Source organism: Candidatus Omnitrophota bacterium, from assembly GCA_030650275.1.
GTDB lineage: Bacteria > Omnitrophota > Gorgyraeia > Zapsychrales > Fredricksoniimonadaceae > JACPXN01.
The window spans coordinates 1-53959 of record JAUSEK010000004.1 but is presented as its reverse complement, the minus strand read 5'-3'; the positions used below and the strand labels follow the sequence as shown (position 1 = coordinate 53959).

The window sequence follows — 53959 nt, the reverse complement described above, 5'->3', positions numbered from 1 at the left end:
GGCCAAGGCAGGCTTAGACAGCCGCGTTGCCACCACCGCTTTGAAGCAATACGTCGGCGAAGTCGTTGTCCCGACCGAGCAGGTTTCCGAGGTGCGCGGCGGAAAGAAGCGGATCACCACCCGCAAGTTTTTTCCCGGCTACCTTTTGATCAAGATGGAAATGAACAAGGAAAGCTGGTACCTGGTGAAAACGACGCCGGGGATCACCGGCTTTATCGGCCCGGGACGCCAGCCCCAGCCCCTGACGGACACCGAGGTGGACAACATCCTCAAGCGGACACAGGAAACCGAGACCAAACCCAGTCCGAAGATCATTTTTGAGGTGGGGGAGGCGATCCGCATCGCGCAGGGGCCGTTCGCGAATTTCAACGGTTCGGTCATGGAAGTCTATCCGGACCGCGGCAAGTTGAAGGTCAGCGTGTCCATTTTCGGCCGCTCGACGCTGGTTGAATTGGAATACTGGCAGGTTGAAAAAATCTAAGGAAAGTTATCATGGCTAAAGAAGCCGTCGCACAAATTAAGTTGTATGTTCCTGCGGGCCAGGCCAACCCGGCCCCTCCGGTCGGTCCTGCCTTGGGCCAGCACGGGGTCAACATCATGATGTTCTGCAAGTCGTTCAACGACAAGACCAAGGGCAAAGAAGCCCTGCCTTTGCCGGTCGTCATCACGGTGTATAAGGACAAATCATTTGATTTCATCATCAAGACGCCGCCGAGCTCGGCCCTCATCAAGAAGGCCGCCAAGCTCGCCAAGGCCTCGGGTACCGCCGGCAAGGAAGTCATCGGCACCTTGACCGCCCAACAGGTGGAAGAGATCGCGAAGTTGAAAATGGACGATTTGAACACCGTCGATCTCAAGCAGGCCATGATCACCATCGCCGGTACCGCCCGTTCCATGGGGATTGAAGTGAAGTAGGGGCGATGCTTGTCATCGCCCGAAGGGCGAACACAAGGTTCGCCCGTACATTAAGGATTGGTTATGGCACATTTGAGCAAAAGAATGAAAGAAGTCCGCAAAGCGATCGAAGGCATCAAGGCCCCGGTCCCGTTGTCCGACGCCATCGCCCATTTGGCCAAGGCCCCCAAGGTCAAATTCGACGAGACCGTTGAATTGCACCTGAATTTGAACCTGGACCTTAAGGCCTCTGACCAGGGCGTGCGCGGCACCGTGGCTTTGCCTCACGGCACCGGCAGGAGCGTGCGTGTGGCCGTATTCTGCAAAGGCGACGCGGTGGCCAAGGCGCAGGCCGCGGGCGCCGAACATGTCGGCGGCAATGAATTGATCGAAAAGGTGGCCGGCGGGTTCATGGACTTTGACGTCGTGGTCGCCACTCCCGATATGATGCGCGACTTGAGCAAACTCGGCAAACTGCTCGGCCCCCGCGGGCTGATGCCGACCCCTAAGGCCGGCACGGTCACCGCTGACGTCGAGCGCGCCGTCAGGGAAGTCAAGGCGGGCCGCGTGGAATTCAAGTCCGACAAGCAGGGCGGCATCCATTTGGGGATCGGCAAGCGTTCCTTCGCCGAGAACAAATTAGTGGAGAATGTCCAGCACGTCCTGGAAGCCATCAACCACGCCAAGCCGGCGTCGGTCAAAGGCAATCTGATCAAAAGTCTGTCCGTGGCCACGAGCATGGGGCCCGGGATCAAGGTGGCCCTATGAGAGTCGGAGAATTATACCGTCAAAAGATCGCCGTTTCCGTCAAGGACGGCGTTGCCAAAAACAGCAGCACGTTCGTGGTGAGCTTCCACGGCATCTCTTGCGCGAAGATGGACTCCTTGCGCAAGGACCTCAAGCGCAAGAAGGCCGATGTCCTGGTCGCCAAAACATCGGTGGCGGACATCGCCTTTAAAGAAGCCAGGTATCAGCCGTTGGCCGACTGCCTGCAAGGCCAGATGGCCCTTGTCTTAAGCAACTCCGACGCCTCTGAAATTTCCAAGATTCTCGTCAAGTTCGCCAAGGATTGCGAAGGGTTCGTCCTCAAAGGGATGCTTCTCGACGGCAAGATGCTTGATCCGGACACGATCAAGACCTTGTCCGCTTTGCCCCCCAGAAATGTTCTTTTAGCACAGGTGTTGGGGACCATGCAGGCGCCGTTGACCCGTTTCATGGGCGCTTTGAACGCCAAGACACGCGACCTTTGTTTCCTATTAAAACAGTTAAGCGAAAAAAAGGGAGGTAGTTAAAATGTCTGAAACCGCCGTTAAGGAGATCTCTCCTAAATTAGACGGGGTCCTCAAAACGATTGAAGGCCTCACCGTCCTGGAATTGGCCGATCTGGTCAAGGCCATGGAAGACAAATTCGGTATCCAGGCCGCCGCGCCCATGATGGCGCCCGCCGCCGCGCCCGTGGGCGGAGCCGCTCCTGCCGAGGAAAAGACCTCGTTCGACGTCGTCCTCAAGGATGCCGGTGCCAACAAGATCAACGTCATCAAGGAAGTCCGTTCGATGACGAACCTGGGGCTCAAGGAAGCCAAGGACCTTGTCGAAGCCGCTCCGAAGACCGTTAAGGAAGCTGTTCCCAAAGCCGAAGCTGAAGAACTCAAGAAGAAACTTGAAGCTGCCGGCGCCAAAGTGGAATTGAAGTAATTCTCTCTGTATTGTTATTTTTAGGGGACAGCGCCCTACTCGTGATCAATAGGGCGCTGTCCCCATTAAAAAAAGGGAACTATGGGAAAACTCAAGATCAGGAATTTCAGCAAGTTCCAGGATAATTTCGAATTACCCAAGCTCTTAGACATACAGACCCTTTCTTACGAAGAATTTCTGCAAAGGGGCATTGCGACGGACAAACGCAAAGACCAGGGATTGGAGGAAGTTTTCCGTGAAGTCTTCCCCCTGGAAAGTTACGACGCCCAGATCCGCCTTGAATATATCGGATACGTCATCGGCAAGGAAAAATATTCCCGCCACGAGTGCCAGCGCCGCGGGATGACCTATGCCGCCCCCCTGAAGGTCAAGCTTCGTCTTATCACCCCCGTGGACATCAAAGAGCAGGAAGTGTATTTCGGCGATTTCCCGCTCATGACCGATACCGGGACCTTCATCATCAATGGCGACGAACGCGTCGTCGTTTCCCAGATCCAGCGTCCGCCGGGCGTTTCTTTTGAAGAAGAAACGCATCCGACGGGTAAAAGCATTTATTACGGCCGCGTCATCCCTTCGCGCGGGGCATGGTTCGAGATCAAATATGACCTCAATGATGTCCTCATCGCCTACGTGGACCGCCGCCGCAATTTTCCGGCGTCCCAGATCCTGCGCATCATGGGCCTCTCCAACCTCGAAGACATGAAAAAAATGTTCGGGGCGCATCTCGACAAGCTCAAGAACACCCTTGAGAAAGACCACACGAATACCAAGGAAGAAGCGCTGCTGGATTTTTACCGCAAAATGCGCCCGACAGAGCCCGCCACCGTGGAAGTGGCCGAGACGCTGTTCTTCCGTTTATTTTTTGACCCCAAGCGTTATGACTTGAGCAAGGTCGGCCGCCACATCATCAACCGCAAACTCGGCACCAGTGTCGCGATGGACAACCGCGTGCTGGACATTGAGACCGTGGTCGCGGCGATCAAGTATCTGATCGGCCTGCGCGAAGGGACCGGCGAGACCGACGACATCGACCATTTGGGCAACCGCCGCATCAAGTCCGTCGGTGAACTCATCCAGAATCAGGTGCGCATCGGTTTGGCGCGCCTGGAGCGTTCCATCAAGGAACGCCTGGTCGTCATGAGCTCTTTTGAGAACCTGACCGTGCATCATTTGATCAATTCGCGCCTCTTCTCCAACCAGATCCAGGATTTCTTTGCCCGCAGCCAGTTGTCGCAGTTCATGGACCAGGTCAACCCGCTTTCTGAAATGACCCACAAGCGCCGGATGTCCGCGCTTGGTCCCGGCGGTCTTTCGCGCGAACGCGCCGGTTTTGAAGTGCGCGACGTGCATCCGACCCATTACGGCCGCGTGTGCCCCATTGAGACGCCCGAAGGTCCGAACATCGGTTTGATCGCGTCTTTGACCACCTGTGCCCGCGTCAATGAACTGGGTTTCATCGAGACCCCGTACCGCAAGGTCGCGGACGGCAAGGTCGGCCGGAAGATCGAGTATCTGACCGCCGACGTGGACCAGAACAAATACATCGCCCAGGCCAATAGCGCCATTGACAAGGACGGGCGTTTCACGGAGCATCTGGTGTCCTGCCGTTACAAAGGAGATTTTCCGCATGTGAAACCGGATAAAGTCGAATACATGGACGTTTCTCCGAAACAGCTGGTTTCCGTGGCCGCGGCGCTGATCCCGTTTTTGGAACACGACGACGCCAACCGCGCGCTCATGGGCTCCAACATGCAGCGCCAGAGCGTGCCTTTGATGATCCCGGAAGTACCTTTCGTCGGTACCGGTATGGAAGAGAAAGTGGCCCGCGACTCCGGGGTCCTTGTGATCGCCCAGGAGGCCGGCACCGTCACCAAGGTGGACGGCCGCGAGATCGTCGTCGGCAAGACCGTTTATCCTTTGAAGAATTTTCAGCGTTCCAACGCCAATACCTGCGTGCACCAGCGTCCGCTGGTCAAACCCGGCGAAAAAGTCGAAGCCGGGCAGACCATCGCCGACGGCATCGGTACCCAGAACGGCCGTCTGGCCCTGGGCCGCAACGTGCTGGTCGCGTTCATGCCCTGGCGCGGATACAATTTTGAGGACGCCATTCTGATCAATGAACGCATTGTGCGCGAGGATGTGTTCACGTCCATTCACGTCGAGCGTTTTGAGTGCGAATGCCGCGAGACCCGTTTGGGCAATGAAGAGATCACCCGCGATATCCCCAACGTCGGCGACGAGGCCCTCAAGGACCTGACCGAGGACGGCATCATACGCGTCGGGGCGGAGGTCAAGGCCGGTGATATTCTCGTCGGCAAGGTGACCCCCAAAAGCGAGAAGGAGCTGTCTCCCGAGGAACGGCTGCTGCGCGCCATTTTCGGGGAAAAGGCGGCGGACGTGCGCGACACCTCTTTGACCCTCTCGCCCGGGATCGAAGGGGTCATTGTCAACGTTGAGTCCTTCCAGCGCAACGAGCGCGGCCGCAAATCCAAGCAGGACAAGGCCAAGGAAGCCGAGGCGGTCAATAAGATCAAGGAGTATTACAGGCAGGAGATCGATTTTATCCAGCAGGAAAAGGACGCGAAATTGAGCAAGATGCTGGGCATTGACAAAAGGCGCGTGGCGAAACTCACCATCGACGATATTGATGAGGACTCCGAAGCCCGCGAGGTCATGGGTTTTTACATGGACAAGATCGCGGAACTGATGGAAGAAGAGGAACGCGAACTGGACCGCATCCGCCGGGGCGATGAACTGCCCGCGGGCGTCCTCAAGCGTGTCGTCGTCTATGTGGCCACCAAGCGCAAATTGTCCGTCGGCGACAAGATGGCCGGCCGTCACGGGAACAAGGGGATCGTGTCGCGCATCCTGCCGGAAGAGGACATGCCTTTCATGGCCGACGGCCGTTCGGTGGACGTGGTTTTAAACCCGCTGGGCGTGCCTTCGCGTATGAACGTGGGACAATTGCTGGAAACGCATTTGGGATGGGCCGTGCAGGCGCTGGGTTTCCACGCCGAGACACCCGTCTTTAACGGCGCCACCGAACAGGAGATCCGTTCGCTTTTGAAACAGGCCGGTTTGCCCGAGGACGGCAAATCCGTCGTCTGTGACGGGCATACAGGCGTGCCGTTCAGTCAAAAGGTGACTGTTGGTTACATTTACATCCTCAAGCTCAATCATCTGGTGGACGAGAAGATCCACGCCCGTTCCATCGGGCCGTATTCCCTCGTCACCCAGCAGCCGTTGGGCGGCAAGGCGCATTTCGGCGGCCAGCGTTTCGGGGAAATGGAAGTTTGGGCCCTGGAGGCCTATGGGGCCGCGTACACCCTGCAGGAAATGCTCACTGTCAAATCCGACGACGTTGTCGGCCGCAGCCGGATCTACGAGGCCATCGTCAAGGGGGAACAGGCCCTGCCTCCGGGCACGCCGGAATCGTTCAACGTTCTGGTCAAAGAGCTGCAGGGACTTTGTCTGGACATCCGCATGGAAAAAGCCGAATCCAAAGATGAACCAAAAGCTGAATCCAAAGATCAATCAAAGGAAGAAGCCACGATATGAGAGACAAGATCGATATCACCAAACAGGACCGGATCACCATCAGGATCGCTTCGCCGGACATCATCATGTCCTGGTCCAAAGGCGCGGTGAAAAAAGCCGAGACCCTCAATTACCGCACCCTGAAACCGGAGAAGGACGGGCTCTTCTGCGAGAAGATCTTCGGCCCCATCCGCGACTGGGAATGCAACTGCGGAAAATACAAGGGCATCAAGTTCAAGAACATCACCTGCGACCGCTGCGGGGTCCTGGTCACGCGTTCGTCGGTGCGCCGCGAGCGCATGGGCCACATTGAACTGGCCTGTCCGGTGACGCATATCTGGTTTTATAAAGCGGTCCCGTCCCGTCTGGCAGCGCTCCTGCAGGTGGGTCTGCGCGACCTGGAAAAATTGATCTATTACGAAGAATATGTGGTCATTGACCCGGGCACGACCCCTTTGAAGAAAAAGCAGTTTTTGTCCGAGGACGAATACCAGGACGCCCTGGTCAAACACGGCGGCGCTTTCAAAGCCAGGATCGGCGCGGATGCCATCCGTGAGCTTCTCAGGGAATTGGACCTCGCCGTCCTGTGCAAGAAATTGCGCAAGGATCTGGCCGACGCCAACCCCAACGGCACCAATTTCAAGAAGATCGCCAAGACCTTAAAGATCGTCGAAGATTTCAGGGCCTCGGGCAACAGCGCCGAATGGATGGTCCTGCACGTCCTGCCGGTCATTCCGCCGGACCTGCGTCCGCTGGTCCCCCTGGAAGGCGGCCGTTTCGCCACCTCCGATCTCAACGATCTTTACCGCCGGGTCATCAACCGTAACAACCGCTTGAAGAAACTGATCGACCTGAACGCTCCCGAGATCATCGTGCGCAATGAAAAGCGCATGCTGCAGGAAGCGGTGGACGCCCTTTTGGACAATGGCCGTCATGGCCGTCCGGTGCTGGGCTCCGGCAACCGCCCCTTGAAGTCCCTGTCCGACATGCTCAAAGGCAAGCAGGGGCGTTTCCGCATGAACCTTTTGGGCAAGCGCGTGGATTATTCCGGACGTTCGGTCATCGTCGTCGGTCCGGACCTGAAATTGCACCAGTGCGGTCTGCCCAAAAAAATGGCGCTGGAACTTTTTGAACCGTTCATCATCCGTAAATTGCGTGAGAAGGGCTTTGTCCACACCATCAAGGGCGCCAAGCGCATGGTCGAGCGCGCCAAGATCGAGGTCTGGGACATTCTCGACGAGGTCATCCAGGACCATCCGGTCATGCTCAACCGCGCGCCCACGCTGCACCGTTTGTCCATCCAGGCGTTCCAGCCGATCCTCATCGAAGGCAAGGCCATCAAACTGCATCCGCTGGTCTGCACGGCGTTCAACGCGGACTTTGACGGTGACCAGATGGCCGTGCACGTGCCCCTGTCGCTCGAAGCGCAGATCGAATGCCGCGTGCAATTATTGTCCGTCAACAATCTCTTTTCACCGGCGGACGGGCGCCCGGTCGTTTCTCCGACACAGGACATCGTCCTGGGACTGTATTACCTGACCAAGGAACGTCCTTCGGCCCGCGGCGAAGGCCATCTGTTCGGCACCTGCGAGGAGGTCACGGTCGCTTATTTCGACGGGTATGTGGACTTGCATGCCCGCATCAAACTGCGTTTGGGCACTTCGGTCTGGGGTCAGGGAAAACCGTCCATGGTCATCCATCCTGAAATGAAGGACAAGAAGAAAAAAGAGCAGGAGACCGCTCCTTCGGCCACAAAGATCATCGAAACCACCGTCGGTCGCGTATTTTTCAACGAGACCCTGCCCGCGGATTACGGGTTCGTCAACGAACTCCTGGATAAAAAACGCATCGGCGCGGTCATCGCCGATTGCTACAAACGTTTCGGCCAGCACCGCACGGTCCAGCTTCTGGACGACGTCAAGCAGTTGGGATTCATCCGGGCCACCGAAGCCGGCATTTCCATTGCCATGTCCGACCTGACCATCCCGGAAGACAAGCCTAAGGTCATCGCCGCGGCCAAGCAGGAAGTGGCCAAGGTGGACGACCAGTACCGCAAAGGCATTATCACGGACCGTGAACGCTACAACAAGGTCATCGACGTGTGGACCCACACGACCGAAACCATTTCCGACCTGGTCTTCAAGAAAATGGATCAGTTCAATCCCGTTTACATCATGGCCGATTCCGGGGCGCGCGGTTCCAAATTGCAGATCCGCCAACTTTCCGGCATGCGCGGCCTGATGGCCAAACCGTCGGGCGAGATCATTGAGAACCCGATCACGGCCAGTTTCCGCGAAGGCCTGACCGTTCTGGAGTATTTCATTTCCACGCACGGCGCCCGTAAAGGTCTGGCGGATACCGCCCTGAAGACCGCCGACGCCGGTTATCTGACCCGCCGTCTGGTGGACGTGGCCCAGGAAATGGTCATCAACGAGCCCGATTGCGGCACGGTCAACGGCATCACGGTCGCGGCCATCACCGAGGGCGACGAATTGGTCGTTTCGCTCAAAGAACGCATTGTGGGCCGTGTTGCCCTTGACAATATCGTCGATATCGTCACCGACCAGCAGGTCGTGGGCTCCGGCGAGATCATCACGGAAGAGAAGGCCGATTTCATCGAGCAGTTGGGCATTGAGAAAGTGCGCATCCGTTCGGTCCTGACCTGCGAAACCGAGCAGGGTGTCTGCATCAAATGCTACGGCCGCAACCTCGCCACGCATCGTGTCGTGGAGATCGGGGAAGCGGTGGGGACCATCGCCGCCCAGAGCATCGGCGAGCCGGGCACCCAGCTGACCATGCGGACCTTCCACATCGGCGGCACGGCCTCCAGGACCATCGAGCAGTCCTTCATCAAGGTCAAACAGGACGGTACCGTCAAATACCACCAATTGCGCGCCGTCCAGCGCGGCAAGGAATTTATCGTCCTCAACCGCAACGGGGCCGTGAGCATCAACAACGAATACGGCCGCGAATACGAGCGCCACATCCTTCCGCAGGGCACGGCTTTGAGTTTTGCCGACGGAAAATCCATCAGCAAAGGCGCCATCGTGGCGAGCTGGGACCCGTACACCATCCCGATCATCACGGAGGCCAAAGGCAGCGTCTCCTTTGAGGACCTGACCGAGAACGTCACGTTCCGCCGCGAGGAGAACCCCGTGACGGGCATCGTCGAACGCGTGGTTGTGGAACACAAACAGGAATTTCATCCGCAGATCATCATCACCGACGACAAGAAAGAGATCGTCGGGATCTATTCCATCCCCGTGGGGGCGCACATCCTCGTCAGCGACAAGAACGTGGTCGGCGCCGGCGAATTGATCGCCAAGATCCCGCGCGGGGCCAGCAAGACCCGTGACATCACCGGCGGTTTGCCGCGCGTCGCGGAACTTTTTGAGGCCCGCCGTCCGAAAGACCCGGCGGTCATTTCCGAGATCGACGGGACCGTCGAGTTCGGCGCGGACAAGAAGGGCCTGCGGATGATCGTCGTGCGTTCCTCGACCGGCATGGTCAAGGAATACACCATCCCGCACGGCAAACATCCCAACGTGTACAAGGGCGACACCGTGTACGCCGGCCAGCAGTTGACCGACGGGCCGGTCGTCCCGCAGGACATTTTGCGCGTTTGCGGGGACAAGGCCTTGCAGGAATATCTCCTCAACGAGGTTCAGGAGGTCTATCGGCTGCAGGGTGTTCGCATCAACGACAAGCACATCGAGATCATCATCTCGATGATGCTCAAGAAAGTGCGCATCGACGATTCAGGGTCCAACGACTTTTTGGTCGGCGACCAGGTGGACCGCGTGGTCTTCAAGAAAGCCAATGAGGCCGTGCTCAAGAAAAAGGGCAAACCGGCCCAGGCGACCCCGCTGCTGCTGGGGATCACCAAGGTCTCTTTGACGACGGAAAGTTTTATTTCCGCGGCGAGCTTCCAGGAAACGACAAGGGTCTTGACAGAGGCAGCCGCTTCTGGTAAAGTTGACCTTTTACTTGGACTTAAAGAAAACGTTATAGTGGGTCACCTTATCCCCGCAGGGACGGGGATGAAGGAGTATCAAAAGGTGGAAATGGTAAAATATGCCGACAATATCACAGCTGATCAGACATCGCCGGAAACACAAAGCCAGACGCAGTAAGTCGCCGGCTTTGACCAGTTGCCCCCAGCGGCGCGGCGTTTGCCTGCAGGTCAAGACCATGACGCCCAAAAAGCCGAACTCGGCGCTGCGTAAAATTTCGCGCGTGCGGCTTTCCAATAAGATCGAGGTCACCTCGTACATCCCGGGGGAAGGGCATAATTTGCAGGAACACTCGATCGTGCTGGTCAGGGGCGGGCGCGTCAAGGACCTTCCCGGCGTGCGTTATCACATCATCCGCGGCACGCTGGACACCTCGGGCGTGGCCAACCGCAAGAAATCACGTTCCAAATACGGTGCCAAGAGGGGAAAATGAGAAGACGCCGCGTAGAAAAAAGAAAAATATCACCGGATCCCAAGTTCAACAGCGAACTGGTCAGCCGTTTTGTGGCCATGATCATGGTCGAGGGCAAGAAGACCATTGCCGAACGCATTGTGTATGAAGCGCTGGACATTCTCCAGCAAAAGACCGGCGACGAGAGCCAGGCCAAGGCCCTGACCAAGGCGATCGACAATGTCCGTCCGCGCCTGGAGGTCAAGTCCCGCCGGGTGGGCGGCGCCACGTATCAGGTCCCGACCGACGTCGTTCCCGCGCGCGGCACATCGTTGGCCATGCGCTGGATCCGTGATTACGCCCGCAACAAGAAGGGCAAGCCGATGCAGGTGAAGCTGGCCGATGAATTGGTGGCCGCTTACAAAGGCGAAGGGTCCGCGATCAAGAAACGTGATGAAACGCATAAGATGGCTGAGGCCAACAGGGCATTTAGTCATTTAAGATGGTAGGAATTATAGGGACACAATACTTAATTCTTAGTGTACTTTAGTTTCGAATTAAGTTTTGTGTCCCCATAATTCAGGATAAAAATATGGCAGCCAATACAACACCTTTAGATAAGTTCCGTAATATCGGGATCATCGCCCACATCGACGCGGGGAAGACCACGACGACCGAGCGCATCCTGTATTACACGGGGACCATCCACCGGATGGGCAATATCGACGATGGCAATACCACGATGGACTGGATGCCCCAGGAGCAGGAGCGCGGCATCACCATCACGTCCGCGGCGACCACCTGTTTCTGGAAGGACCACCGCATCAACATCATCGACACCCCGGGCCACGTGGATTTCACCATCGAGGTCGAGCGGTCCTTAAAAGTTTTGGACGGCGCGGTCATTGTCCTGTGCGCCTGTTCGGGCGTGCAGCCGCAAACCGAGACCGTTTATCGCCAGGCGGACAAGTATCACGTCCCCCGGATCGCCTTCATCAACAAGATCGACCGCATGGGCGCGGATTTCGACCGTGTGGTCGGCGAAATGCGCGAGCGTTTCGGTTCCAATGCCTCAGCCATTGTCTATAACGACGGGGCAGAGGATGCCTTCAAAGGCCTGATCGATGTCGTTAACGCCCAGTATATCCAATACAAAGATAAAGACGGCATGGAATTTGACCGCCTGCCTTTGCCCGAAGAGTTCAAAGAAAAGACGGCTAAATACCGCCATGAACTGGTCGAATGCCTGGCGGAAGTGGACGATGAGATGGCGGACCTGTACCTGCATGGCAAAGACATCAGCAAAGAACAGCTCATGAGCGCCATTCGCCGCGCCGTCATTGCCAGCAAGTTCATTCCGGTATTGACCGGTACGGCCCTTCGCAACAGAGGCGTACAATTGTTGTTGGATGCCGTCATTGATTTCCTTCCCTCTCCTTTAGATATTCCCCCCATGAAAGCACATAACCCCGATGACGCCCAAGAGATCATTCAGCGTAAAGCTGATGAAAATGAATCTCCGTTGGCCCTGGTTTTTAAGATCGCGTCCGATCCGTATGTGGGTAAGATCTTTTTCACCCGCATTTATGCCGGAAAATTCCTTCCCGGTCAATTGTATTTGAACTCTTCCAACGGCAAAAGAGAAAAAATTTCCAAGATCGTTGTCATGCATTCCAACAAGCAGGAGATCGTTTCTTCCGCCTGTGCCGGGGAGATCGTGGCTTTTGTGGGCTTAAAAGAAAGCAAGTCCGGCGATACGCTTTGCGCCGAGGACAAACCGGCCGTCCTGGAAGGCCTGAAGCCCCCGGAAGCCGTGGTGTCCCTGGCCATTGAGCCCAAGACCAAGGCGGACCAGGACAAGATGGGCATGGTCCTGCGCAAGTTCCTGGATGAAGACCCGTCGCTGCGCGTCAAATTTGACCATGAAACGTCCCAGACCATCATTTCCGGCATGGGGGAACTGCATCTGGAGATCATTGTGGACCGCATGAAGCGCGAAAATAACCTGGAGGCCAACGTCGGGCGTCCGGAAGTTGCTTATAAAGAAGCCATCACCAAGAAGGTCACCGGAGTCGCCGGCCAATACATTTCGCAAACGGGCGGCCGCGGTAAATACGGCTATGTCGTGATCGACGTTGAGCCCTCCGAAGGAGAGAACATCGGCAAAGGCGTTGTGTTCATCGATAAGATCAAGGGTGGGGCCATCCCGCGCGAATTCATCAAACCCGCGAAGGAAGGCATTGAGATGGGCGCGCAGAACGGCGTCCTGGCCGGTTATCCGGTCACGGACATCACGGTCACCCTGGTGGACGGTAAATATCACGATGTGGATTCTGATGAAATGTCGTTCCAGATCGCGGGCAAGCAGGCCATCAAAGAGGCCTTGCGCAGGGCCGGTTCCGTGTTCCAGGAACCGATCATGGCCCTTGAGATCGTGGTCCCCGAAGAGCATATAGGTAAAATTACAGGCGATCTGAACACGCGCCGGGCCAAGATCACCGAGCAGGGCAACCGCGGCAAATTGAAGACCGCGCGCGCCGACGTTCCTCTGGCGGAAATGTTCGGTTATGCCAATGACATGCGTTCTTTGACGCAGGGCCGGGCGTCGTTCTCGATGGAGCCGTCCTATTACGCGCAGGTGCCCAGATCGATCTCCGAGAAGATCATCGGCGCGCGCCAGGAATTTGTCGCAAAGGTATCGTAAAAAAATAAACGGAGGATCCGACAATGGCAAAAGAAAAATTTAACCGTAATAAACCGCACTTGAACATCGGGACGATCGGCCACGTCGACCATGGCAAGACGACGCTGTCCGCGGCCATCACCACTGTTTTAAGCAATAAAGGTCTGGCCCAGGCGCGCGCGTATGACACCATCGACAACGCTCCGGAAGAAAAAGAGCGCGGTGTCACCATCAATATCTCGCATCTTGAGTATGAGACCGAGATCCGCCATTATGCCCACATCGACTGCCCGGGACACGCCGACTACATCAAGAACATGATCACCGGCGCCGCGCAGATGGACGGGGCCATTCTGGTCGTTTCCGCCACGGACGGCCCGATGCCGCAGACCCGCGAGCACATCCTTTTGGCCCGCCAGGTCAACGTTCCGCGCATCGTCGTGTTCATGAACAAATGCGATCAGGTCGCCGACAAGGAATTATTGGACCTCGTTGAACTTGAAGTCCGCGATCTTTTGACCAAATACAAATTCGACGGGGACAAGACCCCGATCATCCGCGGTTCCGCTTTGGATGCCCTGAATAATCCGAAGGATTTCGAAGGCAAAGCCAAGCCGATCCTCGATCTGATGAAAGCCGTCGACGAATACATCCAGGCCCCTGTGCGTGAATTGGACAAACCGTTCATCATGGCGGTCGAGGACGTGTTCTCGATCTCCGGCCGCGGCACCGTGGCCACCGGCCGTATCGAGCGCGGACGCGTCAAGGTCAACGACGAAGTCCAGCTGATCGGTTTGCGCCCCGCCATCACGAGCGTCGTCGTGACCGGTGTGGAGATGTTCCGCAAGGAATTGGAAGACGGCCAGGCCGGCGACAATGTCGGTCTGCTGCTGCGCGGTGTTAACAAGGAAGACATTGAACGCGGCATGGTTTTGGCGGCCAAGGGCTCCATCACCCCGCACACCAAGTTCAAGGCCTCGGTGTATATCCTGACCAAGGAAGAAGGCGGCCGTCATACGCCGTTCTTCAAGGGGTATCGTCCGCAGTTCTATTTCCGGACCACGGACGTGACCGGTACGGCGGAATTGCCCGCGGGCGTTGAGATGTGCATGCCCGGCGATAACGTCCAGTTGATCGTTGAATTGATCACACCGGTGGCCATGGAGAAGGAATTGCGCTTCGCCATCCGTGAAGGCGGCCACACCGTCGGTGCAGGTGTTATTTCAGAAGTGATCAAATAAGGAATTCATGCAGAAGATCCGTATCAAATTAAAAGCGTTCGACCATCGGCTGATCGACCAGTCCACGCAGGAAATTGTGGACACGGCCATCCGCACCGGTGCCCAGGTTTTGGGGCCCGTGCCTTTGCCGACGAAGAAGGAGCTGTATACCGTGCTGCGTTCACCGGTCATCGACAAGAAAAGCCGTGAACAGTTCCAACTGGCGACGCATAAAAGATTGATCGACCTTGTGGACCCGACATCCAAGACCGTCGAGGCCCTGCGCAAGTTGAATTTGCCGGCCGGTGTCGACGTGGAGATCAAGCAATGATCCGCGGTTTAATGGGCAAAAAAGTGGGCATGACCCAGATCTTCGACAATGAGGGCAACATTGTTCCCGTCACCGTGGTCGAAGCCGGTCCCTGCACCATTTTGGGGTTGAGGGAAAAGCCCGTGTCCGCCAAAGGCGGATCCGCCTCCGGCGGAAAAGTGATTTTGGGCTATGCTCCTGTCAAAGAGACCCGTTTGAAAAAACCCGAAAGCGGTTTTTTTAAGAAGATCGGCGTCGCGCCTTTGAAGCATATCAATGAATTTTTTTCCTCCGACAACAAAGATTACAAAGTCGGCCAGGAATTGAAGGCCGACCTTTTCAAGGCCGGGGATTTCGTGGACGTCACCGGCACGTCCATCGGCAAAGGTTTCCAGGGCGGCATGGTGCGCTGGAACTGGAGTGGCGGTCCGGCCGCGCACGGCTCCATGCATCACCGCCGTGTTGGTTCCATCGGTGCGAGTTCCGACCCCTCGCGCGTCTATAAAGGCACGCATATGCCCGGCCACATGGGCGCGGACACCGTGACCGTGCAGAGCTTGCGCGTCATGAAGGTGGATGCCGGTAATAATTTGATCCTGGTCAAGGGCGCTGTCCCGGGCCACACCAACGCCATTATTTTGATCAATAGGTCCAAGAAGAAGGTTTTTCGCTCGCTTGAAGAGAAACAGGAGACCGTTGCCGTCAAGCGTAACCCGATGAAGCAGAGCAAGGCCTCTGTCGCCAAAACCACGAAGAAGTAAGGATGATATGCCGGAATTAGCCGTTGTTAACAGCGAAGGGAAAAAAAGCGCCAGCGTCAAATTGCCCGAAGAGCAGTTCGGCGTCCATGTCCATGACGCCGTCATTCACCAGGCCGTGGTCATGTACCGCGCCAATCAGCGCCAGGGCAATGTTTCCACCAAGGACCGGGGTGAAGTTTCCGGCGGCGGCAAAAAACCCTGGGCCCAGAAAGGCACAGGCCGCGCGCGCGCGGGTTCCAGCCGTTCGCCGTTGTGGAAAAAGGGTGGTATTGCGTTTGGGCCGAAACCACGCGATTTTTCTTTTGATGTTCCCCGCAAAGTGCGGATCGCGGCTTTGCGTGAATCCTTGAATGCCAAATTTTTAAGCAATGATCTGGTTTGCGTGGATGAGGTGTCCGTTCCTTCAGGAAAGACCAGGGATTTTTCCAAGATCCTCGCGGACGTCAAGGCCCAGGGCCGCGTTCTGGTCGTCATGGACGGGGTCGATGCCAAGACATTGTTGGCCGGCCGTAACCTCGCCCGCGTGACCTTGTCGCGCGCCAGCGATGTCAATGCGCTGGACATCATGAATAATAAAATGCTGCTGGTCACCAAAACGGCGATGCAAACGCTGCTCAAGAGGATCCAATGATCACCGCTTACGATATTTTAAAAGCGCTCGTGCGCACGGAAAAAGGAACGTCCCTGGAAAGCCAGGGCAAGTATTGTTTCCGCGTGACTCCCGAGGCGACCAAGATCGACGTCAAACGCGCGGTTGAGGAAATTTATAAGGTCAAGGTCGGATCCGTCAATACCGCCCGCGTGTCCGGCAAACTCAAGCGCGTGCGTTCCAGGAGCGGTTATACCACGGGTTGGAAAAAAGCGGTTGTGTCCCTGAAAGAGGGACAGAAGATCGAGGCTGTGTAAATGGGACTCAAGAGATTTAAACCGACAACGAACGGCGTGCGCCACGCGCTCATCAACGATTTTGCCGAGATCACTAGGGCCAAGCCGGAAAAGTCCCTGTTGCTGCCTTTGAAGAAAACCGGCGGCCGCAACTCCTATGGCCGTATCACCTCGCGCCATCGCGGGGCCGGCCACAAGCGCATGTACCGCATCATTGATTTCAAGCGCGATCGCATTGACGACCCGGCTGAGGTCTTGGCCATTGAATACGACCCTAACCGCACCGTGCGCATCGCCCTGATCCAGTACAAGAGCGACAAGGTCAAGGCCTATATTTTAGCTCCGCTCGATCTGAAAGCGGGAGAGACGGTTGTCAGCACCAACGATGCCGACGTGGAAATGAAGGCCGGCAATTGCATGCCGTTAAGGAAGGTCCCCCTGGGAACAGGCGTGCACAATATCGAAATAAAGCCGGGCAAGGGCGGCCAAATGGTCCGTTCCGCCGGCGCCTGCGCCCAATTGATCGCGCGCGAAGGGGCCATGGCCCATGTGCGTTTGCCGTCCAGCGAAGTGCGCAAGGTGTCCGTGGACTGCCGTGCCACCATCGGACAGTTGAGCAACGTGGAAAACGGGTCGATCTCCATCGGCAAGGCCGGCCGCAGCCGCTGGCTGGGCCGCCGTCCGCAGTCGCGCGGCGTTGTCATGAACCCTGTGGACCACCCGCACGGCGGCGGTGAAGGCAAGGCGCCGCAAGGTAACCCGCATCCGGTCACCCCGTGGGGCAAACCGACCAAGGGCTTCAGGACGCGCAAGCGTCGTAAATATTCCGACCCGTTCATCGTCAGGAGAAGGGCAAAAGGGGTAAGATAAATGTCACGTTCCATTAAAAAAGGCGCGTATGTCGAAGCATCTTTGATGCGCCGTTTTGACAAAGTCATCCAGAGCGGCCAGCGCCAGCCGATCAAGACCTGGTCGCGCCGTTCCACCATCATCCCGAATTTCGTCGGGTACACGTTCGCGGTGCACGACGGCCGCAAGCATGTGCCGGTGTTCATCACCGAGAACATGGTGGGTTTGAAACTCGGCGAGTTCGTGCCGACCCGCACGTTCAGGGCCCATGGCGGGGTCAAGGCCAAGAAGGCGATGCAGAAGAAGTAGGGACAAAATGATAGCCACAGCGCATGCAAAATTTTTGAGAATTTCGTCCATGAAGGTCCGTCAGGTCATTGATGCCATCCGCGGCAAAGATATTCCAACGAGCCTTGCCCTTTTGGCCCAGATCAACAAGGGCGGCACTTCTTTCGTGAAAAAGGTGTTGGATTCCGCGGTGAGCAATGCCAAACAAAAAGGTTTGGCTGAGGAACAGCTGTATGTTTCGAGGATCACGGCCAATCACGGCGGCGCCTGGAAGCGTTTCCGTGCCGCGTCTTTCGGCCGCGCCGCCCCGATCCTGCGCCGCACCACGCATTTGACGATCGAGCTGGACCTTAAAACAAAATAGGCATTTTTTAGGAGAGATCACCGTGGGACAAAAAGTTCATCCATTAGCATTGAGGCTCGGGTTCACCAAGAACTGGCGCAGCCTGTGGTTCGCTGAACGCAGGGATTTCTCCAAGAATATCCGGGAAGATTTCAAGATCCGCGAGTATATCAATGAAAAATTCAAGCAGGCCGCGGTATCCATGGTCGTGATCGAGCGTTTGGCCGAACAGGTCAAGGTCCGTATCCATTCCGCCCGTCCGGGTGTCATCATCGGCCGGAGGGGCGCTGACATCGACCGTCTGCGCGCTGATCTGGGCAAGATCACCAGCCGCGAGATCGCGATCGATATTCAGGAGATCAAAAACCCGTCCGTGGACGCCCAGTTGGTGGCCCAGAGCGTGGCCTTCCAGCTGGAGAAACGCGTGGCGTTCCGCCGTGCCATGAAGCGCGCCATTGAACAGGCCCGCGCGGCCGGTGCCAAAGGCATCAAGATCCGCTGCGCCGGACGTTTGGGCGGCGCGGAACTGGCCCGCACCGAAAAATATCATGAAGGCAAGGTCCCTTTACAGACCCTGCGCGCGGACATTGATTACGGTTTTGCGGAAGCGTTGACGACCTACGGTTTGCTGGGCGTGAAGGTCTGGATCTATAAGGGTGACGTGATCAAAGACCATCAGGAGATCGAGGAGCAGGCCCAGGCGGCTCTGGTCCCGGTCCAGCCCGCAGCGCCGGTTGTTGTTCCTATTGTGCCGGTTGTGCCTGAAGCGCCGGCCGCCGTTTAACGTAGGGGCGATGCTTGTCATCGCCCGGACAAGGAATTTTTTATGTTGTTAATGCCCAAAAGAGTCAAGTACCGCAAGAGCCAAAAGGGAAAATCCCGCGGCATCGCCGTGACCGGAAGCCAGATGCATTTCGGTGAATATGGCCTCAAGGCCCTGGAGAATGGGTTTCTCCCGGCGCGCCAGTTGGAGGCATCCCGCGTTGTCGTGGCCCGTAAACTGCACGGCACCGGAAAATTGTGGATCAGCGCGTTCCCGCACAAGTCCATCACCAAGAAACCCGCGGAAACCCGCATGGGCAAAGGCAAAGGGGACCTGGATCATTGGGTCGCGGTGGTCAGGCGGGGCAAGATCATTTTTGAACTCGGCGGCGTTCCCGCGGATTTCGCCAAACAGGTCCTGCGCCTGGTCGCTTTTAAATTGTCGCTGAGAACGAAATTTGTGACGCGTGAGGGGCACTAGAATGAAGATCAAAGAGTTGAAAGACCTGTCGCTTGAAGATCTGGCGGCCAAGGAAAAACAGATCAAGAAGGAACTGTTCGGCCTCAACAATCAGCGTCAGCTGGGCCGTGTCGAGAAACCGGCGTTGTTCAAGAAAGCCAAGAAAGACATTGCCCGTATCCTGACGGTCTTAAACGAAAGAAAGTCTAATGGAAAGAAATAACCATCGTCGCCTGTTAACGGCCGTTGTTGTCAGCGACAAGATGAACAAGACCCGTGTTGTGCGGGTGTCGCGGGTCAGCAAGCATGCCAAGTACGAAAAGTCGGTGCGCAGTTTTGCGAAGTATAAGGCGCATGACGAAGCCAACGCGACCAAGGTGGGGGATGTGGTGCGCATCATGGAAACCCGGCCGTTGTCCAAGGACAAGCGCTGGATCATCCAGGAAGTCATCGGCCCTTCGACGCAGATCAGGGCCGATGATGCTGAGCGTAGCGAAGCATCTCAGCACAGCGAAGCATCTGAGCAAAAGGCGTAAGCCATGATCCAACTCAAGACCATTTTAGATGTTGCCGACAATACCGGGGCCCGCAAGGCCTCTGTGATCGGCGTTCTTAAAGCCAAGGGGAAAATGTGGGCCAAGGTCGGCGATATCGTCAGGGTCAATATCAAGGAAAGCGCTCCGGATGCCGCGGTCAAGAAAGGCACCATGGCCAAGGGCATCGTCGTGCGCACCAAAAAGATGATCCACAGGCCCGACGGCACCCATGTCCGTTTTGATACCAACGCGGTGGTCATCATTGACGACGCCGGCAACCCCAAAGGGACCCGCGTCTTCGGGCCCGTGGCGCGTGAACTGCGCAATATGGAATACATGAAGATCATTTCTTTAGCACCAGAGGTGGTTTGATGTTACGTATCAAAAAAGACGATCAGGTGATGGTCATGGTGGGCAAGGACAAAGGCAAGACCGGCAAGGTCGTGTCTGTCCTGCCGAAAGAACGCAAGGCCGTCATTGAGAATATCAACGTGGTCAAAAAATCGGTGCGCAAAAGCGACACCTATCCCCAGGGCGGTTACATCGAACTGGAAAAGCCCGTATCCATGGCGAATTTGATGCTGGTGGACAAAAAGACCAATAAGCCCGTGCGTTTTTCCGCCAAGGTCCTGAATGACGGCGGCAAGATCCGCGTGGTCAGAAAAACCGGTGAAATGATATGATCCCGCGTTTGCAGGACAAATACCGTAAAGAAGTCATCCCCGTGATGCAAAAGAAGTTCGGGATCAAGAATCCCATGGCCGTTCCCCATATTGAAAAGATCGTGGTGAACATGGGTGTCGGGGAGGCCATTGCCGACGTGAAGATATTGGACCGCGCCGCTGTTGATCTGGCGACGATCACCGGCCAGAAACCGACGGTCCGCCGTTCCAAGAAAGCCATTTCCAACTTCAAATTGCGCGAGGACCTGCCTGTCGGCTGTAAGGTGACGCTGCGCCGTGGGCGCATGTATGAATTTATGGACCGTCTGGTCAATGTGTCCCTGCCCCGTATCCGTGACTTTAACGGTTTTTCCCGCAAGGCCTTTGACCGCGGCGGCAATTACACGCTGGGGATCACCGACCAGTCGATCTTTCCGGAGATCGATGCCGGCGCGCGTGACCATCGCGTTCAGGGAATGGACATCACCTTTGTCATTAAAGGCGGGGACCAGGAAAGAAATTTGGAATTGTTACAGTTGTTGGGCATGCCGTTCACAAAACAGGGATCATAAGGGAATTTATGGCAAAAAAAGGATTGATCAACAAATCATTAATGAAACCGAAATTTCCCGTCCGCCAGCATAACCGCTGCGGATTGTGCGGCCGTTCGCGCGGGTTTCTGCGCCGTTTCGGCACTTGCCGTATTTGCTTTCGGGAATTGGCCTGGAAAGGCGAGATCCCGGGCGTTAAGAAAGCGAGCTGGTAATGTCTGTTTCCGATCCGATCGCCGATACATTAACGATCATCCGCAATGCCCTTGGGGCGCGCAAGCAAACCGTGGAGTTTCGCGCTTCAAAACTGCTGGAGCGGGTGATGGGCATTTTCAAGAACGACGGTTATATCGAGGATTACCGCCTTTTGAAGGACAACAAGCAGGGGGTCCTGAAAGTATATTTGAAATACGCGGACAATAAGCCCGGCATCATAGGATTAAAACGCGTTTCCCGTCCAGGGCTTCGCGTGTACGCGGACAATGGCCGCATCCCGCGCGTCATCAGCGGCCTGGGTACGGCGGTGTTGTCCACGTCCAAAGGGATCATCACCGACCGCGAAGCCAGGAAGCTGAAGATCGGCGGCGAAGTGGTTTGTTATATTTGGTAGAGACGCAGCATTGCTGCGTCTGTACAGATAAAGGAATCCGTTATGTCACGCATCGCCAAAACACCCGTTGTCCTGCCCAAGAACGTCAAGGTTGATTTCGACGCGGCCAAGGTCAATATTGAGGGGCCCAGGGGAAAATTGTCCATGAACATCCCTTCCGGCGTCGTGTTGGAACATAAGGAAGACAAACTGTTCGTCAATCGCCTCAATGATACCGAACAGAGCAGGTCCAATCACGGGACGACCAAGCGCATCATCGCCAACATGTGCGAGGGGGTCACCAACGGCCACCGCAAGCAGTTGGAGATCCAGGGCGTCGGTTTTCGCGCCGCGGTGCAGGGCAATAAACTGGTCATGAGTTTAGGGTTCAGCCATCCGATCGAATATGAATTTCCCAAAGAGGTGAAGGTCACCTCTGCCAAACCGACGGAGATCGCCATTGAAGGCGTGGACAAGGCGCTCGTGGGCCTGGTCGCGGCCAAGATCCGCGAATTCAAGCCGCCGGAGCCGTATAAGGGCAAAGGCATCCGTTATGTCGGTGAATTTGTCAGGCGCAAACAGGGTAAGCAAGTGACGAAGTAGAGACGCAGCAATGCTGCGTCTGTACTTAAGCAAGGTTAAATATGTTATCCGTCAAAGAACATAAAAGATCAGCCCGCCACCAGCGCATCCGTAAGGGGCTAGCCGGAACACCCCAGCGGCCGCGTTTGTGCGTTCACCGCAGTTTGAACAATTTGCAGGCCCAGATCATCGACGATAGCGCGGGCAGGATCATTTTGGGCAAAAGCACGCTGGCCAAGGACGTGCGCGCCAAGATCAAGACAGGCGGTAACATCAATGCCGCCGCTGTTTTGGGCCAGACCCTGGCGGCCGAGGCTGTTAAGAAAGGGATCACTCAAGTGTGTTTTGACCGCGGAGGTTATTTATATCACGGGCGGATCAAAGCGTTCGCCGAAGCCGCGCGTAAAGCCGGACTGGAGTTTTAATGACCATGGAAGATCCGAACAAAGACGAAGAGGCCGCTGCCGAAGCCGTGGAACAGCCGGTGGTTTTACCCGAAGCAGCCGTCCAAACGCCGGCCGTTGTTCCAGCTGCCCCGGGGCAGCAGGGAGGCGGCGGCAGAAATCGCCGCGGTGGACGGGGAGAACAGCGCAGACCACCCAAAAAACAAGGATCTTTGTCCGACAGCGGGCTTATTGAAAAAGTGGTGTCCATTAACCGTGTGACCAAAACCAATAAAGGCGGGAAGCGTCTCTCGTTCTCCGCGCTGGTTGTTGTCGGCGACGGTAAAGGCAAGGTCGGTTACGGTTTAGGCAAGGCCGGTGAAGTGGCCGCTGCCATCAAGAAGGGCTTCAACACCGCTAAAAAAGAAATGATCGTCATCGCGCGGCGCGGCACGACGATCACCCATGAGATCCTGGGCTCCTGCGGTTCTGCCAAGGTCCTTTTGAAGCCAGCGTCCGAAGGGACCGGGGTCATCGCTTCCGGCGCGGTGCGCGCGGTTTGCGACGGCGCGGGTATTTCCAATATTTTGACCAAATGCCATCGTTCCAACAATCCCATCAACGTCGTGAAAGCGACGTTCGACGGGTTGTCGCGGTTGAAGGCCCAGAGAACATCAGTAGGGGCGATCATTGATCGCCCGTAAGGATATCCATATATGCAATCGCATCAGCTGAGGTCTCCATCAGGTTCCCGCAAGCGCAAGAAGATCGTCGGCCGCGGCCGCGGGACCGGGCACGGCAAACGTTCCGGACGCGGACAGACAGGTCAGAATTCCCGCTCCGGCCGCGGGGTCCTGCTCGGGTATGAAGGCGGACAGATGAGCCTTTTGCGCCGTTTGCCCAAGGTCGGGTTTAACAGCAAATGGCCGGCGGAATACCAGATCGTTGATGTCGAGGCCCTGAACCGTTTTGATGACGGCGCCGTGGTCGGTCCTGATTCGCTCAAAGACGCCCGTTTGATCAAGACCTTGCGCAGGCCCGTGAAGATCTTAAGCGATGGTGTGATCACTAAAAAATTGACCGTGCAGGCGCATCGTTTTTCCAAGACCGCCCAGGACAAGATCACCAAGGCCGGCGGGAAAGCGGAAGTTTTGACCCGGCAGGCCGTGAAATAACTTATCGATGATAGCCCAATTCCTCCAGGGGTTGACGAATTGTTTTAAGATCGAGGAATTGCGCAACAAGATCCTTTTTACCCTGGGGATCCTGGCGGTCTATCGCCTGGGTTGTTATATCCCGACCCCCGGCATCAACGGGGTGGCGCTCAATGAGTTCTTTGCGCGCATGGACAGCACCACCGGCGGCGGCAACGTGTTCTCCATCATGAACATGTTCTCCGGCGGGGCGTTGGGAAAATTGACGATCTTTTCTCTGGGGGTCATGCCGTATATCTCCAGCTCGATCATCATGCAGCTGTTGACGGCCGTGATCCCGTCCCTGGAGAAATTATCCAAGGAAGGCCAGGCGGGTTACCGGAAGATCAACCAGTTCACCCGTTACGGCACCGTGCTATTGTCCCTGGTGCAGTCATTTTTTATCGCTCTTTGGCTTGAAAGTCCTTCGACATTCGGCGGTTTGCAGATCGTCAACGATCCCGGCTGGGGTTTCAGGTTCACGAGCGTCATCACCCTGACCGCGGGCAGTGTATTTTTGATGTGGCTGGGCGAGCGCATCCAGGAACGGGGGGTCGGCAACGGCGTGTCCCTGATCATCACCGCGGGCATCATCTCCTCGGCGCCGACGGCGCTTCATTACCTGAATTTGTTATTGTCCTCTAAAAGCGGGGCCAGTCAATTGCAGCCGATCGCGCTGGTGCTGATGGTCTTTTTCCTCATTGCGGTCATCATTTCAACGACCATGGTGTCCCAGGGCCAGCGGCGCATCCCGGTCCAGTACGCGCGGCGCATGACGGGGACGCAGGCGACCGGAGGGTCCTCGACGTTCATCCCTTTGAAGGTGGACACCGCGGGCATCATCGCCATCATTTTCGCGCAATCCGTCATTCTTTTTCCGGCGACGATCGCGAGTTTCTGGCCCCAGGGCCCCTTGCAGCACGCGATGACATGGATCTCGCGCGGGAATTTCAGCTATTACGCCCTCTACGCGTTTTTGATCATTTTCTTTTGTTATTTTTACACGGCCATTGTTTTTAACCCCGTGGATGTTTCGGAAAATTTGAAGAAACATGGGGGGTTTGTCCCCGGCATACGTCCGGGCAAGGAAACCGCGGATCATCTGGATTATGTCCTGACGCGCGTCACCCTGGTCGGTGCTCTTTTTATTTGCTGCATCGCCGTCATGCCAGATGCCATCATGGCCTCGTTCAAAGTGCCGTATCTGGTGGCGTCCTTCTTCGGGGGCACGGGCGTTCTCATCACCGTCGGGGTCATGCTCGATACCATGAAGCAGGTCGAGTCGCATCTGCAGATGCACCATTACGAGGGCTTCATGAAAACGGGGCAGCTCCGGGGACGGCGATGAGGATCGTGCTTTTGGGTCCTCCGGGCGCGGGCAAAGGTTCTTTGGCAGGGTTCATCAAGGGCATGACGGGCATCGCGCACATTTCCACCGGCGATATGCTCCGTGAGGAGATGTCCGCCAAAGGCGGATCCGCCTCCGGCGGAAAAATTTCCGTCTTGGGCCAAGAAATCAAAGGTTTCGTTGAAAGGGGAGAATTGGTCCCCGATGACGTGGTCACGCGGCTGGTCCAGGAAAAAGTGAGCCATGACCCGGACCTGGCCCAAGGGTATATGCTCGACGGGTTTCCCCGCACGGTCAAGCAGGCCCAGGACCTGGACGCGATGCTGGCCAAGGCCAAAAAACCTTTGGATTTTGCTCTTTACATGCGGGCTGACCTGGACATCATCCTGATGCGCCTCACGGGCCGGCGGGTGTGCAAGACATGCGGCGCTCTTTACCATTTAACGAATAAACCGCCCAAGACGCAGGGCGTGTGCGACCTTTGCGGCGGACCAGTGTATCAGCGTTCCGACGATAATGAGGACACCATCCGCAAGCGCATGGATGTCTACGCCACCAGCACAAAACCTATTATCGATTATTATGCCAGGCAGAAAAAATTAAAAGAGGTCGACGGCAACGCCCAAACAACGGATGTGCGCGACCATTTGATCAGCATCCTCAATGACAACAAGCCAGATCAAGATCAAAAGCCCCGGCGAGATTGACATTTTACGCAAAGCTGGTAAAATTTTGTCTTCCATTATTGAGGAATTGAAGGGCTCTTTAACAGTTGGAATGACGACCAAGGGCATTGACGCCAGGGCCGAAGCGCTGGTCAAGCGGCACAACGTGCTCCCCGCGTTCAAGGGCTATCACGGGTTCCCCGCGTCGGCCTGCATTTCGGTCAATGAGGGGGTGGTGCACGGCATTCCCGGCGGGTATGTCCTCAAAGAGGGCGATATTGTCAGCCTTGATGTGGGCATTATCCACGACGATTATTATTCCGATACCGCCGTGACGGTCCCGATCGGCCGTGTGGCCCCCGAGACCCAACGCCTGCTGCAGGTGGCCCAAGCGTCCTTGTATAAGGGCATTGAACAGGCGCGCGCGGACAACCGGCTCTCTGATATTTCTTTTGCCGTGCAAAGTTATGTGGAATTGCACGGATTTTCGGTGGTGCGGGATTTTGTCGGACACGGCATCGGCAGGCAATTGCACGAAGACCCGGAGATCCCTAATTACGGCCCGCCCCATCAGGGGCCTGTTTTGAAACCGGGGATGGTGCTGGCCATAGAGCCCATGGTCAACATGGGAACGCACCGGACGAAGATATTGAAAGACGGCTGGACCGTGGTGACCGCGGACGGTCAACCGTCCGCTCATTTTGAGCATACGGTTGTCGTCACAGCCCAGGGGCCGGAAATACTGACACAATAGCTTATGGCCAAAGAAGACCTGATCGAAGTCGAAGGAGTCGTGGGAGAGGCGCTTCCCAATGCCATGTTCCGCGTTGTTCTGGACAACGGCCATAAGGTCCTGGCGCATGTTTCGGGGAAGATCCGCATGAATTTCATCCGGATATTGCCCGGCGATAAAGTGAAAGTGGAACTTTCCCCGTACGACTTGAGCCGGGGGCGGATCACATTCAGATTGAAATGAGGAATAAAAAATGAAGGTCAAATCATCCGTTAAAAGGATTTGCGGCAATTGCAAGATCGTCCGTCGCAAGAGGGTCGTGCGGGTCATCTGCATCAACCCCAAACATAAGCAAAGACAAGGATAACAACGTATGCCGAGAATTTTAGGGATAGATCTTCCCAAAGAAAAGCGCATCGAGGCCGCCCTTCCTTATATATACGGGATCGGGCCGACCCGTTCTAAAAATATTTTGACGCAAGCGCAGGTCAGCGTGGACAAGCGCGCCAAGGACCTCACCGAAGAGGAGATCACGCGGATCACCACCATCATCCAGAAGGGCTTTGTCGTTGAAGGCGATCTGCGCCGTGAGAACAACGAGAACATACGCCGGCACATGGAAATGGGGTCTTACCGCGGCCTGCGTCATCGCAAGGGTTTGCCTGTGCGCGGTCAGCGCACCAAGACCAATGCCCGTACCCGCAAGGGCAAAAAAGCGGTCACGGGACATATCATCCAGAAGGCGGAGGCCCCGGCCGCCAAAAAGCCGAATAAGGAATAAAAATTTATGGCCACAAAACCTGAACAACCCGAACAACAAAAACAACAGCAACAGCAGCCCCTCGTCAAGAAAGCTGCCAAGGCCCGCAAAAAATCCCTCAAAGGGATCACCAGCGGCATTGTCACCATTCAGGCGACGTTCAACAATACCATCATCACCATCAGTGACAAGCAGGGCAATACCATCGTTTGGGCGACGCCGGGCCTGGTCGGTTTCCACGGTTCCAAGAAAAGCACGCCGTTCGCGGCGCAGATCGCGGCCACCGATGCCGCCCGCAGGGCCAAGGAATTGGGTTTGATGAGCGTGGATGTTTTTGTCAGAGGACCCGGTTCAGGCCGCGAGTCCGCGATCCGCGCGCTGGCAGGGGCAGGCTTGATGGTGACGTCTATCAAGGACGTGACGCCCATCCCGCATAACGGATGCCGTCAGCGCAAAAAGCGCAGGGTATAAAATAGGATGTCATTCCCGAATGCTTCTGTCGGGAATCCAGACACTAGCCAACTCTGGACCCCCGATAAAAACATTCGGGGGTGACAAAATGAATCGAGAGGAAATACAAGAATATGGGACGTGATTTAGGACCAGATTGCCGTTTGTGCCGCCGGGAAGGCGAGAAACTTTTCTTGAAAGGCGCGCGTTGCTATACGCATAAATGCGCCATATCCCGCCGGGAATATCCCCCAGGCCAGCATGGGTTAAGGAGGACGACCAAACTGTCGAATTTCGGCGTCCAACTGCGCGAAAAACAGAAGGTCAAGCGCATTTACGGCGTGCTTGAAAAGCAGTTCAGGAATTATTTCATCAAGGCGGTGAGCACCAAGGGTGTCGCCGGCACCGTGCTTTTACAATTTTTGGAACGCCGTTTGGACAGTGTTGTGTTCAATCTGGGTTTCGCGAAGTCCCGCACGGATGCCCGCCAGATCGTCAGCCATAATCACGTGGCCGTCAACGGACGGCGCGTGAACATCGCTTCTTTCTTGGTCAAACCCAATGACATTGTGGAGATCAAGACCGACGCCAAGACGACCGGCACCATCAAGGTCAACGTTGAGGTGACCAAGGAGCGCAAGGTCCCCGCCTGGCTTGAGGCGGACGCGGCAAATTTGAAGGGCAAAGTCGTGCGCGTCCCGATGCGTGAGGACATTGGTTTTCCCATCAACGAGCAATTGATCGTCGAGCTTTATTCAAGGTAAATCACGGAGGATAAGACAATGGGTGTTAAATGGCGTGATTTTCAGATGCCGAAACGTTTGGACTGCGAAGAGTCCGGCTATACCAATATTTATGGAAAATTCATTGCTGAACCCTTTGAGCGCGGTTATGGCGTGACCCTGGGCAATTCCCTGCGCCGTATTTTATTGTCCTCCATTGAAGGCAGCGCGGTCACGTCCATCCGCATTGAGGGCGTGTCGCACGAATTTTCCACCATGCCCGGCGTCCTGGAGTCCGTGACCGAGATCGTCCTGAACATCAAAGGGCTCATCGTGCGTTCGCATTCCAAGGCCCCCAAGACGGTTTATGTCAAGGCCAATAAAAAAGGCGAGATCAGGGCCAAGGACATCATCTTTGACGAGGTCATCGAGCTTTTGAATCCCGAACACCACGTCGCCACGTTGACGCAGGACATTCCTTTTAACATGGAACTGGAGATCGCCCGCGGCCGCGGTTATGTTCCGGCGGACCAGAACAAAAAAGAAGGCGCGCCTTTGGGCACCATCGCGGTGGATTCCATTTTCACCCCCATCGTGAAGGTGAATTTTACCGTTGAGAATACCCGCGTGGGACAGCGCACCGATTATGACCGCCTGCTGTTGGAAATTTTCACCAATGGGGCCATTAACCCCAAAGAAGCGCTTTTGTACGGGGCCAACATCCTCCAGCGCCATTTGGACGTGTTTGTCGCCTATGGTCAGTTGCCCGAAGAGGAAGTGGAGGAGGAGGAGGTCTCCGCCGAGGAAGAGGCCTTGTATACCAAACTGCGCCTTCCCATCTCCGAACTGGAGCTCTCCGTGCGTTCGTCCAACTGCCTGAAGGACGCCAATATCAAGACCATCGGGGACCTGGTCAAACGCCAGGAAGCCGAACTTCTGGAATTCCGTAATTTCGGAAAGAAATCGCTGACCGAGATCGCCGAATTGCTCAAAGGCATGGGCCTTGCTTTGGGGATGAAGGTTGATTCGAAGAAATTGAAAGCAAAGAGCGGATCATGAGACATAGGAAAGCAGGGAACCGTCTAAGCCGTAATCAAAGTTTGCGCAAGGCCACCTTGCGCGACATGGCCAAGGCGACGCTGATCCAGGAGCGCATCTGCACCACGCGCGCCAAGGCCAAAGAGGCCAGAAAACTCATTGACCGGCTCATCACGCTGGGTAAGAGGGACACGCTGGCCGCCCGCCGTCGGGCGTTCGCCATCCTGTGCGACCATGTCCTGGTGTCCCGGCTTTTTAAAGAGACGTCCCCGCGTTTCAAAGAGCGTCCGGGTGGATACACCCGCATCATTCCTTTTAATCAACGTGCCGGTGATAATGCCCAGCTGGTGTTCCTGGAATTGACGGAAAAAAGCCGGACCATCATCAGCGGCCAGAAAAGATCCAAGGCCAAGGAAGAAATAGCGCCTGCTGCCAAAGAACCGGCCAAAATTCCGGCAGCGGAAGGCCATTCCAAGGCGGAGATCAAGGGCGCGGCCCCGCACGTTTCTAAACCCACCGGGATCAGGAAATTTTTCCAGCGCAAAACCGGCGCGGAATAAAAGATGCTCCAAGTCAATCGCCGCATCAAAGACATCGTCGGTTCCACGACGCTGGCCATCACGGCCCGCGCCAAGGAACTGCAGGCGGCGGACCACGACGTGGTCAATTTTGCCGCCGGCGAGCCCGATTTTGACACCCCGGATCTCATCAAACAGGCCGGCATCAAGGCCATCCAGTCCGGCCAGACCAAATACACCCCTTCCATCGGCACGCAGGAATTGCGCGAAGCCATTGCCGCCAAATTCTTCAAAGACAACCAACTTGTCCTTAAGCCCGAACAGATCGTCGTGTCCTGCGGGGCCAAACATTCCATATTTAATCTTATCCAGGTGCTGGTGGACGACGGCGACGAGGTATTGTTTCAGGCACCGTATTGGGTGAGTTACCCTGAGATGGTCAAGGCCGCGGGGGGCAGGTCGGTCATCATCCCGACGGACGCGTCCAGCGCCTTTAAGATCACGCAAGCACTTCTTAACAAATATTTAAGCCCCAAGACCAAGGTTTTGATCTTGAATTCCCCGTCCAACCCGACGGGGGTCATGTATGACAGATCTGAACTGGAAGCCATCGCCGCCATCTGTGTGGCGCACAAAATTTACGTGATTAGTGATGAAATCTACGAGAAACTGGTTTATGATAGCAATGAATTTGTTTCCATCGCTTCTTTGAACAAAGAGATCTTTGAGCGCACGATCACCGTCAATGGCGTTTCCAAGGCCTATGCCATGACCGGGTGGCGCATCGGTTACGCGGCCGGACCCATGGAAGTCATGGAATACGTCAAGAAATTCCAGGACCATTCCACGTCCAACCCGGCGTCCATGAGCCAGGCGGCCGCGGTCGCGGCCCTGAAGGCCTCGGATGAAAGCATCGAGGCCATGCGCAAGGTTTTTGAGACCCGTCGTGATCTGATGCTCAAATGCCTGGACGGGATCCCGGAGATCAGTTATATCCGTCCCCAAGGCACCTTCTATGTTTTTTGTGATTGTTCCAAGATCGGCGGCGCGGCCATCGCGTCCAAAATGCTCGACGATGTTAAAGTGGCCGTCATCCCGGGGGACAGTTTCGGCGCCCCGGAGCATATCCGTTTGAGTTTTTCCACGTCCGAATCCAGGATCAAAGAAGGGGTTGACCGCATGGCCCGTTGGATCAAAGCCAGCGGCGAGTCCCGATATGGAAAAAAACACCACACTGCGTGACCTTCTGCTGTTAGCCATCCAGGAAAATGCTTCTGATCTGCATTTGACCGATGGGACCCCGCCGGTCTTAAGGATCGACGGTGAATTGGTCATGCTCAAGCGCTCCCCGCTGGCCCGCCAGGACATGCAGGAGATGATCTTCAGCGTCCTTTCGCAGGGCCAAAAAGAACAATTCGAACAAAACAAGGAACTTGATTTTTCTCTGGCCATGACCGGACTGGACCGTTTTCGCGTCAACGTGCACATCCAGCGCGGGGCCGTGGAAGCGGCATTCCGGCGCGTGTCATTGTTCATCCCCACTATTGAGGAATTGCATCTGCCGTCCATCGTGGCGGACCTGGCGCGCGGACACAGCGGCCTGGTCCTCATCACCGGCCCCACCGGCACGGGCAAGACCACGACGCTGGCGGCCATGGTGAATTTGATCAATACCGAACGTTCCTGTGTGATCATCAGCATTGAAGACCCTATCGAATACATCCACGTCAATAAGAGATCCATCGTCAAGCAAAGGGAAGTGTACCGCGACACCAACTCTTTCGCCGAGGCCCTGCGCCGCTGCCTGCGCCAGGACCCGGACGTCATCGTCGTTGGGGAAATGCGCGACCTGGAAACGATCTCCACGGCCCTGACCGCGGCGGAAACAGGCCATCTTGTTTTGGGGACCATCCACACGCCTGACGCGCCCCAGACCATTGAGCGCATCATTGACGTGTTCCCGCCGTATCAGCAGCAGCAGGTGCGCCTGCAATTGGCCTCGGCTTTGCAGGGGGTCATTTCCCAGCAATTGGTGCCGCACGCCTCCGGCCGTGGCCGCGTCATGGCCCCGGAGATCATGATCGCCACCCCCGGCATCCGCAATATGATCCGTGAGGGGGCGGTCGAGCAGATCCGCACCGCCATACAGACAGGCGCCCAGTACGGCATGAAGACGATGGACAAATCCCTTAAGGAACTCTGTGACAAAGGGACGATCACCTACGAGACCGCTGTCGCGCACGCCTATAATCTCGACGAGTTAAAAAGTTTATTGAAGAAGTAGAGACGCAGCAATGCTGCGTCTGTACGATATAATGAAGGAATCATGGGACATAAAGTCACCATTTTACCCGGCGACGGGATAGGGCCGGAAGTGACCCGGGCGATGCAGGCCTGTGTTGAGGCCGCCGGCGTCAAAATTGACTGGGAAGTCCAGCAGGTGGGGGAATTTTCCATCCGCAAAAGCGGCAAGCCGCTGACCGACGAGGTCATTGAGTCCATCCGCCGCAACAAAACCGCCATCAAAGGGCCCATTTCAACGCCCATCGGCAAGGGTTTCCGCTCGGTCAACGTGCAGTTGCGCCAGGCCCTGGACCTCTATGCCTGCGTGCGCCCCTGTGTTTATTATGAAGGGACCAAGACGCCGGTCAAGAACGTGGACCTGGTGATCTTTCGCGAAAACACCGAAGACCTTTACGCGGGCATTGAATTTGAACAAGGAACGCCGGAATGCGATCAGTTGCGCGAAAAGATCAACAGCATGTCGGCCAAAAAGATCCGCGAGGACTCCGCCATTTCCATCAAGCCCATCTCCGCGACGGCCTCCAGGCGCATCGTGCGCGCCGCCTTCGCGTACGCCCTCAAGAACGGCCGCAAGAAGATCACCGCCGTGCACAAGGCCAATATCATGAAATTCACCGACGGGATCTTTTTGAAGTGCGCCCAGGAAGTGGCGCAGGAATATAAGGGCCGCGTCGAGTTCAATGACTGCATCGTGGACAATATGTGCATGCAATTGGTGCAGCACCCGCATTTGTACGACATGCTCGTTTTGCCGAATTTGTACGGGGACATCGTTTCGGACCTGTGCGCGGGCCTGACCGGCGGTTTGGGCATTGCCCCGGGCGCCAATTACGGGGACAATATCGCCCTGTTTGAGCCGGTGCACGGATCAGCCCCCAAGTACGCGGGCCAGAACAAGGTCAATCCCACGGCCTGTATCCTTTCAAGCGTCCTGATGCTCAAACATCTGGGGGAGGCGGATGCCGCCATTCGTTTGGAGAACGCGGTCCGCAAGGTCCTTAAAGAGGGCAAGAGCGTCACCTATGATCTTAAAGATGACCGCAATGACCCCACCGCTGTCGGCACACAGCAAATGGCCGAGGCGATCTGTAAAGCATTGTAATTTTAGCAGGATATGGTAAAAGAAAAGGGGACACAATACCTGCCTGCCGGCAGGCAGGAAGTGTCCCCTTTTAATTTTTGTTTATGAATAACTTTATCATTGAAGATTGGGGCCTCATCGATCACGCGGCTGCGGTCAAACGCCAGCGCGCGGTGGTGCAGGAGGTCATTGCCGGCGGCCCCCAGCGTCTTGTTTTCTGCGAACATCCGCTGGTGCTGACCTTGGGCCGCATGTTCAAGCCGGACAGTCTTCTTTACACCCGCGAGGATATTTTAAGCCGGGGGGTCAGCATTGTGCCCGTGGACCGCGGGGGAGACGTAACGCTCCACGCGCCGGGACAATTGATCGTGTACGTCATGGCGGATTTGAACCGTTATGGGCGTGACCTTAAGGTCTATCTTGAGCATATCGAACAAGTTGCGGTTGATTTATTGAAGGATTTTGATATATTGGCAATGAGCATGCCCGGCCAGCGGGGTGTTTTCATTAACAGGAATAAGATCATTTCCATCGGCGTCGGGGTGCGCAGATGGGTGACGTATCACGGTTTGGGAATCAACGTCAACACCGACCTGTCTTTGTTTGACCTCATCAAGCCATGCGGGCTTGACGTGCGCATGACTTCCATCGCCCAATTGAAAGGCGGCCCGGTGGCCATGGGTGACGTTAAGGAAAAATTCACGCGGCATTTTTGCCGTCAATTCGGGGGACACAATACTTAATTCAACCAATAATAAGAATCAGGAATTAAGTATTGTGTCCCCATAATTAATATGGTTGAAATCATTTTACCAGAATTGGGCGAAGGCGTCACCAAGGCCACGGTGGCCTGCTGGCACGTGAAGCCGGGCCAGAGCGTCGAGGCGGGCCAGGACGTGGTGGAGGTGGTGACGGACAAGGCCTCGTTCAACGTCCAAGCCCCGGTCAAAGGCCGGTTAAAGGCCGTTTTTGTGCCCGAAGGCAAGGACGGCAGCGTCGGGGCCGCTCTGGGGGCCATCGAGTGATGGAACGCAAACCCAAACGGGTTTTGTTGATGTACATTTCCCAGGTCTCGGGGCATCGCCAGAGCGCCGCGGCCATCCAGAGGTCCCTCAAAGCCCTTGACCCCGATTGTGAAGTGATGAACATCAACGGGTTCGGTTATATTTACCCGATCATGGAAAAGATCATCAACACCGCCTACATGGGGGTGATCAAGCGGGTCCCGCAAATTTGGGAATACCTCTACGACAATCCCAAGGTCATCAAGGCCTCTGAAAATTGGAAACAGAAAATACACAAGTCCTCCCATAAGAAGCTCAAGCCCCTCATTGACGAATTCAAGCCCGATGTGGTCATCTGCACGCAGGCCTTCCCCTGCGGCATGGTGGCGGATTACAAAGTGACCCATGACCTTGCTTTCAAGGTCATTGGCGTTCTGACGGATTTTGCCCCGCATTTGTATTGGCTTCATGAAGGGGTCGATTCCTACATCGTTCCTTCCGAGGAGGCGAAAGAGCGTTACGTGAAGGAAGGCATACCGCCTAAGAAAATAAAAGTGTTCGGCATTCCCATCCGCATGAAATTCGCCGAAAAACTGGACAAAGCGGCCCTCGGCCGCCGGCTGGGCCTTGATGCCCGTGTCCCGACGGTGCTGGTCATGGGCGGGGGGCAGGGTCTGGGCCCCATGAAAGACGCGGTCAAATCCATGCTTTTTTTAGAGCGGCCTTTGCAGATCATTGTGATCGCGGGGACCAACGTCAAACTCACCCGCTGGCTCAAGAAGATCCAGCGCAAGACATCCAAGACGGTCATTTTTTACGATTATGCCGATAATGTCGACGAGTTAATGGAGGTTTCCACCCTGATCATCAGCAAGCCCGGCGGCATGACCACCAGCGAATGCCTGGCCAAGGGACTGCCCATGGTCATCGTGGACCCCATCCCGGGGCAGGAAGAACGCAACTCCCGGTTCCTGGTGTCCAACGGCATCGCGGTGCGCGTCGACGACAAAAACAGGATCGGCCCGGCCATTGACGCGCTTTTGAACGACCCCGCGAAGATCAAGGCCATGCGCGAGGCCGCGCTGGCCAAGGGCAGGCCGATGGCGGCCGAACACATCGCCCGTTTTGTTCTGGATATATAAAATGGGAAATTATTATATTTATCGTTTGGGGCAATGGCTGGTGAGCATCCTGCCGGTGAGGGTCGCCTACGCCTTTGCCGTTCTCATTTCTGATATTCATTTTTTATTTTCCAAAACGGACCGCGAAGCGGTGCGGGCGAACCTCAAGGTCGTTCTGGGCAAGGACGTTTCGTCTAAAATGGTGCGGGAAGTGTTCCGCAATTTTGGGCGGTATTTGGCGGATTTTTTTACCATGACCAAAAAAGTCAGCCCCCGGTATGTGCAAGAGCATGTGGAATGCGTCAACATTGAACACATTGACCATGCCCTTAAAAAAGGAAAAGGGGTCATCCTCGTCAGCGCCCACGTGGGCAATTGGGAAATGGCGAGCGCTGTCGTGGCCAGTTTGGGATATCCGCTGGCCGTCATAGCCCTGATCCATAAAGACCACAGGGTCAACGCGTTCTTTGACCGCCAGCGGGAATTTTTCGGCACGACCGTCATCCCGGCGACAACCGCGGTGCGCCGCTGTCTGGAACATTTGAAGGCCAACCGGGTGCTGGCCATTTTGGGGGAACGTGATTTCGGCGCCAAAGGCATGGTCATGGATTTTTTGGGGCGCAAGGCCATGGTCCCCAAAGGCACGGCGCTTTTTTCGCTGAAGACCGGTGCCTCCATCATCCCGACGATGTTCGTCCGCAAGGACAATGGGGATTTCCGTTTCATTTTTCACGAACCCATTGAGCCGCCGGCTATGCCGCCCGGGGACATCACCGATGATCTGGTGGCCCAAACGATCAGCCGCTATCTGAGCGTCCTGGAGTGGGAGATCCGCGAACATCCGCTCCAGTGGCTCATGTTCAGGGAGTTCTGGTATTTATGAATATCGCCGTGATCATCCCCGCGCACAATGAGGCCAGGGTCATCGGGCCCCTGGTATCGTCTGTCCGGGGCCTTGGGTATGATGTGATCGTCGTGGATGATGGTTCTTCAGACGCCACCGGCGTTCTGGCCGGGTCTGCCGGGGCTGTTGTGTTAAGGACAGGCCAAAAAAGCGGCAAAGGCAATGCCCTGCGCCTTGGCTTTGACCATGCCCTTAAAAAAGGTTACGCGGCCGTGGTCGCCATGGATGGGGACGGCCAGCATGCGCCGTCGGACATTCATTTGTTCGTTGCCTGTTTCCAACAGACCGGCGCGCCTGTTGTCAACGGCAACCGCATGCGCGATCCCGGAGGCATGCCGTTCGTGCGCCGGGCGACCAACGCGTTGATGTCATGGGTCATTTCCTTGATCTGCCGTCAGCAGATCAAGGACACCCAGTGCGGGTTTCGTTTGGTTTCCGCCGAAGTCCTCAAAAGCGTCACGCTGGAATGTTCGGATTTTGAGATCGAGACGGAGCTGCTGGTCAAGGCGGCCCGCCAGGGGTTTAAGGTCACTTCCATTGATATCCAAAGCATTTACCGTGACGAGAAGAGCAAGATAAGGCCTTTGCGCGACACCCTGCGGTTCATCCGGTATATCATCGGGGTCGCGTGTGGCAAATAAACGCTGTCACCCCCGAATGTTTTTATCGGGGGTCCAGCCATACATGTCTGGATTCCCGACAGAAGCATTCGGGAATGACAAATTTATATGATCGAGAATTTTCTGCCCAGGGCGTTTTTTATTTCACTGACCGCGCATACACTGCTGGTTTGCGGAGGATATTTTTTGAAACACCCTGACCCTCATAAAGACGGGGTCAGGCCCAAAGGGGTTGAGATCGTTTACCGGCCCGCGCCGCGTCCCTTAGTCCCGGACCTTAAGCAAAGGCCCATCAAGCCCTCCCAAGTCATTCCCGTCCAGGGCACGGTCCCGGTGAAGCTCGCCAAACCGGACCAGGGTCTGCCGAAGAATTTTACGGTGGATGAGCGCAGGCCCCGGATCATCCGGTCCATGCAGGCCTCGTATCACGTGTCCATGACGCACATAAAGTCGGAAAAGATCAACAACCCCGCGTACGCGTCGTATAATGAACTAGTTCGCAGACGCATCGAGGAAAAAGTGTACGCGAATTTCAGCAAGATGGAGAGCGGGACGGTGTACCTGACCTTTGTACTTGCTTCGGACGGCACTCTGAAGGCCGCGCAGATCATTGAAGCCAAAAGCCGCGCCACCGGGAATTTGCAGGACATTTCCATGAAAAGCTTGAAGCAGGCGCAATTCCCGCAGTTCCTCAAAGGGATGACCCTGCCCGAATACACGTTCAATATCGAGATCCAGTATCAGCTTAATGATGATGAGTAGTAGGGGCGGGCCCCCGTGCCCGCCCGAAAGGAGAAGAAGTTATGCGTTTATGGATAGCAGGGGTCCTGTTAGCGGCCGGTATTGTCGGTGGCTGGGCTTTAGCAGATGATCCGGTTGTGGCTCCCGGGAAAAAAGTCACCCTTGATTACGCGCTTTCAGTTGACAACAAGGAGATCGAGACCTCCAAAGGCAAGGAGCCCCTTGTTTTTGTCTACGGGGTAGATACCATCGTTCCCGGTTTGGAGGCGGCCCTCAACGGCATGCATGTCGGGGAACAGAAGGTGGTTGATGTTCAGCCCAAGGACGGTTACGGCGAAATAGATCCGAAGGCGTTCAAAGAATTTCCCAAGACCACTCTGCCCAAGAACATAGAGCCCAAGGTCGGCATGGTCCTTCAGGCCCAGGCGCCCGACGGTGAAAATTTTCCAGCGGTCATCCGCGAGGTCAAGGCGGATAGCGTGGTGTTGGATTTCAATAATCTACTGGCCGGCAAACTTTTAAAATTTCAGATCAAGGTCCTGAAGATCGAGGACGTTCCAGCCGAGGCGCCTGCCAAGAAGTAGTTATGGGGTAGGGATCAGGTTGATGAGATTGGTCAACAGCAGCATGGTGCACAGCCCCGTCATCACGCCCCAGGAGGTCAAGACCTTCCCACCTTCCTCAAAGGCCTCCGGTAGCATTTCCGCGACAACCAGATAGATCATGGCCCCGCCGGCAAAACCCAGCCCTATCGGCAAGAGCGGTTCGAACAGCCATGCCAGGAGCGCCGATGGCGCGGCCAACAGCGGTTGCGGCACGCTGGTCAAAATGGATGCCCAGGCGCAGCGTAGCGTTGATGTCCCGTCTTTTTTGAGCGGCAAAGAGATCGCGATGCCTTCGGGGATATTGTGCACGCCGATGGCAATGGCCATGATGAGGCCGAAATGGAAATTGCCCGTGGCAAACCCCACGCCGATGGCAATGCCTTCCGGGATCGAATGGACGAACAGGGCGATAAAAAGCAGGATGCCTTTTTTGGAAAAGCCCCTGGCCAGGTTGTGCTGTTCCAGGTGCAGGCGCTCAACGAGTTTTTCCGTTTGCCAGAAAAAAAGCGCCCCCAGCATCAGGCCCAGGATGACCCCATAGGGGGCGGAAGGAAATTTTATTTTAAGAGCAATGCCTTCCTGCGCCAGCGAGAACACGGAGGCGGAGATCATCATTCCGGCGGCGAACGCGGAGGAGAACGCGCGCATGACGTTGGAATGCCTCTTGACGAAATGCACCGGGATGGCGCCCAGGCCCGTGGCCAGACAGCTGATGGTGCCGGTCAATGTTGACCAGTAGATCAAACTCATTTCCGCGGACATGTTCCTAATTTACCACATTGAACGCCTTAATCAATACTTTATCCCGTCTTAATCATTCCTTTATATTGCCCGTTTATACTTGTTTCAAACATCAACAAAAACATGAGAGGGAGCCATGAAGATCAAAATAATTTTTTTGTTGGCGGTCACCTTGGGGACGGGGCCATTGGTGTGGGCTCAATCGACTGATCCGGTTCTGTCAAATGAAGAACTTTCCCAACAAGTCCGTGAGCTTCAAAAACAGTTGCGGGATATGCAGCAGGTGGTCCAGAAACAAAATGAGATCATTGAAAAATTGAGCAGCAAGCCGGCGGAGGCGCCGCCTTCAATACAGCAGTTCACCGAGGTCAAAGAACAACCATCCTTTCTACGTGTTGGTAAAGGAAATGTTGACTTAAGTTTGGTTGTTCAGGAATGGTATGTGATCGACGATCATGCCCATGATAATTTCCGTCATCGCCGCATGGAGTTGGGCTTTGGAGGGAATCTGGCCGATCACCTGAAATGGAAACTTGTGACAGACCCCAGTCTTGTTCAAGAAGATAACACGACCCGCAGTATTTTAAAGGATGCTTATGTCGGTTACGATGGAATTCCCCATCACACCATTCAGCTTGGCCAATATAAAATACCCGTGACTGAAGAAGGTTTTCGGCCATCACCCAAGATCGATACCGCGGAACGTTCTTTTATTGGACGGACTTACGGAGACAAACGTGATATCGGCGCCATGGCCCTGGGGACCTGGAAATATGCCGATTACCAACTTGGGGTTTTTAACGGGGAAGGCCCGAACAAAAGCGATACCAATGACCACAAAGACATTGCCGGACGGTTTGTTTTAAAACCGTTTGCCGACCATTCTTTTTGGAAAGGCCTGCAGGTGGGGTCTTCATTTTATCAACGGCCTTCCCACGTTACCTCTCCTGTTAAAAAGCGTATCGGGGCAGAGGCGAGATTTGAATATGACAAATTCTCGCTCAAAAGTGAATTGATGAGAGCGCAAGATGGCGCAGTGCCATCCAATGGCTGGTATACCCAGTTAGGATATTTCATCACTCCTCAATGGCAATGGGTGACCAGATATGAGGGGTTTAATGCGAACGAAAGGGCCTCGGGGAACCAGGAATTTGATACCACGGTTGGTTTGAATTATTTTTTGATCAAACCAACAACGAAATTGCAATTGAATTATGTGCATAAAACGGTCCATGGCGGTGCTGATGACAATCAGATCATTACGGCCGCGCAATATGCGTTTTAACCGGAACAGTGTTATTAACAATTCACGGGAGATGACATGCGGAAATTTCAATGGTTCATTGTTGTGATCTTGAGCGTTTTAGGCGCTTCATCAGGCCTGGCCACGGGGAATTCCATACAGATCAAGGGTTCGGACACCATGGTCAATCTCGGCCAGGCGTGGGCCGAGGCGTACATGGGCAAACATCCTGACGCGTTCGTGGCGGTGACCGGCGGCGGGTCAGGCACGGGGATCGCGGCGCTTTTGAGCGGCACCTGCGATATCGCGGAGTCCTCACGCTCCATTAAGAAAGAAGAGATCAACCAGGCCAAGGCCAAAGGCATCACGCCCACCGAGTTTATCGTCGGGCTGGACGGTTTGGCCGTGGTTGTCAACCCCGCCAATCCGGTCAGCCAATTGACCATTGACCAGCTGGCGGATATTTTTGCCGGCAAGATCAAGAATTGGAAAGAGGTCGGCGGCCGTGACCTGTCCATTGTCCTGTTATCGCGTGAGGTCAATTCCGGGACGCATGTTTATTTCAAAGAACATGTCCTGCGCAAAGGAGATGCCAAAAGCACGGTTGAATTCGCCCCTGAAGCGCTGTTGATGTCTTCGTCCCAGGCCATTGCCGACGAGATCTCACAAAATACCGGCGCCATCGGTTATTACGGGATGGGGTATGTCAATCAGACCCAGAAGGCCGTTGCGGTGGCCAAAGACAATGCCGGTCCTTATTACACGCCGACGCTGGACAATGTTGTTTCCGGTCAATATTATATTTCACGGCCGCTCATCTTTTATACCAATGGTCAGCCGCAAGGGGCCCTCAAAGACATCATTGATTTTGTTTTCAGTCCCGAGGGTCAGCAGATCGTCAAGGACACCGATTTCGTGCCGGTCAAATAAATATGCTCAAACGCCGCTGGAGCGCCAAACGCCTGAAAGAAGCCGCTATTGAGAAATGCATTTACTTAAGCGGCATCACCTCCATTGTCCTGGTGGCCCTCATTTTTATTTTCCTGGCGAAAGAGGGTTTTGCGATCTTCAGGACCATCGGTTTTGGGGATTTTCTTTTAGGGTCCAGCTGGTATCCCATCTCAACGCCCGCCAAATTCGGCATTTTGCCGCTGATGGCGGGTTCTTTGCTGGTGACCCTGGGCGCCACGCTGATCGCTGTTCCCATCGGGATCGCCAGCGCGGTGTATATCTCCGAGGTCGCTTCCGGCAAGATCAAGGAGATCTTAAAATCAGGCATTGAACTTCTGGCCGCCATTCCAAGTGTTGTGCTGGGGTTCATCGGCATGATGACCCTGGTGCCATGGGTCAAAAGCACGTTCCATATACCGACGGGACTCACGGCCTTTTCCGGGGCCGTCATGCTGGCCTTCATGGCGACACCGACCATTGTCAGCATCGCCGAGGATGCGCTCAACGCGGTGCCGCGGCGGTATAAAGAGGCGGCCCTGGCCCTGGGCTCCACCCGCTGGCAGGCCATATGGCGGGTGGTTTTGCCCGCGGCCTCGTCCGGCATTGTGGCGGCGGTGATGCTGGGCATCGGGCGCGTCATCGGCGAGACCATGGCGGTCATGATGATCACCGGTAATGCCGCGCGCATCCCGGATTCGATCTTTCAACCGGTCAGGACCCTGACGGCCACCATTGCCGCGGAAATGGGCGAGACCGTGCGCGGCAGTGACCACTATTTCGCGCTTTTTGCCATCGGCATCGTGCTTTTTATCATCACATTTTTTATCAATCTGATCGCGGACCTCGCGGTGCACCATAAAGCCAAATGATCAGGAACCCTTATATCAAAGAGAAGATCGCCTTTGCCGTCCTGTTCGCGGCGACCGTCATCGTCGTTTTGCCGGTCATTCTTATTTTATTTTTTATCATTCAGCACGGCTGGAACGCCATTTCGTGGGAGTTCTTGACCCAGATGCCGCGAAAAGGCATGCGCGAAGGCGGCATTTTTCCGGCGATCGTCGGGACCCTGTATCTGGTTTTGGGAACACTGCTGTTCGCCTTGCCGCTGGGGGTGATGTCAGCCATTTACCTGACCGAATACGCCAAGGACAATTGGCTGACCCGCTTAGTCAAGCTGGCCATCATCAACCTGGCCGGAGTTCCGTCGGTGGTGTACGGCCTTTTCGGGCTGGGGATCTTTGTCATGTTCCTCAAATTCGGCGCTTCCATTTTAGCCGGCTCCCTGACCCTGGCCATCATGGTGGTGCCGATCATCATCACGACCACCCGCGAAGCGCTGGACAGCGTGCCGCAATCGTTCCGTCAGGTGAGCTTGTCGCTGGGCGCCTCCAAATGGGACACCATACGCCACGCGGTCCTGCCGCACGCGATGCCGGGCATTTTGACCGGGATGATCCTGGCGGTTTCCCGCGCCGCGGGCGAAACAGCACCCATCCTTTTTACCGTCGCCGCTTTTTACCTGCCCAAACTGCCTCATTCGGTCTTCGACCAGGTCATGGCTTTGCCGTATCATTTGTACGTCATTTCAACGCAGGTGCCCAATATCAAATTGGAGGTCCGTTACGGCACGGCGCTGGTGCTTTTAATGATCGTCCTGACGATGAATGGGGTCGCGATCGTTTTGCGCGCGCATTTTAGAAAGAAGAAAAAATGGTGAACCCTTTGAAAATACAGGTGGACGATCTGAACGTATTCTTCGGTGCTGTCCAGGCATTGAAGAACATTACCCTCGGCGTTCAGGCCAACGAGATCTTAAGTATCATTGGTCCATCCAACAGCGGCAAAAGCACCTTTTTGCGCTGCCTGAACCGTTCCAACGACGGTACGCATCCGCGTTTTTCGCGCCGGGGACTGGTGACCATCAACGGCGTTGATATTGACGGGCCCATTGATGTTGAGATGCTGCGCAAGAAAGTGGGCATGGTGTTCGCCCTGCCGACGGTCCTGCCCATCACCATTTTTGAGAATGTGGCCTATGGCCTGCGCCGCCACGGCATCAAGGACAAAAAGTCCATCAGCCGGACCATTGAGAACAGCTTGAAGGCCGCGTATTTGTGGGACGAGGTCAAGGACCGTTTGGACGCGCAGGCCATGAACCTTTCCGGAGGCCAGCAGCAGCGCCTGTGCCTGGCCCGCACCCTGGCTGTTGAGCCGGACATTATCCTGTATGATGAGCCGTGTTCGGGGCTGGACCCTATTTCCACGGCCAAGATCGAGGAAGCCATGGTCCATTTTAAGGACAAATACACCCAGATCCTGGTGACCAATAACACCAAACAGGCCGCGCGCGTGGGCGATCGCACGGCATTCTTCCTGATGGGGGAATTGGTTGAGCTGGACCAGACCAAGAAGATATTCACTTCTCCGGCGGACAAGCGGACGGAGGGTTATATTTCCGGGAGATTCGGTTGATGCCTGCGATCATTGAAACCCACAAATTGAATCTTTTTTACGGCGCGTTCCAGGGACTGATCGATATCAGCATGACGGTGGACGAGCGCCGGATCACTTCGCTCATCGGGCCCTCCGGATGCGGCAAGTCAACGCTGCTGCGCGCGCTTAACCGGATGAACGACCTCATTGAAGGCGTGCGGGTGACGGGCAGGGTCCTCATCGGCGGCACGGACATTTATGATCCGCAGACGGACCTGGTCTATCTGCGTAAAAAAGTCGGCATGGTGTTTCAGCGCCCCAACCCGTTCGCGCTGTCAGTGGCTGAAAATATTTTATTCAGCGTCAAGATCCACAAGACCGCGCCCGCGTCCGAATATGGATCAATTCTGGAAGCATCGCTGCGGGCCGTGGATCTCTGGGAGGTGCTCAAAGACCGGCTCAATGCCTCGGCATTGAGTTTGTCCCTGGAACAGCAGCAGCGTCTGTGCATCGCGCGGCTCCTGCCGGTCAAGCCCGATATTTTGCTGATGGATGAGCCGTGCTCGGCGCTGGACCCCATGTCCACCGCGCACATTGAGGACCTGATGCGGACACTGAAAAACGATTATACGATCTTAATTGTCACGCACAACATGCAGCAGGCCGCGCGCGTGTCGGATTTTACCGGATATATGCTGCTGGGAGAATTGGTTGAAATGGGGCCGACGGGTCAGGTCTTTACCAACCCTAAAGATCCGCGCACCGAGGCGTATATTACTGGGCGTTTTGGTTAATCAGTTGTATAATAAAAAGCGAGGACATTTATGGAACGTCATTTTGACGAAGAATTGCGGAATTTAAAAGAAAACCTCCTGCACATGAGCAGTTTGGTGGAAGAGGCCATCAGCGGCGCGGTCAAAGCGCTGGTCAGCCGCGATGAAGTGCTGGCGAAAAAAGTCGTCTCCTGCGACCATGCCATTGACATGTTGGAAGTCAAGATCGACGATTTGTGCCTGCGCCTGTTGGCCCTGCACCAGCCGCAGGCAGGGGACCTGCGTTTCATCGCCTATAGCATGAAGATCAACAATGACCTTGAACGCATGGGGGACCTGTCGGTCAATATCGCGCAGGAAGCCCTGAACCTGTTGAATATCCCGTCGGGAAAGACCCTCACGGATGTCCCGCACATGGCCGCGCTGGCCCAGCAGATGCTCAAGGACAGCATCAACGCGTTCGTGACCAATGATGTGCCGCTGGCTAAAAATGTGTGCCTGCGCGACGACGAAGTGGACGCGCTCAATCATCAGATCTTCCAGGACATGCTCGCGCATATAACGCAGGACCCCAAGAAGGTCACCCGCGCGGTGGACATGATCCTGGTGACCCGTAACCTTGAACGCATTGCCGATCATGCCACCAATATCGCCGAAGACGTCATCTATATCGTTGAGGGAAAGGTGATCAAGCATCATTTGACCGATGACCCGACGCCCGGGCCTGCCTAATTTTATATGATGCATCCCTTAGAATGCCGCCGGATCCTTCCGCAAGACCTGAAAGCCCTCAATTCTCTTAGTGATTATATCGCTCAAGGCGGAGGCAAGGCCTATGCGCGCGCCCTTTCCATGTCGCCCCTTGACGTCATCGGGGAGATCAAGAAGGCAAATCTGCGCGGCCGCGGCGGCGCCGGGTTTCCCACCGCCATCAAATGGGCCGGGGTGCGCAACGAGCCGTGTCCCACAAAATATGTCGTCTGCAACTTCTCCGAAGGCGAGCCCGGCACCTACAAAGACCGTTATTTAATCCTCAAAAACCCCTATCATCTCTTTGAAGGGATCGCCATTGCCATTTACGCCATCGGCGCCAAAGAAGCCTATATCGGCATCAAGAAAAAGTATAAGCCCCAGGTCCACCGGCTTTTTGCCGCGCGTTTGGAGATGGAAGAGGCAGGGATGCTCCCCAAGGGCCTGATCAAGATCCATCTGGGCCCGGATGAATACCTTTTTGGCGAGGAAAAAGGACTGCTGGAGTCCATTGACGGCCGCTACCCCATGCCGCGCAATATCCCGCCCTACATTCAGGGGATCAATTTCCAGCCTGATTCCCTCAATCCGACCTGTGTCAATAATGTGGAGAGTTTCTGCCAGGCAGTATATATATTTAAGAAAGGGGCGGACGACTTTAAATCAGTCGGGTCCCAGGATACCCCCGGAACAGTCATATGTACGGTTTGCGGAGATATCAAGCGTCCGGGCATTTATGAGGTCCCGGCCGGAACAGTGACCCTCAAACAGCTTCTATATGATATCGCAGGCGGCCCAAGCGGGCGATTTTCCCTAAAAGCCGCGTTTTCCGGTGTGGCGAGCGGAGTGGTGACCCCTGAAAGGTTCGGGACACCCCTGGATTTCGGGTCTTTGAAGAAGGCAGGGGGCGGTTTGGGCTCGGCCGGATTCATTGTCTATGACCAAAGCGCATGTATGGTGCAGGCAGCGCTTAAATTTTCCAATTTCCTGGCCAAAAGCTCCTGCGGCCAATGCGTGCCCTGCAACCAGGGCACGGCCCAGATCACCGAATACCTAAAAAAGGTTGAATTCGGGCACGGCTCCAAGGACGATCTTGAGGCCATCTTTGAGATCAGCGGCCGCTGTACCAATCAGAATCGCTGTTTTCTACCCACACAGGAATCCCTGCTTATCCCCAGCATTATCAACGCTTTTCCTTCCGAGTTCAAAGCGCATATTGAGGGGAACAGGGACCCCCACGAGCGCGATCTCATCCTTCCCAAGCTCCACGAATACGACGAGGACACCCGCGCCTTCACCTATGATGATCCTGTCAAGTTTCCTCTATAAAAAGCCCGGGAAAGCGCTTTATTATCAGCCGGAGGCTGATCCGCCTTTGGCGGAAAATTTTATTAAATTTTCTTGACATCGTCATACGCGTATGACAGAATTTAGTCACTTTCCACCCTGGTGATTTCAATGATGCCCACGAAAGGAGGGATTAATAGCAAGGGCAGGAATCTCCGTTAGGGGTCTATGTTGTTATTTTCCTAGGCCTATAGATCCTAGAATATATATACGAAATGTCATTCCCGCGAAAGCGGGAATCCAGAAATGGATCCCCGATTAAAGCATTCGGGGATGACTCGTGCAACTTCTTGGGAGGAACAAATGAGACATAAAGTTCTATTAGCGGTTGCCTTAGCGGCTCTTATGGCCACTCCGGCGTTCGCCGCTGTTCAAAACGTGAAAGTCAGTGGTGCCATTGACTCCACGTATATCAGTCGTCAGCACTTTAACCTTGGTTCAAAGGTTCTAACTCAGGGTGGCGGTGAAAATGGTTTGAGAAACCAGAACGCTTTCATCACCCAAACCACAGTGCGCATTGATGCTGATTTGAGCGACAATGTCAGCACCACCGTTGGTTTGATCAATGAACGCGGTTGGGGTGCAGAGCACAGCACCATTACTTCTACTTCTACTGGTGGTATAACTACTACTACTACCAATAACAATGCCAATGACACCAACGTCCAGCTGTATTTGGCCTATGCCACGATGCGCGAGTTTTTGTATTCTCCGCTCACCGTGAGCGTTGGTCGTCAGTACTTCGGTTACGGGAATAACCTTATCATCGGCACGGATGGCGTTAACAATGTCGCCACTGGCAACTTGGCTGCTATCGCCAATGATATGACCCTTAGAAGCACCTATGATGGTGTTAAGGCGATCTTGGATTATAAGCCCTTGACCATCGACTTGTTGTACTTCAAGAACAATACCGGTACTGATGCTGGTTTGACCGGTGCTAATAATGCCAACAAAAGGCAGTCCGATGTTTATGGGTTAAACGCCAATTATCAGTTGGGCGATGCCATGAACAGCGTGGTGGAAGGTTACTTCTTCGCCAGAGTCGGCGGGCATTACAATACCACCGTGGTCACGGACAAGGGTGATACCTTGTATGTGCCTGGTTTGCGTGTCAGCACCAACCCCATCAAAGGGTTGAATACTCAAGCAGAAATTGCCTGGCAAAGAGGCACGAAATCGCTGGCCCCTGGTTCTGCTACAGTCGGCGGCGATAATCTCCCCCGTGAAGCCATGGCCGCGCAATTAACGGCCAGCTACACCTTACCGGTGTTGGAGCAATACAAACCCGTGGTCAATGCTTCTTATACCTTTGTTTCCGGGGATAAGAACGGCGATGACCAGCGTCAGACCCCTGCCAGTAGCAATACTGGTTCTAGGAGCGTCTATACTGCTTGGGATCCGTTCAACGAAGCCCAGGGCAGCGGGACTATCTACAACACGCTGTTTAACCTGACCAACCTCAACATCTTTGCTCTGGGCGTTCAAGCTACTCCCATACAGGATGTGACCGCGACTGCCACATGGAGCGGTTTGTGGTTGAATAAAAAAGTCGGTACTGGTAACCTCATTGGCAACAGCATGCCGACCCTTCAAGCGGATGGCACGGCCACGCCGACCTTTGCCACCACCGGTAAAAAAGACCTCGGTAATGAATACGATGTCAACGTCAACTATGCTTATACCGAAGATGTTACGTTCGGGTTAAGCTTGGGCTGGTTCGTTCCTGGCAAAACGTTCAATAGTGCTAATGACAGTGTTGCCAGTCAGGCATTGGCTCATGTGAACGTGAACTTTTAATGAGCACGTGACTTATGGAACGAGAGTGACATAAGTCACTGTGCGAATTAATCCCGAGCCAACGAGCGAGGGATCAGTTCATGGCATTACAAACCCCCGTCGGGGATTCCCCGACGGGGGTTTTCTTTTGAGGGAAGAGAAAGGTAGCACCTGCCTTCTCAAAAGAAGGCAGGTGCTACCTTCTTGACGCCACCTTCTTTTTGTGGTAGTTTAATTTATCCCCGAATGTAGTTCTTGTTTTTCAATTCCCCTAAATAATTAACAGGAGTTTTCCATGCCAAGTCCTAACCGTTTTTGGAAGCCCGGTTATGTCTACCATCTTGTTACCAGGGGAAATAATAAACAGATCATTTTTCGTGAACCAAAGGATTTTCAGCAATATTTGTATTTGTTGGAAGAGGCGCGAAAGACATTTTCTGTTCTGGTCTATAATTATGTGCTTATGAATAATCATGTTCATTTGCTCGTTGGTGTAGAAGAGAATGGGGATGTTTCCAAAGCAATGGAGCATATCGGTAAGGGCTATGCCAAATATTTTAATTATAAATACAACTATGTCGGGCATGTTTTTCAAGGCAGGTTCAAGAGTTTTATGATCCTGGATGAATGGTATTTTTTTGCGTGCACCAGGTATATTGATTTAAATCCTGTAAAGGCAGGGCTGGTGAATGACCCCAAGGATTATGTCTGGGCAGGATATTCGACGTTAGGTTGCGGTCGACGGGGGATCGTGCGATTGGATGCGCACGATTTGTATTGTAGATTGGACTCCGATCCGGTTATGCGGCAATCAGTTTATCGTTCCCTGGTTTTTGGTGACCATTATAAGGATTTGGATTTGCTCAATCGCCGTGCCGGTTCATTAAGAAGGTAGGTGCTGCCTTTTTCCAAGAAGGCAGGTGCTACCTTAAAATATTTTACTTTTCATTTGTCCCCCCGTTTTTCTTTGTTAATATAATCAATTGTAGAGACGCAACATGTTGCGTCTCTACGTAACACATTATTTAATAGATATTTAGAAATGACAGGGTGTAGCAGAACATGACCCGTGATGAAATATATGAGCATTTAGCCAAGGTCTACCTTGGCAAACGCGAGAACGCCTCCACCGCCCGAAAGAAGAGACCGGTCAATCAGCCGGGGCTCGTCATCAACATCGCCATTACGGCGGTGCTTGTGATCTCAACGGTGTACGGGTTCACCGCGTTTTTGACGGACAAGGCGGGAGAGAAGCACCAGGTCTTTTACGCGCTCAATAACGACCCCGTGCGCATCGTGTATGATCTCAACGACCCGTTCCCGGCGGCCAAGACGTTCGCGATCGATGTCCCGGTCAATGCTTCAAAATACGCGTTCTTGAATTTTTCCATCCGGGGGATGCACAATGCGTATCCGGGGGTGGTGAAACTGGCGGTGGTCAACCGCAGGAATGAAAGGGCCACCTATTTTGTGCACAATGTCAACGCCGACTGGCAGAAGGTCCATGTTCCGCTCAAAGGCCTGAACCTCACCGACTGGACCACGGTCAGGGAGGTGTCCTTTATCCTGGAGGCATGGAACACGGAGTTCCGCAAAGGCACGGTCTTGATCGACGATATAGGCTTCTCAAACTAACGCAGGGGTCAAACAGTTTATGAAGATCATTTCAATAGCCAATCAAAAAGGCGGGTGCGGCAAGACAACGACGGCCATCAATCTGGCCTCGACGCTGGCTTTCAACGGCCAAAAGACGCTTTTGATCGACCTTGACCCCCAGGCCCACGCCACGCTGGGACTCAACATCGACGACGCAAATTCTTTGTACAATGTCATTTCCAAGCTCACCCCCAAGAAATTGAAGATCAAGGACATCATCAAACACGTGGACAAAAATTTTGATATCGCGCCTTCCAATGTTCTGGTGGGAACGCTGGAACAGGAATTGGCGGACGAGATCGGCCGGGAATTGAAGCTCGTTGAAGTCCTCGCCGAGGTCAAAGACAAGTACGACTGCATTTTGATCGATTGTCCGCCGAGTTTAGGGTTCCTGACGGTCAACGCCATCCGTGCTAGCGATGAGATCATCATCCCGGTTGAGACCAGCCGTTTTTCCATGCAGGGGGTGGACCATTTGATGGACATCGTCAACCTGATCCGTGACCGGCTCAACCATGCGGTGACGACACGGGTCCTCATCACCATGTTCGATTCCCGTTTGCGTCATTCTTTTTCCATGTTCGCCAAGATGAAAGAGAAGTTCGGCAAAGAGCTTTACGACACCATCGTCCATGTCAACGTCAAGTTAAAAGAGGCCGCCGTGATGGGCCAGGCCGTTATTAAATACGACAAATACTGCCGTGGGGCCAAAGATTATTTGAGTTTGGCGCGTGAGATCCTGACCATTGAACGCCAGGCCGCAGGTCCCGCCTATGAACCTTCCGGGCGCATGCGTGAGCTGGTGGAAAAAAAGTCCGCCGAATTCCTGAATGCCGCCCATTTTTCCCTGAAAGCGCCCGGCGCGCGTTCCGTCTATGTGACGGGCAGTTTCAATGACTGGTCCCTGGACGAGTCCTGCTGTATGAACAAGAAGAACGACACCTGGGCCCTGACCCTGCCGCTTTCGCCCGGGGTCTACAGATACCAGTTCATCGTGGACGGGAAATGGCACCGCGACCCGCAGAATACCCAAACCGAGCGCAATTCTTTCGGTGATATCAATTCCGTCATTGAGGTCAAGGGCTGATGACAGGACAACCGACCCGCGAGGACATTCTGGAAGGCAAGATGTACGCGCTGTTGGCCTATCTGTCCATCCTGTGCATCATACCGCTCATCTTCAGGAAAAATAATCCGTTCGTCCTCGCTCACGGCAAGCAGGGGCTGGTCCTGTTCGTGGCCGAGGTCGGCGTCTTTGTCTTGAGCATCATGTTCCCCTGGGCCTATCCGCCGCTGATCTTCCTTTTGATGGCCTTTTCATTCTGGGGCATCATTGCTGTTTTGCGCGGACAAACCGTCCGTCTTCCCGTGGCGGCGTCCATCGCCGACAAAATCGTTTTGTGATGAACAAATTCATAGACCTGATGAAGGAGGTTTTTTGGCTCAAAAAGTCCACAGCCAAAAAACAACTTCGTCGGGCGCCTGCCAAGACCAGAAAACCAACCCCCAAGCCGGCCAAGGTTAAACCTAAAAAGCCGGCTAAGCCCACGAAAATTTCCAAGATAAAAGCCCCTGTTGTGGACCCGAATTTGGTCCAGGCAGGGAAGATCACGCATTATTTTGACCGCATCAAGGTCTGTGTGGTCAAGATCACGCAGGGGTCTATTCTCGTCGGAGACCGTTTGACCATCAAAGGTCCCAAGACGTCCTTTGTCCAGAAGGTCTGGTCCATGCAGATCGAGAACAAGGATGTGAAGGTGGCCCGCAAGGGGCAGTTGATCGGCCTGAAGGTGGAGAGGCCCGTGGCCGTCGGGGATATTGTGTACAAATGAAATCTATGGTATATTTACACCATGAACAACCGCGGACAGAACGTCGTCGAATATATCCTTGTGGTCACGGCCGTGGTGCTTGTTTTTGTCGTTGTGTTCGCCCCCAACGGTCGCTTTCACCGGGCGGTCAAACAGAACCTTGATTCCGTTGTCCCCGCCATTGACCAGGGCAAGGATTCCATCAAATTCTCCGGACCCCCTTAGTATTAGTTGCGCGTACCGTCGGCGATCTTCTGTTTTAGGTCGTCCATGGCTTGGCGCTGCTTGCGCCGGGTTTCCTGGATGGCTTCTTCCCGTTGGGACCTTAACTGCGCGGCATTTGAGATTTTTGGCGGGGCCTTGAATGTTTTGCCGACCCCGGAAATGAAGCCGAAAAAAAGCCATGCCGCCGCAAAAATGCCCAGACCGATCAGGATCAAATTTGTGATGTACATAACCTAAGTATAAAACCCCTTTTATGCGTTGTCTTGTTGTATTTTTATTTTTCTATTTAAGCGCTCCGGGCCTTCTTTGGGCGGACAAACCCATTGAGATCTATGCCGATGGGGCGCGGTATGGGTCCATCGAGGCCTATAAGGCCCGCGTCATTGTGTCCTTGCGTGAAACCCCGCCGTTGGCGGGGCTGACCCCCCAAACACGTCGCGCGCTGGACGATATTTCCTTGGAGTATGCCATCGGCCGGGTGATGGCGGATTTTGACCAGAATTGGGAAAACCCTGTTCCCAAATTCACCATCAGCACCGCCCAACTGGAAGAGCGCCTGCGGGCCCTGGTGGCGGACCGTCCCCAGCCGGTTTTGTTGATCGCCGGGCCCCAAAAACTAAGGGTCGCGGCGTATACGGGCTCTACCCAAGGGGAGACCCAAGAGAGCCCTTGACTATACCCCGTCTTGATTGTATAATTCCCCATTCTAAAAAAAGTTAAAAGGAGGAAGGTTCAGTTGGCTATTGTTAAAGAAAAAAAGACCGAAGTCATCAACCGGTTCAAGACCCACGCGAAAGATACGGGCTCGGCCCCGGTGCAGGTCGCTGTCATGACCGAACAGATCAACCTGCTCAATGAGCATTTTAAGACCCACAAAAAGGATTTCCATTCCCGCCGCGGGCTTTTGATGCTGATCGGAAAGCGCCGCCGTCTTTTGGAATATCTCCAGAAGACAGATCCCAAAAAATACGAAGAAACCATTAATAAGCTGGATCTACGCAAGTAGCCGGCCCTATAACGCAAAGGATTGTTATGTCTACGGCGAAAGTTCAGGTCGCCTTTGGCGGCCAAACATTAATTATTGAATCAGGTAAACTGGCCAAACAAGCCAATGGTGCTGTCACTGTCACCGTCGGCGGAACAATTGTTTTGGTCACGGCCTGTATGGCCAAGAAACCCAGGGAGGGTTTTGATTTTTTCCCCCTGACGGTGGAGTATCAGGAAAAAACCTATTCCGCGGGGAGAATTCCCGGCGGTTTTTTTAAACGCGAAGGCCGTCCCACGGAAAAAGAGGTCCTGACTTCCCGTGTTATCGACCGGCCCATCCGGCCCCTGTTCCCGGAGGGCTGCCGCAACGAGGTGCAGGTGGTGGCCACGGTGTTGAGCCATGACGGGGAAAATGACGCGGATGTTCTGGCCATGATCGGCGCTTCCGCCGCTTTGACCATTTCCGACATTCCCTTTGACGGTCCCATCGGCGCGGCGCGCGTCGGCCTCATCGACGGTCAACTGGTCGCCAATCCAACCTATGAGCAGCGTCAGTCCGGCTCCATGGACTTAGTCGTTGCCGGCTGGGGTGACGGCATCGTGATGATCGAAGGCGAAGCAGACCAGGTGCCCGAAGCCAAGGTCCTGGAAGGCCTCAAATTCGCCTTGGCCGCCTTAAAGTCCACCAAGGATATTCAGCTGGAATTGCAAAAGAAGGTCGGTAAACCCAAGGTCGAAGTAAAATTAAAAACACCCGGCGCTTCCTTTGTTGCCAAGGTCCGTTCTCTGGCCATGGGGCGTCTGGAAGAAATTTATAAGGGCACGGCCGATAAGGATGAACGTGAAGACGCTGTTGGCGCGCTGGCCGAGCAATTGGCCGCTGATCTGACGGTCTATGCCGATTGCGCCCAGGAAGGCCGGGAGATCGGCGCTTCTGATGTGGCCGGGGTGTTCGAACAATTGCAGTATGAAGTGATCCGCGGCAATGTCTATAACAAGAATTTGCGCGCCGACGGCAGTGGACCCAAGGACATCCGCGACATTTCCTGCGAAGCCGGCGTT

Annotated in this window: 71 protein-coding genes (1 of these 71 cut by a window edge); 69 read left to right on the top strand and 2 right to left on the bottom strand. The window is 55.0% G+C overall.

Going from position 1 to position 53959, the window contains the following annotated elements:
• The 51 genes from nusG to Q7K71_00705 form a co-directional block, all read left to right on the top strand.
• Positions 1 to 481 carry the 3' portion of a transcription termination/antitermination protein NusG gene (gene nusG, locus Q7K71_00955; protein MDO8674673.1) on the top strand. The gene continues 44 nt to the left of window position 1, outside the view, so only the last 481 of its 525 coding nucleotides appear in the window; its start codon lies beyond the left edge, outside the window; it ends in the stop codon at positions 479 to 481.
• An 11-nt stretch (positions 482 to 492) separates the two neighbouring features.
• Entirely contained in the window at positions 493 to 915 is a 423-nt protein-coding gene (gene rplK, locus Q7K71_00950; GenBank protein ID MDO8674672.1) for a 50S ribosomal protein L11, read from the top strand.
• Positions 916 to 978: 63 nt separating this feature from the next.
• Positions 979 to 1662, top strand: coding sequence for a 50S ribosomal protein L1 (gene rplA / locus Q7K71_00945; protein MDO8674671.1), 684 nt, complete (start codon positions 979 to 981; stop codon positions 1660 to 1662).
• On the top strand, positions 1659 to 2186 hold the full coding sequence (rplJ, locus tag Q7K71_00940) for a 50S ribosomal protein L10 (protein ID MDO8674670.1): 528 nt from the start codon (positions 1659 to 1661) through the stop codon (positions 2184 to 2186). The genes rplA and rplJ overlap by 4 nt, the downstream gene beginning before the upstream one ends.
• Position 2187: 1 nt before the next feature.
• Positions 2188 to 2589: a 50S ribosomal protein L7/L12 gene (gene rplL, locus Q7K71_00935; protein ID MDO8674669.1), complete on the top strand. Its 402-nt coding sequence runs from the start codon at positions 2188 to 2190 to the stop codon at positions 2587 to 2589.
• An 81-nt stretch (positions 2590 to 2670) separates the two neighbouring features.
• Positions 2671 to 6147 carry a DNA-directed RNA polymerase subunit beta gene (gene rpoB, locus Q7K71_00930; GenBank protein ID MDO8674668.1) on the top strand — a complete coding sequence of 1159 codons (3477 nt, stop codon included), beginning with the start codon at positions 2671 to 2673 and terminating at the stop codon, positions 6145 to 6147.
• Complete coding sequence (gene rpoC / locus Q7K71_00925; protein ID MDO8674667.1) at positions 6144 to 10259, top strand: DNA-directed RNA polymerase subunit beta'; 4116 nt, start codon at positions 6144 to 6146, stop codon at positions 10257 to 10259. The genes rpoB and rpoC overlap by 4 nt, the downstream gene beginning before the upstream one ends.
• Positions 10201 to 10572 (top strand): 30S ribosomal protein S12, encoded by a 372-nt coding sequence (rpsL, locus tag Q7K71_00920; protein ID MDO8674666.1) that lies wholly within the window; start codon positions 10201 to 10203, stop codon positions 10570 to 10572. The genes rpoC and rpsL overlap by 59 nt, the downstream gene beginning before the upstream one ends.
• A complete protein-coding gene (gene rpsG, locus Q7K71_00915; GenBank protein MDO8674665.1) occupies positions 10569 to 11039 on the top strand; it encodes a 30S ribosomal protein S7 in 471 nt (156 codons plus the stop codon). The genes rpsL and rpsG overlap by 4 nt, the downstream gene beginning before the upstream one ends.
• Positions 11040 to 11122: 83 nt before the next feature.
• Positions 11123 to 13234 (top strand): elongation factor G, encoded by a 2112-nt coding sequence (fusA, locus tag Q7K71_00910; protein ID MDO8674664.1) that lies wholly within the window; start codon positions 11123 to 11125, stop codon positions 13232 to 13234.
• 23 nt (positions 13235 to 13257) lie between these two features.
• The gene (gene tuf, locus Q7K71_00905; protein MDO8674663.1) at positions 13258 to 14454 is read left to right on the top strand and encodes an elongation factor Tu; all 1197 of its coding nucleotides are present in this window, start codon (positions 13258 to 13260) and stop codon (positions 14452 to 14454) included.
• A 7-nt stretch (positions 14455 to 14461) separates the two neighbouring features.
• Entirely contained in the window at positions 14462 to 14764 is a 303-nt protein-coding gene (rpsJ, locus tag Q7K71_00900) for a 30S ribosomal protein S10 (protein MDO8674662.1), read from the top strand.
• Positions 14764 to 15504: a 50S ribosomal protein L3 gene (gene rplC, locus Q7K71_00895; protein ID MDO8674661.1), complete on the top strand. Its 741-nt coding sequence runs from the start codon at positions 14764 to 14766 to the stop codon at positions 15502 to 15504. The genes rpsJ and rplC overlap by 1 nt, the downstream gene beginning before the upstream one ends.
• Before the next feature lie 7 nt (positions 15505 to 15511).
• Entirely contained in the window at positions 15512 to 16135 is a 624-nt protein-coding gene (gene rplD, locus Q7K71_00890; protein MDO8674660.1) for a 50S ribosomal protein L4, read from the top strand.
• The gene (gene rplW, locus Q7K71_00885) at positions 16132 to 16410 is read left to right on the top strand and encodes a 50S ribosomal protein L23 (GenBank protein ID MDO8674659.1); all 279 of its coding nucleotides are present in this window, start codon (positions 16132 to 16134) and stop codon (positions 16408 to 16410) included. Before rplD ends, rplW begins: the two co-directional genes overlap by 4 nt.
• Positions 16411 to 17259, top strand: coding sequence for a 50S ribosomal protein L2 (rplB, locus tag Q7K71_00880; GenBank protein ID MDO8674658.1), 849 nt, complete (start codon positions 16411 to 16413; stop codon positions 17257 to 17259).
• Positions 17260 to 17547: a 30S ribosomal protein S19 gene (rpsS, locus tag Q7K71_00875; protein MDO8674657.1), complete on the top strand. Its 288-nt coding sequence runs from the start codon at positions 17260 to 17262 to the stop codon at positions 17545 to 17547.
• A gap of 7 nt (positions 17548 to 17554) precedes the next feature.
• Positions 17555 to 17890 carry a 50S ribosomal protein L22 gene (gene rplV / locus Q7K71_00870; protein MDO8674656.1) on the top strand — a complete coding sequence of 112 codons (336 nt, stop codon included), beginning with the start codon at positions 17555 to 17557 and terminating at the stop codon, positions 17888 to 17890.
• A gap of 22 nt (positions 17891 to 17912) precedes the next feature.
• A complete protein-coding gene (gene rpsC / locus Q7K71_00865; GenBank protein MDO8674655.1) occupies positions 17913 to 18653 on the top strand; it encodes a 30S ribosomal protein S3 in 741 nt (246 codons plus the stop codon).
• 45 nt (positions 18654 to 18698) lie between these two features.
• Positions 18699 to 19112: a 50S ribosomal protein L16 gene (gene rplP, locus Q7K71_00860; protein ID MDO8674654.1), complete on the top strand. Its 414-nt coding sequence runs from the start codon at positions 18699 to 18701 to the stop codon at positions 19110 to 19112.
• Position 19113: 1 nt separating this feature from the next.
• Positions 19114 to 19314: a 50S ribosomal protein L29 gene (gene rpmC / locus Q7K71_00855; GenBank protein MDO8674653.1), complete on the top strand. Its 201-nt coding sequence runs from the start codon at positions 19114 to 19116 to the stop codon at positions 19312 to 19314.
• Positions 19301 to 19627 (top strand): 30S ribosomal protein S17, encoded by a 327-nt coding sequence (rpsQ, locus tag Q7K71_00850; protein ID MDO8674652.1) that lies wholly within the window; start codon positions 19301 to 19303, stop codon positions 19625 to 19627. The genes rpmC and rpsQ overlap by 14 nt, the downstream gene beginning before the upstream one ends.
• A gap of 3 nt (positions 19628 to 19630) precedes the next feature.
• Positions 19631 to 19999: a 50S ribosomal protein L14 gene (gene rplN / locus Q7K71_00845; GenBank protein MDO8674651.1), complete on the top strand. Its 369-nt coding sequence runs from the start codon at positions 19631 to 19633 to the stop codon at positions 19997 to 19999.
• Positions 19999 to 20310, top strand: a complete 312-nt coding sequence (rplX, locus tag Q7K71_00840; GenBank protein MDO8674650.1) for a 50S ribosomal protein L24 — start codon at positions 19999 to 20001, stop codon at positions 20308 to 20310. Before rplN ends, rplX begins: the two co-directional genes overlap by 1 nt.
• Positions 20307 to 20861 carry a 50S ribosomal protein L5 gene (gene rplE, locus Q7K71_00835; GenBank protein ID MDO8674649.1) on the top strand — a complete coding sequence of 185 codons (555 nt, stop codon included), beginning with the start codon at positions 20307 to 20309 and terminating at the stop codon, positions 20859 to 20861. Before rplX ends, rplE begins: the two co-directional genes overlap by 4 nt.
• An 8-nt stretch (positions 20862 to 20869) precedes the next feature.
• Positions 20870 to 21055 carry a type Z 30S ribosomal protein S14 gene (locus Q7K71_00830; protein MDO8674648.1) on the top strand — a complete coding sequence of 62 codons (186 nt, stop codon included), beginning with the start codon at positions 20870 to 20872 and terminating at the stop codon, positions 21053 to 21055.
• Entirely contained in the window at positions 21055 to 21450 is a 396-nt protein-coding gene (gene rpsH / locus Q7K71_00825; GenBank protein ID MDO8674647.1) for a 30S ribosomal protein S8, read from the top strand. The genes Q7K71_00830 and rpsH overlap by 1 nt, the downstream gene beginning before the upstream one ends.
• 42 nt (positions 21451 to 21492) lie before the next feature.
• Positions 21493 to 22032, top strand: a complete 540-nt coding sequence (rplF, locus tag Q7K71_00820; protein ID MDO8674646.1) for a 50S ribosomal protein L6 — start codon at positions 21493 to 21495, stop codon at positions 22030 to 22032.
• Positions 22033 to 22073: 41 nt separating this feature from the next.
• Positions 22074 to 22436 (top strand): 50S ribosomal protein L18, encoded by a 363-nt coding sequence (rplR, locus tag Q7K71_00815; protein ID MDO8674645.1) that lies wholly within the window; start codon positions 22074 to 22076, stop codon positions 22434 to 22436.
• A gap of 191 nt (positions 22437 to 22627) precedes the next feature.
• Positions 22628 to 23098, top strand: coding sequence for a 30S ribosomal protein S5 (gene rpsE / locus Q7K71_00810; GenBank protein MDO8674644.1), 471 nt, complete (start codon positions 22628 to 22630; stop codon positions 23096 to 23098).
• A gap of 12 nt (positions 23099 to 23110) precedes the next feature.
• Positions 23111 to 23569, top strand: a complete 459-nt coding sequence (gene rplO, locus Q7K71_00805; GenBank protein MDO8674643.1) for a 50S ribosomal protein L15 — start codon at positions 23111 to 23113, stop codon at positions 23567 to 23569.
• Positions 23570 to 23576: 7 nt separating this feature from the next.
• The gene (secY, locus tag Q7K71_00800; GenBank protein MDO8674642.1) at positions 23577 to 24935 is read left to right on the top strand and encodes a preprotein translocase subunit SecY; all 1359 of its coding nucleotides are present in this window, start codon (positions 23577 to 23579) and stop codon (positions 24933 to 24935) included.
• Positions 24932 to 25642, top strand: coding sequence for an adenylate kinase (locus Q7K71_00795; GenBank protein MDO8674641.1), 711 nt, complete (start codon positions 24932 to 24934; stop codon positions 25640 to 25642). The genes secY and Q7K71_00795 overlap by 4 nt, the downstream gene beginning before the upstream one ends.
• On the top strand, positions 25599 to 26354 hold the full coding sequence (gene map / locus Q7K71_00790; GenBank protein MDO8674640.1) for a type I methionyl aminopeptidase: 756 nt from the start codon (positions 25599 to 25601) through the stop codon (positions 26352 to 26354). The genes Q7K71_00795 and map overlap by 44 nt, the downstream gene beginning before the upstream one ends.
• A gap of 3 nt (positions 26355 to 26357) precedes the next feature.
• A complete protein-coding gene (infA, locus tag Q7K71_00785; GenBank protein ID MDO8674639.1) occupies positions 26358 to 26576 on the top strand; it encodes a translation initiation factor IF-1 in 219 nt (72 codons plus the stop codon).
• 10 nt (positions 26577 to 26586) lie between these two features.
• Positions 26587 to 26700, top strand: coding sequence for a 50S ribosomal protein L36 (gene rpmJ, locus Q7K71_00780; GenBank protein MDO8674638.1), 114 nt, complete (start codon positions 26587 to 26589; stop codon positions 26698 to 26700).
• A 6-nt stretch (positions 26701 to 26706) separates the two neighbouring features.
• A complete protein-coding gene (gene rpsM / locus Q7K71_00775; protein ID MDO8674637.1) occupies positions 26707 to 27114 on the top strand; it encodes a 30S ribosomal protein S13 in 408 nt (135 codons plus the stop codon).
• 6 nt (positions 27115 to 27120) lie between these two features.
• On the top strand, positions 27121 to 27564 hold the full coding sequence (gene rpsK, locus Q7K71_00770) for a 30S ribosomal protein S11 (protein MDO8674636.1): 444 nt from the start codon (positions 27121 to 27123) through the stop codon (positions 27562 to 27564).
• Between the two features lie 113 nt (positions 27565 to 27677).
• Entirely contained in the window at positions 27678 to 28307 is a 630-nt protein-coding gene (gene rpsD / locus Q7K71_00765; GenBank protein MDO8674635.1) for a 30S ribosomal protein S4, read from the top strand.
• A gap of 18 nt (positions 28308 to 28325) precedes the next feature.
• A complete protein-coding gene (locus Q7K71_00760) occupies positions 28326 to 29324 on the top strand; it encodes a DNA-directed RNA polymerase subunit alpha (protein ID MDO8674634.1) in 999 nt (332 codons plus the stop codon).
• Complete coding sequence (rplQ, locus tag Q7K71_00755) at positions 29321 to 29863, top strand: 50S ribosomal protein L17 (protein MDO8674633.1); 543 nt, start codon at positions 29321 to 29323, stop codon at positions 29861 to 29863. The genes Q7K71_00760 and rplQ overlap by 4 nt, the downstream gene beginning before the upstream one ends.
• Before the next feature lie 3 nt (positions 29864 to 29866).
• Entirely contained in the window at positions 29867 to 31063 is a 1197-nt protein-coding gene (locus Q7K71_00750; protein MDO8674632.1) for a pyridoxal phosphate-dependent aminotransferase, read from the top strand.
• The gene (locus Q7K71_00745) at positions 31038 to 32105 is read left to right on the top strand and encodes a PilT/PilU family type 4a pilus ATPase (GenBank protein MDO8674631.1); all 1068 of its coding nucleotides are present in this window, start codon (positions 31038 to 31040) and stop codon (positions 32103 to 32105) included. The genes Q7K71_00750 and Q7K71_00745 overlap by 26 nt, the downstream gene beginning before the upstream one ends.
• 42 nt (positions 32106 to 32147) lie before the next feature.
• A complete protein-coding gene (locus tag Q7K71_00740; GenBank protein ID MDO8674630.1) occupies positions 32148 to 33227 on the top strand; it encodes an isocitrate/isopropylmalate dehydrogenase family protein in 1080 nt (359 codons plus the stop codon).
• A gap of 83 nt (positions 33228 to 33310) precedes the next feature.
• A complete protein-coding gene (lipB, locus tag Q7K71_00735) occupies positions 33311 to 33949 on the top strand; it encodes a lipoyl(octanoyl) transferase LipB (protein ID MDO8674629.1) in 639 nt (212 codons plus the stop codon).
• Between the two features lie 51 nt (positions 33950 to 34000).
• Positions 34001 to 34231, top strand: a complete 231-nt coding sequence (locus Q7K71_00730) for a lipoyl domain-containing protein (protein MDO8674628.1) — start codon at positions 34001 to 34003, stop codon at positions 34229 to 34231.
• Complete coding sequence (locus tag Q7K71_00725; GenBank protein ID MDO8674627.1) at positions 34231 to 35352, top strand: glycosyltransferase; 1122 nt, start codon at positions 34231 to 34233, stop codon at positions 35350 to 35352. Before Q7K71_00730 ends, Q7K71_00725 begins: the two co-directional genes overlap by 1 nt.
• A gap of 1 nt (position 35353) precedes the next feature.
• Complete coding sequence (locus Q7K71_00720) at positions 35354 to 36214, top strand: lysophospholipid acyltransferase family protein (GenBank protein MDO8674626.1); 861 nt, start codon at positions 35354 to 35356, stop codon at positions 36212 to 36214.
• Positions 36211 to 36876, top strand: coding sequence for a glycosyltransferase family 2 protein (locus Q7K71_00715; protein MDO8674625.1), 666 nt, complete (start codon positions 36211 to 36213; stop codon positions 36874 to 36876). Before Q7K71_00720 ends, Q7K71_00715 begins: the two co-directional genes overlap by 4 nt.
• A gap of 87 nt (positions 36877 to 36963) precedes the next feature.
• Entirely contained in the window at positions 36964 to 37617 is a 654-nt protein-coding gene (locus tag Q7K71_00710) for a hypothetical protein (GenBank protein MDO8674624.1), read from the top strand.
• 41 nt (positions 37618 to 37658) lie between these two features.
• On the top strand, positions 37659 to 38180 hold the full coding sequence (locus tag Q7K71_00705; GenBank protein MDO8674623.1) for a peptidylprolyl isomerase: 522 nt from the start codon (positions 37659 to 37661) through the stop codon (positions 38178 to 38180).
• On the opposite strand, the gene Q7K71_00700 is transcribed toward Q7K71_00705, so the two are convergent.
• A complete protein-coding gene (locus tag Q7K71_00700; protein ID MDO8674622.1) occupies positions 38181 to 38951 on the bottom strand; it encodes a ZIP family metal transporter in 771 nt (256 codons plus the stop codon).
• A 127-nt stretch (positions 38952 to 39078) separates the two neighbouring features.
• Between Q7K71_00700 and Q7K71_00695 the strand changes: the two genes are divergently transcribed.
• From Q7K71_00695 to Q7K71_00625, 15 genes are all read left to right on the top strand, one after another.
• On the top strand, positions 39079 to 40227 hold the full coding sequence (locus tag Q7K71_00695; protein MDO8674621.1) for a porin: 1149 nt from the start codon (positions 39079 to 39081) through the stop codon (positions 40225 to 40227).
• Positions 40228 to 40263: 36 nt separating this feature from the next.
• Positions 40264 to 41115: a phosphate ABC transporter substrate-binding protein gene (locus Q7K71_00690; GenBank protein ID MDO8674620.1), complete on the top strand. Its 852-nt coding sequence runs from the start codon at positions 40264 to 40266 to the stop codon at positions 41113 to 41115.
• Between the two features lie 2 nt (positions 41116 to 41117).
• Complete coding sequence (gene pstC / locus Q7K71_00685; GenBank protein ID MDO8674619.1) at positions 41118 to 42005, top strand: phosphate ABC transporter permease subunit PstC; 888 nt, start codon at positions 41118 to 41120, stop codon at positions 42003 to 42005.
• The gene (gene pstA, locus Q7K71_00680; protein ID MDO8674618.1) at positions 42002 to 42853 is read left to right on the top strand and encodes a phosphate ABC transporter permease PstA; all 852 of its coding nucleotides are present in this window, start codon (positions 42002 to 42004) and stop codon (positions 42851 to 42853) included. Before pstC ends, pstA begins: the two co-directional genes overlap by 4 nt.
• Positions 42847 to 43608, top strand: a complete 762-nt coding sequence (locus tag Q7K71_00675; protein ID MDO8674617.1) for a phosphate ABC transporter ATP-binding protein — start codon at positions 42847 to 42849, stop codon at positions 43606 to 43608. Before pstA ends, Q7K71_00675 begins: the two co-directional genes overlap by 7 nt.
• Complete coding sequence (gene pstB, locus Q7K71_00670; protein MDO8674616.1) at positions 43608 to 44363, top strand: phosphate ABC transporter ATP-binding protein PstB; 756 nt, start codon at positions 43608 to 43610, stop codon at positions 44361 to 44363. Before Q7K71_00675 ends, pstB begins: the two co-directional genes overlap by 1 nt.
• Positions 44364 to 44393: 30 nt before the next feature.
• The gene (phoU, locus tag Q7K71_00665; GenBank protein MDO8674615.1) at positions 44394 to 45074 is read left to right on the top strand and encodes a phosphate signaling complex protein PhoU; all 681 of its coding nucleotides are present in this window, start codon (positions 44394 to 44396) and stop codon (positions 45072 to 45074) included.
• 6 nt (positions 45075 to 45080) lie between these two features.
• A complete protein-coding gene (locus Q7K71_00660) occupies positions 45081 to 46421 on the top strand; it encodes an NADH-ubiquinone oxidoreductase-F iron-sulfur binding region domain-containing protein (GenBank protein MDO8674614.1) in 1341 nt (446 codons plus the stop codon).
• Between the two features lie 321 nt (positions 46422 to 46742).
• The gene (locus Q7K71_00655; GenBank protein MDO8674613.1) at positions 46743 to 48239 is read left to right on the top strand and encodes an alginate export family protein; all 1497 of its coding nucleotides are present in this window, start codon (positions 46743 to 46745) and stop codon (positions 48237 to 48239) included.
• A 274-nt stretch (positions 48240 to 48513) separates the two neighbouring features.
• On the top strand, positions 48514 to 49113 hold the full coding sequence (locus Q7K71_00650; GenBank protein MDO8674612.1) for a transposase: 600 nt from the start codon (positions 48514 to 48516) through the stop codon (positions 49111 to 49113).
• Positions 49114 to 49280: 167 nt separating this feature from the next.
• Positions 49281 to 49853, top strand: coding sequence for a hypothetical protein (locus Q7K71_00645; protein MDO8674611.1), 573 nt, complete (start codon positions 49281 to 49283; stop codon positions 49851 to 49853).
• A 19-nt stretch (positions 49854 to 49872) separates the two neighbouring features.
• Entirely contained in the window at positions 49873 to 50961 is a 1089-nt protein-coding gene (locus tag Q7K71_00640) for an AAA family ATPase (protein MDO8674610.1), read from the top strand.
• Positions 50961 to 51278, top strand: coding sequence for a hypothetical protein (locus Q7K71_00635; GenBank protein MDO8674609.1), 318 nt, complete (start codon positions 50961 to 50963; stop codon positions 51276 to 51278). The genes Q7K71_00640 and Q7K71_00635 overlap by 1 nt, the downstream gene beginning before the upstream one ends.
• Entirely contained in the window at positions 51278 to 51706 is a 429-nt protein-coding gene (locus Q7K71_00630) for a hypothetical protein (GenBank protein ID MDO8674608.1), read from the top strand. The genes Q7K71_00635 and Q7K71_00630 overlap by 1 nt, the downstream gene beginning before the upstream one ends.
• A gap of 21 nt (positions 51707 to 51727) precedes the next feature.
• The gene (locus tag Q7K71_00625) at positions 51728 to 51910 is read left to right on the top strand and encodes a hypothetical protein (protein ID MDO8674607.1); all 183 of its coding nucleotides are present in this window, start codon (positions 51728 to 51730) and stop codon (positions 51908 to 51910) included.
• Positions 51911 to 51912: 2 nt separating this feature from the next.
• Here Q7K71_00625 and Q7K71_00620 read toward each other — a convergent pair whose 3' ends face one another.
• Positions 51913 to 52140, bottom strand: a complete 228-nt coding sequence (locus Q7K71_00620; GenBank protein ID MDO8674606.1) for a hypothetical protein — start codon at positions 52138 to 52140, stop codon at positions 51913 to 51915.
• Positions 52141 to 52163: 23 nt separating this feature from the next.
• On the opposite strand from Q7K71_00620, the gene Q7K71_00615 reads away from it, so the two are divergent.
• The 3 genes from Q7K71_00615 to Q7K71_00605 form a co-directional block, all read left to right on the top strand.
• A complete protein-coding gene (locus tag Q7K71_00615; protein MDO8674605.1) occupies positions 52164 to 52583 on the top strand; it encodes a hypothetical protein in 420 nt (139 codons plus the stop codon).
• Between the two features lie 63 nt (positions 52584 to 52646).
• On the top strand, positions 52647 to 52916 hold the full coding sequence (rpsO, locus tag Q7K71_00610) for a 30S ribosomal protein S15 (protein ID MDO8674604.1): 270 nt from the start codon (positions 52647 to 52649) through the stop codon (positions 52914 to 52916).
• Positions 52917 to 52942: 26 nt separating this feature from the next.
• On the top strand, positions 52943 to 53959 hold a 1017-nt coding region (locus Q7K71_00605; GenBank protein ID MDO8674603.1), incomplete at its 3' end, for a polyribonucleotide nucleotidyltransferase.

Bases quoted from the DNA above. Each gene is read 5' to 3' on its own strand.
- rplK (MDO8674672.1), top strand. From the start codon at position 493: ATGGCTAAAGAAGCCGTCGCACAAATTAAGTTGTATGTTCCTGCGGGC.
- rplA (MDO8674671.1), top strand. From the start codon at position 979: ATGGCACATTTGAGCAAAAGAATGAAAGAAGTCCGCAAAGCGATCGAA.
- rplJ (MDO8674670.1), top strand. From the start codon at position 1,659: ATGAGAGTCGGAGAATTATACCGTCAAAAGATCGCCGTTTCCGTCAAG.
- rplL (MDO8674669.1), top strand. From the start codon at position 2,188: ATGTCTGAAACCGCCGTTAAGGAGATCTCTCCTAAATTAGACGGGGTC.
- rpoB (MDO8674668.1), top strand. From the start codon at position 2,671: ATGGGAAAACTCAAGATCAGGAATTTCAGCAAGTTCCAGGATAATTTC.
- rpoC (MDO8674667.1), top strand. From the start codon at position 6,144: ATGAGAGACAAGATCGATATCACCAAACAGGACCGGATCACCATCAGG.
- rpsL (MDO8674666.1), top strand. From the start codon at position 10,201: ATGCCGACAATATCACAGCTGATCAGACATCGCCGGAAACACAAAGCC.
- rpsG (MDO8674665.1), top strand. From the start codon at position 10,569: ATGAGAAGACGCCGCGTAGAAAAAAGAAAAATATCACCGGATCCCAAG.
- fusA (MDO8674664.1), top strand. From the start codon at position 11,123: ATGGCAGCCAATACAACACCTTTAGATAAGTTCCGTAATATCGGGATC.
- tuf (MDO8674663.1), top strand. From the start codon at position 13,258: ATGGCAAAAGAAAAATTTAACCGTAATAAACCGCACTTGAACATCGGG.
- rpsJ (MDO8674662.1), top strand. From the start codon at position 14,462: ATGCAGAAGATCCGTATCAAATTAAAAGCGTTCGACCATCGGCTGATC.
- rplD (MDO8674660.1), top strand. From the start codon at position 15,512: ATGCCGGAATTAGCCGTTGTTAACAGCGAAGGGAAAAAAAGCGCCAGC.
- rplW (MDO8674659.1), top strand. From the start codon at position 16,132: ATGATCACCGCTTACGATATTTTAAAAGCGCTCGTGCGCACGGAAAAA.
- rplB (MDO8674658.1), top strand. From the start codon at position 16,411: ATGGGACTCAAGAGATTTAAACCGACAACGAACGGCGTGCGCCACGCG.
- rpsS (MDO8674657.1), top strand. From the start codon at position 17,260: ATGTCACGTTCCATTAAAAAAGGCGCGTATGTCGAAGCATCTTTGATG.
- rplV (MDO8674656.1), top strand. From the start codon at position 17,555: ATGATAGCCACAGCGCATGCAAAATTTTTGAGAATTTCGTCCATGAAG.
- rpmC (MDO8674653.1), top strand. From the start codon at position 19,114: ATGAAGATCAAAGAGTTGAAAGACCTGTCGCTTGAAGATCTGGCGGCC.
- rpsQ (MDO8674652.1), top strand. From the start codon at position 19,301: ATGGAAAGAAATAACCATCGTCGCCTGTTAACGGCCGTTGTTGTCAGC.
- rplN (MDO8674651.1), top strand. From the start codon at position 19,631: ATGATCCAACTCAAGACCATTTTAGATGTTGCCGACAATACCGGGGCC.
- rplX (MDO8674650.1), top strand. From the start codon at position 19,999: ATGTTACGTATCAAAAAAGACGATCAGGTGATGGTCATGGTGGGCAAG.
- rplE (MDO8674649.1), top strand. From the start codon at position 20,307: ATGATCCCGCGTTTGCAGGACAAATACCGTAAAGAAGTCATCCCCGTG.
- Q7K71_00830 (MDO8674648.1), top strand. From the start codon at position 20,870: ATGGCAAAAAAAGGATTGATCAACAAATCATTAATGAAACCGAAATTT.
- rpsH (MDO8674647.1), top strand. From the start codon at position 21,055: ATGTCTGTTTCCGATCCGATCGCCGATACATTAACGATCATCCGCAAT.
- rplF (MDO8674646.1), top strand. From the start codon at position 21,493: ATGTCACGCATCGCCAAAACACCCGTTGTCCTGCCCAAGAACGTCAAG.
- rplR (MDO8674645.1), top strand. From the start codon at position 22,074: ATGTTATCCGTCAAAGAACATAAAAGATCAGCCCGCCACCAGCGCATC.
- rplO (MDO8674643.1), top strand. From the start codon at position 23,111: ATGCAATCGCATCAGCTGAGGTCTCCATCAGGTTCCCGCAAGCGCAAG.
- secY (MDO8674642.1), top strand. From the start codon at position 23,577: ATGATAGCCCAATTCCTCCAGGGGTTGACGAATTGTTTTAAGATCGAG.
- Q7K71_00795 (MDO8674641.1), top strand. From the start codon at position 24,932: ATGAGGATCGTGCTTTTGGGTCCTCCGGGCGCGGGCAAAGGTTCTTTG.
- map (MDO8674640.1), top strand. From the start codon at position 25,599: ATGACAACAAGCCAGATCAAGATCAAAAGCCCCGGCGAGATTGACATT.
- infA (MDO8674639.1), top strand. From the start codon at position 26,358: ATGGCCAAAGAAGACCTGATCGAAGTCGAAGGAGTCGTGGGAGAGGCG.
- rpmJ (MDO8674638.1), top strand. From the start codon at position 26,587: ATGAAGGTCAAATCATCCGTTAAAAGGATTTGCGGCAATTGCAAGATC.
- rpsM (MDO8674637.1), top strand. From the start codon at position 26,707: ATGCCGAGAATTTTAGGGATAGATCTTCCCAAAGAAAAGCGCATCGAG.
- rpsK (MDO8674636.1), top strand. From the start codon at position 27,121: ATGGCCACAAAACCTGAACAACCCGAACAACAAAAACAACAGCAACAG.
- rpsD (MDO8674635.1), top strand. From the start codon at position 27,678: ATGGGACGTGATTTAGGACCAGATTGCCGTTTGTGCCGCCGGGAAGGC.
- Q7K71_00760 (MDO8674634.1), top strand. From the start codon at position 28,326: ATGGGTGTTAAATGGCGTGATTTTCAGATGCCGAAACGTTTGGACTGC.
- rplQ (MDO8674633.1), top strand. From the start codon at position 29,321: ATGAGACATAGGAAAGCAGGGAACCGTCTAAGCCGTAATCAAAGTTTG.
- Q7K71_00750 (MDO8674632.1), top strand. From the start codon at position 29,867: ATGCTCCAAGTCAATCGCCGCATCAAAGACATCGTCGGTTCCACGACG.
- Q7K71_00745 (MDO8674631.1), top strand. From the start codon at position 31,038: ATGGAAAAAAACACCACACTGCGTGACCTTCTGCTGTTAGCCATCCAG.
- Q7K71_00740 (MDO8674630.1), top strand. From the start codon at position 32,148: ATGGGACATAAAGTCACCATTTTACCCGGCGACGGGATAGGGCCGGAA.
- lipB (MDO8674629.1), top strand. From the start codon at position 33,311: ATGAATAACTTTATCATTGAAGATTGGGGCCTCATCGATCACGCGGCT.
- Q7K71_00730 (MDO8674628.1), top strand. From the start codon at position 34,001: ATGGTTGAAATCATTTTACCAGAATTGGGCGAAGGCGTCACCAAGGCC.
- Q7K71_00725 (MDO8674627.1), top strand. From the start codon at position 34,231: ATGGAACGCAAACCCAAACGGGTTTTGTTGATGTACATTTCCCAGGTC.
- Q7K71_00720 (MDO8674626.1), top strand. From the start codon at position 35,354: ATGGGAAATTATTATATTTATCGTTTGGGGCAATGGCTGGTGAGCATC.
- Q7K71_00715 (MDO8674625.1), top strand. From the start codon at position 36,211: ATGAATATCGCCGTGATCATCCCCGCGCACAATGAGGCCAGGGTCATC.
- Q7K71_00710 (MDO8674624.1), top strand. From the start codon at position 36,964: ATGATCGAGAATTTTCTGCCCAGGGCGTTTTTTATTTCACTGACCGCG.
- Q7K71_00705 (MDO8674623.1), top strand. From the start codon at position 37,659: ATGCGTTTATGGATAGCAGGGGTCCTGTTAGCGGCCGGTATTGTCGGT.
- Q7K71_00700 (MDO8674622.1), bottom strand. From the start codon at position 38,951: ATGAGTTTGATCTACTGGTCAACATTGACCGGCACCATCAGCTGTCTG.
- Q7K71_00695 (MDO8674621.1), top strand. From the start codon at position 39,079: ATGAAGATCAAAATAATTTTTTTGTTGGCGGTCACCTTGGGGACGGGG.
- Q7K71_00690 (MDO8674620.1), top strand. From the start codon at position 40,264: ATGCGGAAATTTCAATGGTTCATTGTTGTGATCTTGAGCGTTTTAGGC.
- pstC (MDO8674619.1), top strand. From the start codon at position 41,118: ATGCTCAAACGCCGCTGGAGCGCCAAACGCCTGAAAGAAGCCGCTATT.
- pstA (MDO8674618.1), top strand. From the start codon at position 42,002: ATGATCAGGAACCCTTATATCAAAGAGAAGATCGCCTTTGCCGTCCTG.
- Q7K71_00675 (MDO8674617.1), top strand. From the start codon at position 42,847: ATGGTGAACCCTTTGAAAATACAGGTGGACGATCTGAACGTATTCTTC.
- pstB (MDO8674616.1), top strand. From the start codon at position 43,608: ATGCCTGCGATCATTGAAACCCACAAATTGAATCTTTTTTACGGCGCG.
- phoU (MDO8674615.1), top strand. From the start codon at position 44,394: ATGGAACGTCATTTTGACGAAGAATTGCGGAATTTAAAAGAAAACCTC.
- Q7K71_00660 (MDO8674614.1), top strand. From the start codon at position 45,081: ATGATGCATCCCTTAGAATGCCGCCGGATCCTTCCGCAAGACCTGAAA.
- Q7K71_00655 (MDO8674613.1), top strand. From the start codon at position 46,743: ATGAGACATAAAGTTCTATTAGCGGTTGCCTTAGCGGCTCTTATGGCC.
- Q7K71_00650 (MDO8674612.1), top strand. From the start codon at position 48,514: ATGCCAAGTCCTAACCGTTTTTGGAAGCCCGGTTATGTCTACCATCTT.
- Q7K71_00645 (MDO8674611.1), top strand. From the start codon at position 49,281: ATGACCCGTGATGAAATATATGAGCATTTAGCCAAGGTCTACCTTGGC.
- Q7K71_00640 (MDO8674610.1), top strand. From the start codon at position 49,873: ATGAAGATCATTTCAATAGCCAATCAAAAAGGCGGGTGCGGCAAGACA.
- Q7K71_00635 (MDO8674609.1), top strand. From the start codon at position 50,961: ATGACAGGACAACCGACCCGCGAGGACATTCTGGAAGGCAAGATGTAC.
- Q7K71_00630 (MDO8674608.1), top strand. From the start codon at position 51,278: ATGAACAAATTCATAGACCTGATGAAGGAGGTTTTTTGGCTCAAAAAG.
- Q7K71_00625 (MDO8674607.1), top strand. From the start codon at position 51,728: ATGAACAACCGCGGACAGAACGTCGTCGAATATATCCTTGTGGTCACG.
- Q7K71_00620 (MDO8674606.1), bottom strand. From the start codon at position 52,140: ATGTACATCACAAATTTGATCCTGATCGGTCTGGGCATTTTTGCGGCG.
- Q7K71_00615 (MDO8674605.1), top strand. From the start codon at position 52,164: ATGCGTTGTCTTGTTGTATTTTTATTTTTCTATTTAAGCGCTCCGGGC.